53 protein-coding genes (2 of these 53 running past the window's edge) are annotated in these 57,671 nt (G+C 60.7%); 50 read left to right on the top strand and 3 right to left on the bottom strand.

Annotated elements, in window-relative coordinates; translation table 11 throughout:
* From DW003_RS05405 to DW003_RS05330, 16 genes are all read left to right on the top strand, one after another.
* A protein-coding gene (locus DW003_RS05405) for a ribonuclease HII (RefSeq protein WP_118387969.1) crosses the window boundary here: on the top strand, positions 1-556 show its 3' portion. The gene continues 233 nt to the left of window position 1, outside the view; the window shows 556 of its 789 coding nt (coding positions 234-789); its start codon lies beyond the left edge, outside the window; it ends in the stop codon at positions 554-556.
* Positions 557-745: 189 nt separating this feature from the next.
* Positions 746-1,231 carry a YraN family protein gene (locus DW003_RS05400; protein ID WP_035138570.1) on the top strand — a complete coding sequence of 162 codons (486 nt, stop codon included), beginning with the start codon at positions 746-748 and terminating at the stop codon, positions 1,229-1,231.
* Positions 1,231-2,754 (top strand): YifB family Mg chelatase-like AAA ATPase, encoded by a 1,524-nt coding sequence (locus DW003_RS05395; protein WP_117637239.1) that lies wholly within the window; start codon positions 1,231-1,233, stop codon positions 2,752-2,754. Before DW003_RS05400 ends, DW003_RS05395 begins: the two co-directional genes overlap by 1 nt.
* Positions 2,751-3,686 (top strand): DNA-processing protein DprA, encoded by a 936-nt coding sequence (locus DW003_RS05390; protein ID WP_316242814.1) that lies wholly within the window; start codon positions 2,751-2,753, stop codon positions 3,684-3,686. The genes DW003_RS05395 and DW003_RS05390 overlap by 4 nt, the downstream gene beginning before the upstream one ends.
* A 14-nt stretch (positions 3,687-3,700) precedes the next feature.
* Positions 3,701-5,038 carry a methylenetetrahydrofolate--tRNA-(uracil(54)-C(5))-methyltransferase (FADH(2)-oxidizing) TrmFO gene (trmFO, locus tag DW003_RS05385; RefSeq protein ID WP_118094263.1) on the top strand — a complete coding sequence of 446 codons (1,338 nt, stop codon included), beginning with the start codon at positions 3,701-3,703 and terminating at the stop codon, positions 5,036-5,038.
* Positions 5,035-5,955 (top strand): tyrosine recombinase XerC, encoded by a 921-nt coding sequence (locus tag DW003_RS05380; RefSeq protein ID WP_117716646.1) that lies wholly within the window; start codon positions 5,035-5,037, stop codon positions 5,953-5,955. The genes trmFO and DW003_RS05380 overlap by 4 nt, the downstream gene beginning before the upstream one ends.
* Before the next feature lie 219 nt (positions 5,956-6,174).
* Entirely contained in the window at positions 6,175-6,903 is a 729-nt protein-coding gene (gene rpsB, locus DW003_RS05375) for a 30S ribosomal protein S2 (RefSeq protein ID WP_006236109.1), read from the top strand.
* A 45-nt stretch (positions 6,904-6,948) separates the two neighbouring features.
* A complete protein-coding gene (gene tsf / locus DW003_RS05370; protein WP_118387967.1) occupies positions 6,949-7,818 on the top strand; it encodes a translation elongation factor Ts in 870 nt (289 codons plus the stop codon).
* Positions 7,819-7,935: 117 nt separating this feature from the next.
* A complete protein-coding gene (pyrH, locus tag DW003_RS05365; protein ID WP_040359955.1) occupies positions 7,936-8,658 on the top strand; it encodes a UMP kinase in 723 nt (240 codons plus the stop codon).
* A 2-nt stretch (positions 8,659-8,660) separates the two neighbouring features.
* Entirely contained in the window at positions 8,661-9,197 is a 537-nt protein-coding gene (gene frr, locus DW003_RS05360; RefSeq protein ID WP_006236112.1) for a ribosome recycling factor, read from the top strand.
* A gap of 1 nt (position 9,198) precedes the next feature.
* A complete protein-coding gene (locus DW003_RS05355; protein WP_118387965.1) occupies positions 9,199-9,993 on the top strand; it encodes an isoprenyl transferase in 795 nt (264 codons plus the stop codon).
* A gap of 2 nt (positions 9,994-9,995) precedes the next feature.
* Positions 9,996-10,910, top strand: coding sequence for a phosphatidate cytidylyltransferase (locus DW003_RS05350; RefSeq protein ID WP_233502990.1), 915 nt, complete (start codon positions 9,996-9,998; stop codon positions 10,908-10,910).
* Positions 10,910-12,097, top strand: a complete 1,188-nt coding sequence (gene dxr, locus DW003_RS05345; RefSeq protein ID WP_118387963.1) for a 1-deoxy-D-xylulose-5-phosphate reductoisomerase — start codon at positions 10,910-10,912, stop codon at positions 12,095-12,097. Before DW003_RS05350 ends, dxr begins: the two co-directional genes overlap by 1 nt.
* 23 nt (positions 12,098-12,120) lie before the next feature.
* Entirely contained in the window at positions 12,121-13,482 is a 1,362-nt protein-coding gene (locus DW003_RS05340) for an RIP metalloprotease (RefSeq protein ID WP_118387961.1), read from the top strand.
* 19 nt (positions 13,483-13,501) lie between these two features.
* Positions 13,502-14,578: a flavodoxin-dependent (E)-4-hydroxy-3-methylbut-2-enyl-diphosphate synthase gene (ispG, locus tag DW003_RS05335; protein WP_118387959.1), complete on the top strand. Its 1,077-nt coding sequence runs from the start codon at positions 13,502-13,504 to the stop codon at positions 14,576-14,578.
* Positions 14,579-16,300: a proline--tRNA ligase gene (locus DW003_RS05330; RefSeq protein ID WP_233502546.1), complete on the top strand. Its 1,722-nt coding sequence runs from the start codon at positions 14,579-14,581 to the stop codon at positions 16,298-16,300.
* 176 nt (positions 16,301-16,476) lie between these two features.
* Here DW003_RS05330 and DW003_RS05325 read toward each other — a convergent pair whose 3' ends face one another.
* Both DW003_RS05325 and adhE read right to left on the bottom strand, forming a co-directional pair.
* Positions 16,477-17,241, bottom strand: coding sequence for an aminoglycoside phosphotransferase family protein (locus DW003_RS05325; protein ID WP_006236119.1), 765 nt, complete (start codon positions 17,239-17,241; stop codon positions 16,477-16,479).
* Between the two features lie 88 nt (positions 17,242-17,329).
* Positions 17,330-19,978, bottom strand: coding sequence for a bifunctional acetaldehyde-CoA/alcohol dehydrogenase (adhE, locus tag DW003_RS05320; protein WP_055250041.1), 2,649 nt, complete (start codon positions 19,976-19,978; stop codon positions 17,330-17,332).
* A gap of 332 nt (positions 19,979-20,310) precedes the next feature.
* On the opposite strand from adhE, the gene DW003_RS05315 reads away from it, so the two are divergent.
* Entirely contained in the window at positions 20,311-21,087 is a 777-nt protein-coding gene (locus DW003_RS05315; protein ID WP_117637246.1) for a transposase, read from the top strand.
* A gap of 186 nt (positions 21,088-21,273) precedes the next feature.
* On the opposite strand, the gene rpmB is transcribed toward DW003_RS05315, so the two are convergent.
* Positions 21,274-21,462 (bottom strand): 50S ribosomal protein L28, encoded by a 189-nt coding sequence (gene rpmB, locus DW003_RS05310; RefSeq protein ID WP_022094725.1) that lies wholly within the window; start codon positions 21,460-21,462, stop codon positions 21,274-21,276.
* Positions 21,463-21,912: 450 nt separating this feature from the next.
* On the opposite strand from rpmB, the gene pyrR reads away from it, so the two are divergent.
* The 33 genes from pyrR to pgsA all read left to right on the top strand — a co-directional run.
* On the top strand, positions 21,913-22,497 hold the full coding sequence (gene pyrR / locus DW003_RS05305) for a bifunctional pyr operon transcriptional regulator/uracil phosphoribosyltransferase PyrR (protein ID WP_117654814.1): 585 nt from the start codon (positions 21,913-21,915) through the stop codon (positions 22,495-22,497).
* 4 nt (positions 22,498-22,501) lie between these two features.
* Entirely contained in the window at positions 22,502-23,446 is a 945-nt protein-coding gene (locus tag DW003_RS05300; RefSeq protein WP_035138537.1) for an aspartate carbamoyltransferase catalytic subunit, read from the top strand.
* Entirely contained in the window at positions 23,430-24,719 is a 1,290-nt protein-coding gene (locus tag DW003_RS05295; RefSeq protein WP_118387957.1) for a dihydroorotase, read from the top strand. Before DW003_RS05300 ends, DW003_RS05295 begins: the two co-directional genes overlap by 17 nt.
* Before the next feature lie 116 nt (positions 24,720-24,835).
* Positions 24,836-25,603: a dihydroorotate dehydrogenase electron transfer subunit gene (locus DW003_RS05290; protein WP_118388024.1), complete on the top strand. Its 768-nt coding sequence runs from the start codon at positions 24,836-24,838 to the stop codon at positions 25,601-25,603.
* A gap of 14 nt (positions 25,604-25,617) precedes the next feature.
* Positions 25,618-26,526, top strand: a complete 909-nt coding sequence (locus DW003_RS05285; RefSeq protein ID WP_006236128.1) for a dihydroorotate dehydrogenase — start codon at positions 25,618-25,620, stop codon at positions 26,524-26,526.
* On the top strand, positions 26,520-27,236 hold the full coding sequence (gene pyrF / locus DW003_RS05280; RefSeq protein WP_117757125.1) for an orotidine-5'-phosphate decarboxylase: 717 nt from the start codon (positions 26,520-26,522) through the stop codon (positions 27,234-27,236). Before DW003_RS05285 ends, pyrF begins: the two co-directional genes overlap by 7 nt.
* Before the next feature lie 239 nt (positions 27,237-27,475).
* Complete coding sequence (gene mihF / locus DW003_RS05275) at positions 27,476-27,784, top strand: integration host factor, actinobacterial type (RefSeq protein ID WP_006236130.1); 309 nt, start codon at positions 27,476-27,478, stop codon at positions 27,782-27,784.
* On the top strand, positions 27,785-28,354 hold the full coding sequence (gene gmk, locus DW003_RS05270; protein ID WP_006236131.1) for a guanylate kinase: 570 nt from the start codon (positions 27,785-27,787) through the stop codon (positions 28,352-28,354). It abuts the gene before it with no gap.
* A 5-nt stretch (positions 28,355-28,359) separates the two neighbouring features.
* Positions 28,360-28,641 carry a DNA-directed RNA polymerase subunit omega gene (locus tag DW003_RS05265; protein WP_035138532.1) on the top strand — a complete coding sequence of 94 codons (282 nt, stop codon included), beginning with the start codon at positions 28,360-28,362 and terminating at the stop codon, positions 28,639-28,641.
* A complete protein-coding gene (gene thiI, locus DW003_RS05260) occupies positions 28,642-29,886 on the top strand; it encodes a tRNA uracil 4-sulfurtransferase ThiI (protein WP_118387955.1) in 1,245 nt (414 codons plus the stop codon).
* A gap of 213 nt (positions 29,887-30,099) precedes the next feature.
* On the top strand, positions 30,100-30,813 hold the full coding sequence (locus DW003_RS05255) for a helix-hairpin-helix domain-containing protein (RefSeq protein WP_158573186.1): 714 nt from the start codon (positions 30,100-30,102) through the stop codon (positions 30,811-30,813).
* Entirely contained in the window at positions 30,810-33,113 is a 2,304-nt protein-coding gene (locus DW003_RS05250) for a DNA internalization-related competence protein ComEC/Rec2 (protein WP_118387951.1), read from the top strand. Before DW003_RS05255 ends, DW003_RS05250 begins: the two co-directional genes overlap by 4 nt.
* A 78-nt stretch (positions 33,114-33,191) precedes the next feature.
* A complete protein-coding gene (gene holA, locus DW003_RS05245) occupies positions 33,192-34,154 on the top strand; it encodes a DNA polymerase III subunit delta (RefSeq protein WP_117654809.1) in 963 nt (320 codons plus the stop codon).
* A gap of 133 nt (positions 34,155-34,287) precedes the next feature.
* Positions 34,288-34,554 (top strand): 30S ribosomal protein S20, encoded by a 267-nt coding sequence (gene rpsT / locus DW003_RS05240; RefSeq protein WP_022094714.1) that lies wholly within the window; start codon positions 34,288-34,290, stop codon positions 34,552-34,554.
* Between the two features lie 96 nt (positions 34,555-34,650).
* Positions 34,651-36,462 carry a translation elongation factor 4 gene (lepA, locus tag DW003_RS05235; RefSeq protein ID WP_118387949.1) on the top strand — a complete coding sequence of 604 codons (1,812 nt, stop codon included), beginning with the start codon at positions 34,651-34,653 and terminating at the stop codon, positions 36,460-36,462.
* 4 nt (positions 36,463-36,466) lie between these two features.
* On the top strand, positions 36,467-37,510 hold the full coding sequence (gene dusB / locus DW003_RS05230) for a tRNA dihydrouridine synthase DusB (protein WP_118387947.1): 1,044 nt from the start codon (positions 36,467-36,469) through the stop codon (positions 37,508-37,510).
* Between the two features lie 2 nt (positions 37,511-37,512).
* Positions 37,513-38,745 (top strand): radical SAM family heme chaperone HemW, encoded by a 1,233-nt coding sequence (gene hemW / locus DW003_RS05225; protein WP_118387945.1) that lies wholly within the window; start codon positions 37,513-37,515, stop codon positions 38,743-38,745.
* Between the two features lie 58 nt (positions 38,746-38,803).
* Positions 38,804-39,907: a DnaJ domain-containing protein gene (locus DW003_RS05220; protein ID WP_187361900.1), complete on the top strand. Its 1,104-nt coding sequence runs from the start codon at positions 38,804-38,806 to the stop codon at positions 39,905-39,907.
* 81 nt (positions 39,908-39,988) lie between these two features.
* Positions 39,989-41,137 (top strand): molecular chaperone DnaJ, encoded by a 1,149-nt coding sequence (gene dnaJ, locus DW003_RS05215; protein ID WP_117806322.1) that lies wholly within the window; start codon positions 39,989-39,991, stop codon positions 41,135-41,137.
* Between the two features lie 9 nt (positions 41,138-41,146).
* Positions 41,147-42,439 carry a MiaB/RimO family radical SAM methylthiotransferase gene (locus tag DW003_RS05210; protein ID WP_118387943.1) on the top strand — a complete coding sequence of 431 codons (1,293 nt, stop codon included), beginning with the start codon at positions 41,147-41,149 and terminating at the stop codon, positions 42,437-42,439.
* A complete protein-coding gene (locus DW003_RS05205; protein ID WP_118387941.1) occupies positions 42,420-43,406 on the top strand; it encodes a PhoH family protein in 987 nt (328 codons plus the stop codon). Before DW003_RS05210 ends, DW003_RS05205 begins: the two co-directional genes overlap by 20 nt.
* Positions 43,403-43,912 (top strand): rRNA maturation RNase YbeY, encoded by a 510-nt coding sequence (gene ybeY, locus DW003_RS05200; protein WP_117564282.1) that lies wholly within the window; start codon positions 43,403-43,405, stop codon positions 43,910-43,912. Before DW003_RS05205 ends, ybeY begins: the two co-directional genes overlap by 4 nt.
* A gap of 9 nt (positions 43,913-43,921) precedes the next feature.
* Positions 43,922-44,299, top strand: a complete 378-nt coding sequence (locus tag DW003_RS05195; RefSeq protein WP_022094706.1) for a diacylglycerol kinase family protein — start codon at positions 43,922-43,924, stop codon at positions 44,297-44,299.
* Between the two features lie 12 nt (positions 44,300-44,311).
* Positions 44,312-45,379: a GTPase Era gene (gene era, locus DW003_RS05190; RefSeq protein ID WP_187361899.1), complete on the top strand. Its 1,068-nt coding sequence runs from the start codon at positions 44,312-44,314 to the stop codon at positions 45,377-45,379.
* A gap of 12 nt (positions 45,380-45,391) precedes the next feature.
* Positions 45,392-46,141 carry a DNA repair protein RecO gene (gene recO, locus DW003_RS05185; protein WP_118387939.1) on the top strand — a complete coding sequence of 250 codons (750 nt, stop codon included), beginning with the start codon at positions 45,392-45,394 and terminating at the stop codon, positions 46,139-46,141.
* Between the two features lie 138 nt (positions 46,142-46,279).
* On the top strand, positions 46,280-46,558 hold the full coding sequence (rpsO, locus tag DW003_RS05180; protein ID WP_099431792.1) for a 30S ribosomal protein S15: 279 nt from the start codon (positions 46,280-46,282) through the stop codon (positions 46,556-46,558).
* A 149-nt stretch (positions 46,559-46,707) separates the two neighbouring features.
* Positions 46,708-48,945: a polyribonucleotide nucleotidyltransferase gene (locus DW003_RS05175; protein WP_118387937.1), complete on the top strand. Its 2,238-nt coding sequence runs from the start codon at positions 46,708-46,710 to the stop codon at positions 48,943-48,945.
* 641 nt (positions 48,946-49,586) lie between these two features.
* The gene (locus DW003_RS05170; RefSeq protein WP_006235967.1) at positions 49,587-51,257 is read left to right on the top strand and encodes a ribonuclease J; all 1,671 of its coding nucleotides are present in this window, start codon (positions 49,587-49,589) and stop codon (positions 51,255-51,257) included.
* A 1-nt stretch (position 51,258) separates the two neighbouring features.
* The gene (locus DW003_RS05165) at positions 51,259-54,036 is read left to right on the top strand and encodes a DNA translocase FtsK (RefSeq protein ID WP_233545520.1); all 2,778 of its coding nucleotides are present in this window, start codon (positions 51,259-51,261) and stop codon (positions 54,034-54,036) included.
* Positions 54,036-55,547 carry a helix-turn-helix transcriptional regulator gene (locus tag DW003_RS05160; RefSeq protein WP_118387935.1) on the top strand — a complete coding sequence of 504 codons (1,512 nt, stop codon included), beginning with the start codon at positions 54,036-54,038 and terminating at the stop codon, positions 55,545-55,547. The genes DW003_RS05165 and DW003_RS05160 overlap by 1 nt, the downstream gene beginning before the upstream one ends.
* 26 nt (positions 55,548-55,573) lie before the next feature.
* Positions 55,574-56,071 carry a YajQ family cyclic di-GMP-binding protein gene (locus DW003_RS05155; protein WP_022094699.1) on the top strand — a complete coding sequence of 166 codons (498 nt, stop codon included), beginning with the start codon at positions 55,574-55,576 and terminating at the stop codon, positions 56,069-56,071.
* Positions 56,072-56,098: 27 nt separating this feature from the next.
* A complete protein-coding gene (gene rimO, locus DW003_RS05150) occupies positions 56,099-57,448 on the top strand; it encodes a 30S ribosomal protein S12 methylthiotransferase RimO (protein ID WP_118387933.1) in 1,350 nt (449 codons plus the stop codon).
* A 99-nt stretch (positions 57,449-57,547) separates the two neighbouring features.
* Positions 57,548-57,671, top strand: the 5' end (the start) of a protein-coding gene (gene pgsA, locus DW003_RS05145) for a CDP-diacylglycerol--glycerol-3-phosphate 3-phosphatidyltransferase (protein WP_233545522.1). The gene runs 425 nt beyond the window's last position; only the first 124 of its 549 coding nucleotides appear in the window; the start codon lies at positions 57,548-57,550; its stop codon lies beyond the right edge, outside the window.

Below are 57,671 nucleotides of genomic sequence, written 5' to 3'. Positions count from 1 at the left end.
TGGTGTCGACGAGGTGGGTCGCGGATCGGTGGCCGGTCCTTTGACGGTATGCGCCGTCTGCCTTCCTATGGAGCCGCGCGTCTGGGGCATCAACGATTCCAAAAAGCTCACGCCGGCGCGCCGCGAGTTGCTCTCAGTGAAGATTGCCGAGGTGGCGACGGCAATTGGTTTTTGCCATATCGCGCCTAAGGATATCGATGAGATGGGCATGGCCCGCGCCATTCGAGCCGCTGTCGCGGGCGCCGTGGCCGATACGGGGCTCGAGCCCGATTGCGTGCTTATGGACGGTAACCCCTTGGGCGCCGTTCCCAACGAGCGCGACGTGGTGAAGGGCGATGCCAAGATCGCCTGTATCGCCGCGGCGTCCATCATGGCCAAGGTCACGCGTGATGAGATGATGGTCGAGTACGATGCCGAGTATCCCGAGTACCATTTGGCCGAATCGAAAGGCTACGCAAGCCCCGAGCACATCGAGGCCATTCGCAAACATGGACTTTGTCCACTGCACCGCGTGAGCTTTTGCGGAAACTTTCTGCAGACTGAGCGCCTTTTCTAGGTCAATTGTGGAGACAGGGACCTCAGGGGTTTTATAAACCTGCTGGTAGCGGGCCGTATGCAACAGCATTGCTGCGTACGGCCCGTTTTTTGACGGCATTTGGTCAGCTTTTGGTTTGCTTCCGGTACTTACCCGCATGAAAGGTGCCCTCATCATCGGGGCAATGCAGTGTGCGGGAAAGGAGACCCCATGAGTGCCGCAAGCAAAAAGAGCAAGACGCAGCAGCTCAAGGAGCGTTGGGAAAACGGCGAGCTCGACTGCGGGGCGATGACGCCCGAGTTTATCAAGGGACTCAGTCCCCGCGAGCTGGGCATGCTGGGCGAGCTGATCACCATCGACTACTTTAACGAGCGCGGCTACACCTTGCTGGAGCAGGGTTATCGTTGCACCGAGGGCGAGGCCGATCTGGTGCTGCTCGATGAGCTCGACGATGTCGTGGTGATGGCCGAGGTCAAGACCAGACGCGTCGCACTGGATTGCAGCACGCGGGTCTTTCCCGAGGAGGCCGTGGACGCCCAAAAGCAACGCCGCTACCGCCGCATCGCAAGTTGCTATCTCATGGAGCATTATCCGCTCAAGGCGATTCGCTTCGATGCCGTGGGCGTCACCATTCGTGGCGGGCATATCGCTGAGATCGAGCATCAGTACAACGCGTTCGATTGGCAGGTGTCGTGATGGCGTTCGAGACGTTTGCCGTTCACGCGGCCTGCATCCGCGGCGTCGAGGCGATTCACGTCACGGTCGAGGTCTCGCTTGCCGGTGGTGTTCCGGGCATCCAAATGCTCGGCATTCCGAGCATGGAGGTGATGGAGTCACGCGGTCGTATTCGCTGCGCGATGCGCTCCGCCGGGTTCGAGATCCCACGCTCGGGCATTACGGTCAACCTAGCGCCCGGCGATATTCGCAAGACCGGTAGCGGCTTTGATCTGCCCATCGCCATCGCGGTTCTGGCGGCCGATGGGCAGATTCCCCGTGACAACCTCGATCGCTGCCTTATCGCCGGCGAGCTCGGCTTGGACGGTACGGTGCTTCCCGTCAAGGGCGAGGTGGCGTTTCAGCTATTGGCGCGTGATATGGGGCTGTCCTTTATCGCCGGCAGGTCCGATCAGCATGTGCCGCTCGCGGGCGTGGATTGTGGATTCATCGATCATTTGTCTCAGCTTGCCCATGGCATGGGCGAGGCGGCTCGGCACTATCTGGATTCCGAGGGCGTCGAGGCGACCTTTGAGCCTGAGCTCGACTATGCCGACGTGCTGGGGCAGGAAGTCGCTAAACGCGGCATGGCGCTTGCGGCGGCAGGAGAACTCGGCTTGCTCATGATCGGGTCCCCGGGATCGGGCAAGACGATGCTCGCGCGTCGTATGACCGGCATCCTGCCCGAGCTTTCCGTTGAGGATCAACAGGAGGCGCTGTGCATCCATTCGGTTTTGGGTGAGAACATTGATGGCTTGTTGGCGGGGCACCGGCCCTTCCGCAGTCCCCATCACAGTATTTCGACCGCAGGTCTTATCGGCGGTGGGCGCCCGGTGCACCCGGGTGAGATCAGCCTTGCTCATGGCGGCGTGCTATTTTTGGACGAGCTTGCCGAGTTTCCCACGGGTGTGCTGCAGACGCTGCGTCAGCCCATCGAACGCGGCTACGTCAGGATCGTACGCGTCGACGGGGCTTTTACCTTCCCGTCGCGCTTTCAGCTGCTGGCTGCGAGCAATCCCTGCCCCTGCGGCTTTTTGGGCGATCGTGAGGTACCGTGTCGCTGCTCGGCGGCGATGGTCGAGCGCTATCGGTCTAAACTGCGCGGTCCTTTGGCCGACCGTATCGACATGATGATCGATGTGACCCGTCCCGACCCTCAGGTGATTATCGAGGGCGCGGAGGGTATGTCGTCAGCTGAGTTACGTGACTACGTTGTGCGCGGTCGCGCTTTTCGCGCTTGGCGCGAATCCCGTATGGACGATGCGGATGCCGAGGCCGAGGATGACGAGACACGGTCCATTGACGGCGTCGTTTCGACCTTTGAGCTCGATGATGCGGCGGAGAAGTGTGTGCTCGGCCTGTCGAAGCGCACGCATCTCACGGGCCGCGGCATCGTGCGCCTGGTTCGCATTGCGCGCACGATCGCAGATGTCGCCGAGAGCGAGCATGTGACGCAGGACCACGTGCTCGAGGCGGCGATGTACCAGGGAAGGAGGGACCAATGATGGCCGAGGGAACCTTCGAGCTGCATCCAGGTGATACGTTGTATCCCGAGACCGTTTTGGAGCTTTCTGATGTACCCCAGACGCTCTATGTGCGCGGCAACCCCGAGGTGCTTTCGACGCCCGCGCTCTCCATCATCGGCGCGCGCAAGGCCTCGCCGTATGGTCTTGCCGTGGCAGAGCTTGCGTCAAAGGTGGCGGTCGAGGCGGGCGTGACGGTAGTCTCGGGCGGCGCGGTCGGTTGTGACCAGGCCTCGGGTTGGGCTGCGGTCAACGCTGGCGGCAAACACGTCGTGGTGCTGGGGACGGGCGCCGACGTGGTCTACCCGCGTTCGAGCGCGGGGCTTATTACGCGCACGCTCGATACGGGTGGCGCGGTCGTGTCGATCTCTCCGTGGGGCATGGGTCCGCGCAAGTTTGCCTTTCCGCGCCGCAATCGCGTAATCGCGGCCTTGTCGCAAGCCCTCTTTGTATCCGAGGCGGGTATGCCTTCCGGGACGTTTTCTACAGCCGAGGCTGCTATGGATTTGGGGCGAGAACTTCTTGCCGTGCCGGGGTCGATCCTATCGCCCGAGTCGCGTGGCACGAATTACCTCATTGCGAACGGTGCCTGCTGCATCATCGACGAGGAATCTATCGAGATGGCTATTTCACGCATCTACGGCACCCTGCGCTACTCGCGCCCCGATGCTCCCGGCATTGCCGACCTAGATCAAACACAGCAGACCGTGATGCATGCACTCATCGCCTCTCCGCTCAAGGTCGACGACATCGCGGCACTCGTCTCGCTCGATGCCGTTGGCGTACTTAAGCTCCTGGGTTCGCTTGAGCTCGAGGGCCTTATCGAGCGCATGATGGATGGAAGGTATGCGCCCTCCAAGTTTGCTCTTCACGCCCAGACACCCTTCGGTCACAATGGAAAACATGTCAATTAGAAAGGTGTTTGCAGATGCTGTTTGATCAGGTGACGGTTATCGGTGGCGGTCTGGCGGGTTCGGAGTGCGCGATTCAGCTGGCGGATCGCGGGTTTTCCGTAAAGCTGTGCGAGATGCGCCCCCAGGTGAGCTCCCCGGCCCACCATACCGATCACCTGGCAGAGCTCGTCTGTTCCAATTCGTTTAAGTCGACCCGTCCGGATTCCGCGGCTGGTTTGCTGAAGGCCGAGCTTGAGCGCATGGGTTCAGTCCTGCTCGATTGCGCCCATCGCGCGGCTGTTCCCGCCGGCGGTGCCCTGGCGGTCGACCGCGTCAAGTTTTCCGAGCTTGTCGAGGCCGAGGTTGCCGCCCGTCCCAATATCGAGATCATTCACGGCGAGGTCACGCAGATTCCCGAAGGTCACGTGGTCATTGCCGCCGGCCCCTTGTGCTCGCCGGCGCTGAGCGAAGAGGTCATGAAGCTCGTCGGTGGCGACGCCCTTGCGTTCTTCGACGCCGCGGCGCCGATCGTCGATGCCTCCACGCTCGATATGGACGTGCTGTTCTCGCAGTCGCGCTACGAGGAGCAGGGGAGCGGCGACTATCTCAACGCTCCGCTCAACAAGGAGGAGTACGAGGCCTTTATCGAGGCGCTTACCACGGCAGACCGCGTGGTGCTCAAGGACTTTGAGGGCGGCGATCTGTTCCAGGCCTGCCAGCCTGCCGAGGAAGTTGCGCGCACCGGCAAGGACGCCATTCGCTTTGGCGCCATGAAGCCCGTCGGCCTCACCGACCCGCGAACCGGTCGTCGTCCCTGGGCGGCGATTCAGCTGCGTGCCGAGAATAAGGAGAAGACCGCCTATAACCTGGTGGGCTTCCAGACCAACTTGACCTTTGGCGAGCAGAAGCGCGTCTTCCATATGGTGCCGGGCCTGGAGAACGCTGAGTTCTTCCGCTACGGTGTCATGCACCGTAATACCTTTGTCGACGCCCCGCACGTGCTCGATGGCACCTTTGCCGTGCCTGGTACCGGCGTGCGCCTGGCCGGTCAGATCACCGGCACCGAGGGGTACATGGAAGCCGTGGCGACCGGTCTGCTCGCGGCGCTCAACACCTATGCCGAGGCTATCGGCGCCGCGGGCGTCGAGTTGCCCCGCGTGGGCGCCCTGGGCGCGCTCGTGGGCTATGCGACCGATCCTGCCACCGTGGGCTACCAGCCCATGCATGTCAACTTTGGCCTGGTGCCGCCGCTCGAGGACGGTAAGCGTCGCAGCAAGCGCGACCGCTACCAGGCGTATGCGGACCGTGCGCTCGAGGCTCTTGATGCCTATCTGGCCACTCGCCCCGATCTGTTTGGAGGCGACCGGTCATAGCCTTTGACCTGTACGATGCCGTCGACTCGTTTATCGCCTATATCGCACGTGTCGAGGGACTTTCTCCCAACACGGTGACGGCCTATGGCTCGAGGCTGGAGCGCTTTGCTGCCTGGTGCGAGCGCGAGGATATCGATGCCTTCGCTGCCGACGTGCGCACCATTCGTCGCTATCTTGCCGAGCTTTCGCGTGAACAGGTGGCTCCCCGAACGCTTGCGGCGCACCTTTCGGCTATCCGATCGCTCTATCGCTGGATGGCTGCCGAGGGGATTGTCGAGGGCGATGCAGTCTCGGCGATCGCATCGCCCAAGCTGCCGCGTGACCTGCCGGGCGTCCTTACGATCAAGCAGGTCGATGCGCTGCTCAAGACGCCTGATACCTCAACACCCGCGGGACTGCGCGATGCGGCGATGCTCGAGCTGCTCTATGCCTCGGGCGCCCGTATCTCAGAGCTCGCAGCACTCAATGTGGAGTCCATTGCGTGGTCCGAACGCACGCTGCGCCTGTGGGGCAAGGGGAGCAAAGAACGTATCGTCCCCCTGTATCGTCGTGCGCTCGAGGCGACGCGTCTCTATATTGAGGAGGGGAGGCCGAAGTTGCTCGCTCAGGCAAAGCGTCGTGACCCCGCTACCGGGCCGCATCCGCTGCTTATATCGGCGCGCGGTAATCGCATGAGTGCAGCCATGCTCAGGCGGCGGTTCCATACGCTGGCGACGCTCGCCGGCATTCCGGCCGACATCGCCCCGCATGCGATGCGCCATACCTTTGCGACCGACTTGCTCGAGGGCGGCGCGGACCTGCGCTCGGTTCAAGAGCTGCTGGGTCATGCGAGCCTGTCCACGACGCAGATCTACACGCATCTCACACCCGATCGGCTTAAGCGGGCTGTGGCTCAAGCCCATCCCCGCGGCGAATAGTGGCTGGGACGTCCCGCGCCGCGCTCAGGTGTGTGGTTTTGATTGCGGGTTGGCAGGAAGATGCATTCCTGCTATCATTCATCGGGTTGCTTCACGGCAACAGGTTTTTATCACGCACGCGCGGCTACTTCATACCGTGGTGCCCGGGCTTTGGTAGCACATGTCCGGGTTGGTTTTGGAGGATGACCCCGCGCGGAGGCAAACCACAGGAGGTTTAACATGGCTACCAAGATTAATATCCGCACCCTGCTCGAGGCCGGCTGCCACTTCGGTCACCAGACCCGTCGCTGGAACCCCAAGATGAAGCCGTTCATCTTCGGTGAGCGCAACGGCATCTACATCCTCGACCTCAAGCAGACCATCCTCGACGCCGATCAGGCCTACACCTTCGTCAAGAACGTCGCCAAGGGCGGCAACGTGCTGTTCGTCGGCACCAAGAAGCAGGCTCAGGAGGCCGTCAAGAACGCTGCTGAGCGCGCCAACATGCCTTACATCAACCAGCGTTGGCTCGGCGGCATGCTGACCAACTTCGTCACCATCCGCTCCCGCATCAACCGCATGGAGGAGCTCGAGGCCATGGTCGAGGACGGCCGCATGGCAGTGCTCCCCAAGAAGGAGCAGGCTGTTCTCGGCAAGGAGCTCACCAAGCTCCAGACCAACCTCGGTGGTGCCCGCGACATGAAGGGTCTGCCCCAGGCTCTCTTCGTCATCGACACCAAGCGCGAGGAGAACGCCATCAAGGAGGCTCAGCGCCTGAACATCCCCGTCGTCGCTCTGATCGACACCAACTCCGATCCCGACGAGGTCGAGTACGGCATCCCCTGCAACGATGACGCTATCTCTGCTGTCACCCTTATGTGCGAGCTCATGGCTGACGCCTGCCTCGCTGGCTCCGGCAAGGAGCAGGTCTCCGAGGCCGAGATGGCCGCTGAGCCCAAGGCCGAGTAAATCAGTCTTAGTTAATTCTTTTTCATCTCTTTGAAAGGAACCACAATGGCCCAGATTACCGCCGCTATGGTCAAGCAGCTCCGCGAGATGACCGACTCCCCGATGATGGAGTGCAAGAAGGCTCTCGTCGAGGCTGACGGCGACATGGACGCCGCTGTCGACGTTCTGCGTAAGAACGGCCTTGCCAAGGCTGCCAAGAAGGCTGGCCGTGAGACCAACGAGGGCGCTGTCGCCGCGTTCGTCTCCGAGGATGGCAAGACCGGCGCTCTGCTCGAGCTCTCCTGCGAGACCGACTTCGTTGGCTCCAACGCCAAGTTCACTGGCTTTGCTTCCAAGGTCGCTGAGGTTGTCGCTACCACCGAGCCTGCTGACGTCGACGCTCTGCTCGAGAAGCCGATGGGCGAGGAGACCGTTTCCTCCGAGCTCACCGAGATGATTCACATCATGGGCGAGAACATGAAGATCTCCCGCTTCGCTGCCCGCAAGGCCGAGAACGGCGCGCTCGCTTCTTACATCCACATGGGTGGTAAGATCGGCGTCCTCGTCGAGTTCGCCTTCGAGAAGGCCGAGACCGCTCAGGCTGAGTCCTTCAAGACCTTCGCTCACGACGTTGCCCTTCAGGTTGCCGCCGTCGCACCGATCTGCGCCACCCGCGATCAGGTTCCGGCCGAGACCGTCGAGCACGAGAAGCAGATCTACATGGCCCAGGCTGCCGAGTCCGGCAAGCCCGAGGCTATCCAGGAGAAGATGGCTGTTGGTCGTCTGGAGAAGTTCTACAAGCAGTCCGTGCTCACCGAGCAGGAGTTCATCAAGGACAGCTCCCTCACCATCAAGAAGTACGCTGAGCGGGTCTCCAAGGAGCTCGGCGACACCATTACCGTCGTTGCCTTTGACCGTCTGGTCCGTGGCGAGTAAATAAGCTCTTGTAGCTGGTAATGAGCAGGCTGTGGGTTTTACTCACAGCCTGCTTTTTCATGGCTCTTATCAGAGCCTTTGATATCATATTGAGAGTCTAATTAAAGGAGGATCGCTTTGTCCGACATCCGATATAAACGCGTGCTTCTTAAGCTTTCCGGCGAAGCACTGATGGGCGACGGCCAATATGGCATTGACCCCAAGGTTACCGACCATCTTGCCAAGCAGGTCAAGGAGCTGCTCGCCGTTGGCCATGAGGTCGGCGTCGTTGTCGGCGGCGGCAATATTTTCCGTGGCATGGCCGGCGCTGCCGGTGGCATGGAGCGTGCTCAGGCCGACTACATGGGCATGCTGGCAACCGTTATGAACGCGCTCGCCCTGCAGGATGCCTTCGAGCATAACGATGTTCCCTGCCGCGTGATGAGCGCTATCCAGATGAACGAGATCTGCGAGCCCTATATTCGTCGTCGTGCTATCAACCACCTGTCCAAGGGTAATGTCGTTATCTTCGCCGCCGGCTCGGGCAATCCGTACTTTACGACTGACACCGCCGCGGCCCTTCGCGCCTGCGAGATCGGTGCGGAGATTCTGATTAAGGCCACCAAGGTTGACGGCATCTACGACAAGGATCCCGTCAAGTGCGCCGATGCCGTCCGTTTTGACAAGATTACCTATCACGAGGTTCTCGTCCGCGGTCTGCAGGTTATGGATTCCACGGCTACGGCACTGTGCCAGGATAACCGTATGCCGATTTTGGTCCTCAACATCGATGGCGAGGACACCGTCAAGCGCGCGCTCGCGGGTGAGCCCGTCGGCACGCTCGTCTATCAGGAGGATTAAGCATGGCAGAGAACATCACCGCCCATATGGACAAGTCGCTCGAGTCCCTCAAGCATAACTTCTCCAAGGTTCGTACCGGCCGCGCCAATGCCAACATTCTGTCCGACATCACCGTCGATTATTACGGTGTTCCCACGCCGGTCACGCAGGTTGCCGCCGTCAAGACCCCCGAGGCCCACATGCTGCTCATCGAGCCGTGGGACAAGGCGCTCATCAATGCTATCGTCAAGGCCATCGGCGCTTCCGATCTGGGTATTACCCCCAACTCCGATGGCACCGTCGTTCGTCTTCCGTTCCCGGCTCCCACTGAGGAGCGCCGTCGCGAGCTCGTCAAGGAGTGCCGCGAGTACGCCGAGCAGGCCAAGGTGTCTATCCGTAACATCCGTCGCGACTTTAACAACAAGCTCGAGCGCGATGAGGAGCTCACCGAGGACGATGTCCGTCGCGAGCAGGCCAAGGTCCAGAAGCACACCGATGAGTATGTCGCCAAGGTCGAGGAGCTTCTGAAGGAAAAAGAAGCCGAGGTCATGGAGATCTAAGGTGCAATACGACGAGCATAAACTGGTCGAGTACTTTGCCGACGCCCCTGCGGGCGTCGGTTTTTCCGACCTTGACCTCAATAACATTCCGCACCATATCTCGTGCATCATGGACGGCAACGGTCGTTGGGCCACGTCGCGCGGTCTTGCGCGCACTGAGGGCCACAAGGCGGGTATCCTCTCGCTGCGCGAGATCATTACCGCCTGCGTGCGCCTGGGCGTCGACGTGCTTTCTGCCTATGCGTTTTCTACCGAAAACTGGAACCGTCCGCAGCATGAGGTCAACGTCTTGATGCATCTGTTTGCCAAGACGTTTATCGACGAGCTGCCGCTTCTGAAGCGCGAAAACGTGCGTGTTGTCTTTTTGGGTGATATTTCAGCGCTGCCCAAGAAGACTCGCGACGTTTTTGAACGCGGTCTAGCCGAGTGCGCCAATCACACCGGTATGACGCTGGCGCTTGCCGTCAACTACGGCGCGCGTGCCGAGATTACCCGCGCTGTCCGTCAGATCGCATTCGACGCTGCCGCCGGTAAGATCGATCCTGCCGCGATTGATGACGACATGGTGGCTTCCCACCTCTATACCGCCGGTCTTCCCGATCCTGAGCTTGTGATTCGCACCTCTGGTGAGCTGCGCCTTTCGAACTATCTGCTTTGGCAGGTGGCTTATTCCGAATTCTACGTCACCGATACCTATTGGCCCGACTTTGATCGTTGGGGCCTTGTCGACGCCATTTTGGCCTATCAGGGCCGTGACCGTAGGTTTGGTGGACTGAGCAAGACCGAGGAGGCTTAATCGTGTCCGATCGTCCCAAGGCATCTGCTCCCAAGACGCCGGTTTCCGCGGCGCCTGCGCGCAAGGCTGCCGCTGCGGGAGCACCTGCAGCAAAGAGCGGCACCGGTTCGTGGCTGGCGGGCTTTATTACCCGTGCCGCCGCCGGTATCGTCTACGCCGTTGTCTTTATCCTGTGCCTGGTTTTGGGTATCGTGCCCACGGCCATCTTTGTTTCTGTCATGAGCGGTCTGTGCTGCTATGAGTTTTTCCGTATGACAAGGCTCGATGGCAAGATGGCTAACGAGCGCATGGGTATCGCTGCCGCCGTACTCTTTCCGCTGTCGGCGTTGGGCGATTCGATGTTGCTGAATGCCCTGCTTTTTGCCTTGATGCTCGCTGTGGGCATTTGGTATGTCTGGTCGCCGCGTACCCGCATCTCTGATGTGGCCGTGACGCTCATGGGTCCCATCTACACTGGCTTTATGCTGTCGGCTATCGTGCTGCTGCGCGATGCCGTGCCCGGTTTTGCCGGCGCCCTGCTTTCAGTGGGCGTTTGCGCGTCCCTTTGGGTTTCCGATTCGTTTGCCTACATCGTGGGCAGCCGTATCGGCAAGCACAAGATGGTTCCCAAGATCTCTCCCAAAAAGAGCTGGGAGGGGTTTGCCGGCGGCATCTTGGGCTCGGTTTTGATTTGGCTTATCCTGTGGGCGACGCACTTCTACAAGCTCAGCCTGCCCTATGCGCTGCTGTGCGGCGTGGTCGTGTCCATTCTGGGCGTTATCGGCGACCTTATCGAGTCGCGCATCAAGCGCGGTGTGGGCGTCAAAGATTCCGGCAACCTTATCCCGGGCCACGGCGGAATGCTCGATCGTAGCGATTCGCTTATCTTCGGCTGCATCACCGCGCAGCTGTTGCTGATGATCGGAGGCGTGCTGTAATGGCGTTTCAGACGACGTATGGCCCCGATGGACGCCTTCGCGTTGCCATCCTGGGTTGTACGGGCTCTATCGGCACGCAGGCACTCGATGTATGCCGTCAGCATGCCGATCGACTGCAGGTGACGGCGCTGTCCGTTAATTCCAGCACCTCGGAGCTCGTTGCCGCTGCCCGCGAGTTCTCGGTTCCGGCGGTTGCCGTTGCCGATGTCGCTCATGGCGATGACGCCGTGCTGCAGGAGTTGCCCGAGGGCACACAGCTCGGCGTTGGCGCGCAGGCGGTTTGCGAGCTCGCGCGTCGCGACGATGTCGACTGCGTGCTCGTCGCTATTGTGGGCGCCGCCGGTCTCGAGGCGAGCCATGCGGCCTTGACCTCGAATAAGCGCCTTGCCCTTGCCAACAAGGAGTCCCTCGTCGTCGGTGGCGACTTGCTTATGCCGTTGGCGCAGCCGGGTCAGCTCATTCCGGTCGACTCCGAGCACTCCGCCATCTACCAGTGCTATCTGGGGGAGAATCCGCGCGAGGTTCACTGCATCTGGCTCACTTGCTCGGGTGGTCCGTTCTTTGGCCGTACGCGCGACGAGCTCAATCGCGTGACACGCGCCGATGCGCTGGCACATCCCACGTGGGCCATGGGCGCTAAGATCACCATCGACTCCGCTACCCTCATGAACAAAGGCCTGGAGCGTATCGAGGCGATGCACCTGTTCGGTTGCGACCTCGACTTTATCAACGTGGTCGTTCAGCGCCAGTCAAAGATCCACTCTATGGTCGAGTTTGCCGACGGCTCCGTGATGGCACACCTTGGCGCCTCCGATATGCGTATTCCCATTCAGTTTGCCTTCTCGTATCCTGAGCGTTGGGATACTCCGGCGCCTCGTCTTGATTTTCGTGAGTTGGGGCAGCTCACCTTTGATGCCGCCGATATGGACACGTTCCGCTGCCTGGCGCTAGCCGAGCGTGCCGGCAAGACGGGCGGCACCATGCCATGCGTGCTGAATGCCGCCAACGAAGTTGCCGTCGATGCCTTCCTGCACGATGCCTGTACCTTTACCGATATCGACCGTATCGTGGAGTCGTGCATGGATGCACACGATACACAGGCGGTCGCATCGTTTGAGCAGCTTCGCGATATCGATACGTGGGCTCGTGCCAAGGCCGCCGAGGTGCTTGCTGCAACCCGCTCTTAATCGTAAGGATTGCTTTTCGTTTTATGGATACTGTTCTGAGTGTTCTTTCCTCGGTCTTTTGGGGCCTTTTGATGTTATCCGTCCTCGTGTTTCTGCATGAGGGCGGCCACTTTTTGGCGGCCCGTGCGTGCGGCGTGCGCGTCACCGAGTTTTTCTTGGGCCTGCCGTGCCGCTTTGACATTCATCATACGTCGCGTCGCATCGGTACCAAGTTTGGCATGACGCCGCTGCTGCTTGGTGGCTATGCCGCTATCTGCGGTATGGACCCGACCGATGTCTCGTGCGCCGACCGTGTGCTTGCCGCGATTTATCGCCATGGTCGCGTTTCGGTTGCAGACCTTTCCGTTGAGCTGGAGCTGCCCGAGGAGGATGTTCTCGAGGCTTGTGCCTTGCTTTTGGGCTGGGGTTCCATTGCGCCTTGGTGCGAGGAGGGGGAGAAGCCTTCGCCTGGCTACTATCCGGTTAGGTACCAGACGCTGCCGCGCGACGCTGCGGGATATACCACCTTTGACGGCCGCCGGTTCGATCGAGAGCATGCAACTACTGAGGGCGATGTGTGGGAGCTGCCGGTCACTGCTTCGGAGTTCTTTGAGCAGGAGCGTTCGCATACCTATCTTGGCCAGGGTTTTCTCAAACGTGCCTTTATGTTGCTCGCGGGCATTCTCGTCAATATTCTGACGGGCTTTTTGCTGCTTATGAGCATTTACTCTATCGCCGGCGTATCGGTGCCGGTCGATAGCAATGTCATCGGTCAGGTCGAAGAAGGCTCGATAGCCGACAAGGCGGGCATCGAGGCCGGTGACACGATTCTTAGTGTCGATGGCGTGTCCTGCTCCAGCTGGATGGATGTGTATGATGCCATCGGCAAGGCTGCCGGCAAGGACGATATCGCTATTGAATATCAGCGCGATGGCAAGAATCTTTCGACCTCGGTCGCGCTCAATGAGGACGAACGTTTGGGCGTTTATGCCTCTACGCAGGTGGTCCATTTGGACCCTATCACCTCGGCGCGTCTGTCGTTCTCCTATGTTCAGCAGACTGCTGAGGGCGTTATGCGTCTGCTGCAGCCGCAGCATACGATGGAGATACTCGATCAGTCCACCTCGATTGTGGGTATCAGCGTCATGTCTTCTCAGGCGGCGGCAGCCGGTCCCGCGACGTTCTTGACGTTTGCCGCGCTCATCTCGTTCTCACTGGGCTTTATGAACCTGCTGCCCATTCCTCCGCTCGACGGGGGAAAGCTGGTTATCGAGATCATCCAAAAGGTTGCCGGTCGCGAGCTGCCGCTGAAGGTGCAGACAATCGTCAGCTATGTCGGCATCGCGCTCTTTGCGCTGCTGTTTGTCTATATGCTTCGTTCCGACGTCCTTCGATTTATTTTGTAGGGGAGTGTTTGGATTGTCTTTGTCCCATCCTTTGCCGCGCGACCTGACGCGCCCCGTGTTTGTGGGCGACGTGCAGATAGGCGGCGGCGCTCCGGTGGTGGTTCAGTCCATGACCTGCACCGATACCGCCGACGCCCAGGCAACGCTTGCGCAAGTGCGTGCACTTGCCCAGGCGGGTTGCGATGTTGTGCGCGTGAGCGTGCCCACCGAGGCTGCGCTCGAGGGCTTTCGCACGATTTGTGCGGAGTCTCCGGTGCCGATTGTCGCCGATATCCACTTTAACCATAAGCTCGCCATTGGTGCCGTTGAGGCCGGTGCTGCCAAGCTGCGCATCAATCCCGGCAATATCGGCGATTGGGCCAAGGTCGATGCTGTGATCGATGCCGCGGGCGCCGCTGGGTGCGCGATTCGCATTGGCGTGAACGCGGGCTCGCTTGAGCAGGATATCGCAGAGCGCGATGACCTTACGCAGCCCGAAAAGCTCGTGATGTCGAGCGAGCGTTTCGTCAAGCATTTTGAGGATCGCGGCTTTACCAATATCGTGCTTTCCGCCAAGGCGCATAGCGTGTCCACGACGCTCGACACCTATCGCGCCCTGTCGCGTGAGATTCCTCACGTTCCGCTTCACTTGGGCGTAACCGAGGCGGGTACTAAGCTGCAGGGCACTATCAAAAGCTCAGTGGGCCTGGGTATTCTGCTGTCCGAGGGCATTGGTGACACCATGCGCGTCTCGCTCACGGCCGATCCGGTCGAGGAGCCGCCGGTCGCCTGGGGTATTCTGCAGTCGCTCGGCCTTCGCCGCCGTGGCCCCGAGATTGTCTCGTGCCCCACGTGTGCTCGTTGCCAGGTCAACCTCATTCCTATCGCCGAGGAGGTCACCGAGCGGCTTAAGAACTACTCCGCGCCGCTTTCGATCGCCGTTATGGGATGCGCGGTCAATGGCCCCGGCGAGGCTTCTGACGCCGACTTGGGCGTTGCCTGCGGACGAGGTCAGGGCCTGCTCTTTTCGCACGGCCAGATCATTGGTAAAGTAGCTGAGGACCAAATTGTCGACGCGCTTATGGCCGAGGTCGACAAGCTTATTGAGGAGAAATAAATGACTCGAGCAATGTATATGTCTAAGCTGTATGCTCCGACGCTCAAAGAGGATCCGGCCGACGCCGAGCTTGCGAGCCATCGCCTGCTGCTTCGTGCCGGCATGATTCGCAAGGAGGCCGCTGGTCTCTATTCCTATCTGCCGCTCGCGTGGCGCTCGATTCGCAAGATCGAGAACATTGTGCGCGACGAGATGGACGCTGCCGGCGCCCAGGAGCTCATGATGCCTATCATGGTCGATGCCGAGCTGTGGCGCGAGTCCGGCCGTATCGATGCCTATGGCAAGGAACTCGTGCGCTTTGATGACCGCCACGGCCGCGAGTTCGTGCTCGGCCCCACGCACGAGGAGACCGTGACCGCCCTGGTGCGCAATGAACTGCGTTCCTATAAGCAGCTGCCCGTCAACCTCTACCACATCCAGGATAAGTTCCGCGACGAGTTCCGTCCCCGCTTTGGCCTGATGCGCGGTCGCGAGTTCATCATGAAGGACGCCTACAGCTTCTCCGCCACGCAGGAGAGCCTGCAGGAGGAGTACGACAAGATGAAGCAGGCCTACGCTAACATCTGCGAGCGCTGCTACATCAAGGCCCTGCCCGTCGTTGCCGATTCCGGCGAGATCGGCGGCGACACCTCCGTCGAGTACATGGCGCTGGCCGACGCCGGCGAGGCCTCGCTCGTCTACTGCGACGACTGTGGCTTTGCTGCCGATGACGAGGCGGCAAGCACAAAGGTCGTCGTGACCGAGGGCCCCGGCGACGGTACGCTCACCAAGGTCGAGACCCCGGGCATGGGCACCATCGAGGCCGTCGCCAAGTTCTTCGGCTTCCCCGAGAACGGCACGCGCAAGTCCCTGGCTCTCATCGACGCCGAGGGCAAGCCGGTTGTGGCCATTGTCCCGGGCGATCATGAGCTCAACGACTGCAAGGCCGAGCATGTCTTTGGCAAGGGTTATCGCATGATGACGGACGAGGAGCTTCAGACCTACGGTCTGCACAAGGGCTTTATCGGACCGGTTAACTTGCCCGAGGGCATCCGTCTGGTGTGCGACGAGAGCCTGCGCGAGTCCAAGCAGTGGGCCTGCGGTGCCAACGAGGTCGATTATCACTTTACCGGTGCCTGCCCCGAGCGCGACTTTACCGTCGATGAGTGGGCAGATCTGGTCACCGTCGTTGCCGGCGATCCCTGCCCGCACTGCGGCAAGCCGCTCTCTGCTGCTCGCGGCATCGAGGTCTCGCAGGTCTTCCAGCTGGGTACCAAGTATTCCGAGGCCATGGGCGCCACCTTTATGGACGAGGACGGCAAGGAGAAGCCGCTTATCATGGGTTGCTACGGCGTGGGCGTGTCCCGCTCGCTTGCTGCCGTCGTGGAGCAGCACAACGACGAGCACGGTATCGTCTGGCCGGTTTCCGTTGCCCCGTACGAGGTCGCTGTGATTCCGCTCGATCCCAAGAAGGAGGAGTGCGCAACCGTCTGCGACCAAATCGTCGAGGGCTTGTGCGCCGAGGGTATCGAGGTCGTCGTCGACGACCGTGACGAGCGTCCCGGCTTTAAGTTTGCCGATAACGACCTTATGGGATTCCCGTATCAGGTGGTGCTTGGCAAGCGTGGCCTTAAGAATGGCACCGTTGAGCTCAAGGACCGTGCCACGGGCGAGCGCGAGGACGTGGCGATTGACGAGGTCGTCGCCAAGGTTGCCGAGCTTGTTAAGGCGGCCCGCCGTTAATCGACGTTTCTGCTATTAGATGTAATTGCGGGACTGCTCCGTATCTCTCTTAGGAAGAGATGCGGAGCAGTCTATTTTGTTGCGTGAATAAACTCGATGGGTAAAGGAAAACCCCACAGCCCATATGAGCTGCGGGGTTTTCTTGTGCCTCCGATGCGAAATAAATCGCTCAGATATTACTGATAATCGACGACGTCGATCCAGTTCTTCAGGAACTCATCGTTCACGTTGCGCTTACGAGCGAGCTCGGAAGCGGCGACGATGCTCGTCCACTGACGCACGACCTGCATGGGCATGTCGGCGCGGTCGCAGTAGAGCTCCAGGTAGGCCTCGGCCTGATCCTTGCTGTTGAGGGCGAAGAGCAGGTAGGTGGTGGCAACGTCGGCAGCAGGGGAGCCCTGGGTGGCGTGTGCCCAGTCGCACACATAGAGCTGGCCGTCGTCGCCGACGATGACGTTGGAGGGGTTGAAGTCGCCGTGGCAGACCTTGAACTCCTTGGTCATGCCGTCCAGACGCTCCTGAAGGTTGTAGCGCGTGGTGGCATTGAGCTGATCAAGGCTGTCGATCATGCGGGCGAACTTGTCGCGCTGACGGTTGAGCAGCGGGGAGGTGTAGCCGTGGATCTCGATTTGGAGGTCGACGAACATCTCGAGATACTCACCAAAGCGCTGGGGCTCGGCAGTCATCTTCTCGGCAAGGGTGGTGCCCGGAACCTTCTCGGTCACGAGCGCCCAGCCGTTGGCGTTCTCGAGCTGGGAAACCTCGAGAGCCTTGGGGCTGCGGATGCCGCACTCATTGATGCGGGCAAGATTCAAAGCCTCGTTGAACACGTCGGAGACAGGCTTGGTCTCGTTAAAGACCTTGACAATCTTGTCGCCCAGGTCGTAAACGACCTTGTTGCCACGGCGGACGAGCTCGGTCTTGGAATCGGGTAGCAGCATGGTTGCATCCTTTCAACGATGCGATAGAAGCGACGGCGGGGGTGTGTGAAACACCCGTGCACCCCCGCCGTTAAAAACCGTGCTAAAACTAGCAGACGGCGTAGTCCTGAGGCTCGCGGCCGTAGTAGGCGTCCAGGTAGAGCTCCTTGATCTCACTCATGAGCGGGTAGCGCGGGTTAGCGCCGGTGCACTGGTCGTTGAATGCCTGCTCGGTCATCTCGTCGAGGGTGTCGAGGAAGTACTGCTCGTCAACACCGTAGTCGGCGATGGTCTTCTTGACACCGATGAAGTCCTTGAGCTCCTCGAGCTTCGTGATGAAGTTCTCGAAGACCTCCTTGTCGTCCTTGCCCTCGATGCCGCAGTACTTGGCCATCTCGGCGTAGTTGTGCAGCGCGTTGGGGTAAGGATACTGGGAGAACGTGCCCATCTTGACGGGAGCCTCGGCGGCGTTGTAGCGCATAACGCGGGTCAGGATGACGGCGTTGGCGAGGCCGTGGGGCAGGTGATGGAAGGCGCCGAGCTTGTGAGCCATGGAGTGGTTGAGGCCCAGGAAGGCGTTGGCGAAGGCCATACCGGCCATGCAAGAGGCGTTGTGCATCTCCTCGCGGGCATGCGGGTCCTTGGCGCCGTTCGTGAAGCTGGAGGGCAGGTTCTCGAAGACGAGCTTAGCAGCGCGCTCGGAGAGGCCCTTGGTGTAGTCGGAAGCCATGATGGAGACGTAGGACTCGATGGCGTGGGTCATGACGTCGATGCCGGAGGCAGCGGTCAGGCCGCGCGGGGCGGTCATGCAGTTGTCGGCGTCGACGATAGCCATGTTGGGGAGCAGCGCGTAGTCGGCGAGCGGCCACTTGATGCCGGTCTCCTTGTCGGTGATGATGGCGAACGGCGTGCACTCGGAGCCGGTACCCGAAGAGGTCGGGACGGCGACGAAGTAGGCCTTCTTGCCCATCTCGGGGAAAGTGAAGATACGCTTGCGGATGTCCATGAAGTCCATGGCCATGTCCTCAAACTTGCACTCGGGGTGCTCGTACATCATCCACATGATCTTGCCGGCGTCCATAGCGGAGCCACCGCCGACGGCGATGATGACGTCAGGCTCAAAGAGAGCCATCTGCTTGGCGCCGCGACGTGCGCACTGCAGCGACGGATCGGGCTCGACGTCGTAGAAGCAGTCGTGGGCGATGCCCATCTCGTCGAGCTTGGCCTCGATGGCGCGGGTGTTGCCATTCTTGAAGAGGAACTGGTCGGTGACGATGAAGGCGCGCTTCTTGCCCATGACGGTACCGAGCTCGTCGAGGGCGACGGGCGTGGAACCCTTCTTGAAGTAGACCTTCTCGGGAGCGCGGAACCACAGCATGTTCTCACGGCGCTCGGCCACAGTCTTAACGTTGATCAAGTGCTTCACCCCAACGTTCTCGGAGACGGAGTTGCCGCCCCAGGAGCCGCAGCCCAGGGTCAGAGACGGCTTCATGCCAAAGTTGTACAGGTCACCGATGCCGCCGTGCGAGGACGGGGTATTGATGACGATACGACAGGCCTTCATGACGTGCTCGAACAGGCTGATCTTCTCGGCCTGAGCGGGGTGCACGTACAGAGAGGCGGTGTGGCCCGGGCCACCGGCGAGCACCAGGTGCTCGGCCTTGTCGACTGCCTCCTGGAAGTCCTTGGCGTGATACATGGCCAGGACCGGGGAAAGCTTCTCGTGGGAGAACTCTTCCTTGGCGGGGTCGGTGGAGGTGACCTCGGCGATCAGGATCTTGGTCTTGGCGGGAACCTCGATGCCGGCGAGCTCGGCGATCTTGGCGGCAGCCATGCCGGGGATGCGGTGATCGAGGGCGCCATTCTTGAACATGGCGGCACGCAGGGCCTCCATCTCGGCACCCTGCTTGACGAAGTAGCAGCCGCGCTTCTGGAACTCGGCCTTAACCTGGTCATAGATGGTGTCGATGACGGTCACGGACTGCTCGGAAGCGCAGATCATGCCGTTGTCGAAGGTCTTGGAGTGGATGATGGAGTTGACGGCGAGCAGCACGTCGGCGGTGTCGTCGATGACGACCGGGGTGTTACCGGCGCCAACGCCCAGGGCGGGCTTGCCCGAGGAGTAGGCGGCCTTGACCATGCCCGGGCCACCGGTGGCGAGGATGATGTCGACGTCGCGCATGACCATGTTGGTCAGCTCGATGGAGGGGACATCGACCCAGCCGATGATACCCTCGGGGGCGCCGGCCTTGACGGCGGCGTCAAGCACGAGCTTGGCGGCGGCGATGGTGCACTTGGCGGCAGCCGGGTGCGGGGAGATGATGATGGCGTTGCGGGTCTTCAGGCTGATCAGCGTCTTGAAGATCGCAGTGGAGGTGGGGTTGGTCGTCGGGATGACGGCGCCCACGATACCGATGGGCTCGGCGATCTTGGTGATGCCATAAGCCTCGTCGCGCTCCAGGACACCACAGGTCTTGGTGTTCTTGTAAGCGTTGTAGATGTACTCTGCGGCGTAGTGGTTCTTGATGACCTTGTCCTCAAGAACGCCGCGGCCGGTCTCCTCGATGGCCATCTTCGCCAACGGGATACGAGCCTTGTTGGCGGCCATGGCGGCCTCATAGAAGATCTTGTCGACCTGCTCCTGCGTGTACGTAGCAAAAAGCGCCTGGGCCTCTCGCATCTGAGCGAGCTTAGCCTCAAGCGCCTCTACGTTGTCCACAATTGCGGGAGTAGTGTTTTCCGGTGACTTTTTCACCATTTGTGTCTCCTTGCGATCGGAGATTTACCCTACGTCTTGCATGATAGCAAGAAATAATTCGGTAAACGGTAAGATTCCCGTAAAAGGCATACTAAAACGTTTCAATCAACTGAAACGTTTCAACTATAACTATCTGCCTATTGCATTGCCCCGCTCATTGGGGACAGACTTACATGAGTGCTTTCACTCATTTGTGACAGACATGGATTTGTCATTTTGCCGTTCTGGGCCTGTTTTTGGCGCAGATTGGATATAAATAGGTCACAGGCTCAGCATTTCGCGTTCCTTCTCTCCTTTTAGGTGTTGCCTGTACGGCTTTGAAAGGAGAGGCCATGCCCCGATGCGCCCGCGAAATATCGCTCACCGGCTATTACCACGTCTTTGACCGCGGCAACTCCAAACAGATCATTTTTGAAGATGATTCCGACCGCTATCGTTTCTTATCGGACATCTCAGACAGGTTTGCGTGCCATGACGTGGCGGTGTTGGCCTGGTGCCTTATGGATAATCACTTCCATTTGATGGTTGATGACCCATATGACAACCTTTCAAAGGCAATGCAGTGCGCGCTGACGGCCTATGCCAAGTATTTCAATGGAAAAACGGGAAGAACGGGTCACCTGTTTGATAATCGCTATTCGCGGATCGCGGTCGAGTCGGACACGCAGGCGGTGCAGTTGCTCGATTATATCCATCTCAATCCTGTGAAAGGTGTGCTCGACTCGCTCGATGCCTACCGCTGGTCAAGCTACAAGGCATACCAGCTGGGATACGATCCCTTTGATATCTGTGACGCGGCTCCTATGCTCGATATTGTCGGAGGCTCTCGTTGCTATTGCGAGCATCTCGAGGAAGTTGCCGGGCGCATCTGGTCAGTGGAGATTCTTCCGCGCCGACGGATCCCCGATGAGGACGCCCTTTCCGTTGCGCGCGAAGTTTTGCCGAGCATGGATCCTGCGCTGCTCAAGGCCCTGCCACGCTCCGAACGTGATGCCTGTCTGCTGAGGCTCAGGCGGGCACATCTCACGGTCAAGCAAATTGCCCGTATCACCGGTATCGGCGCTACAAGCGTGACCAAGGCCACTGTAGGCTGGAAGGAGGCAGCGTGAGGTAGGGGCCGAACCGCAGTCGGCATGCATTACGTCTGTCCCCAATGCGTGAAAACACTCATGTAAGTCTGTCCCCAATGAGTGCAAAAAGGCGCCCTCCGTGGGGGAGGACGCCTTTGGTAAGTTCTATATGAACGCGAGGTCTTTGACCCGGAGAGTCCGAGGTACTTGTTGGTAAGACCTTATTTAGGAGCGCGCAACCTTGCCGGACTTGAGGCAGGTGGAGCAAACGTTCATCTTGCGACGGTGACCATCGACGACGACGTAAACGCGCTGGATGTTGGGGCGGAACTTACGGTTGGTGACGCGGTGAGAGTGGCTGATGGAGCGACCGGCAACGGGGTGCTTACCGCAAACTTCGCAAACTTTGGACATAACTGACCCTCCTTGGGCGACAAACGAACATGTCGCGTTAACAAACAAGCCTGAACTATAGCACAGAAGCAGCTCCCTGTGCGTAATCTACACAGAGATATTCCTCTTTTGGCGATAGTGCTCACGCCACGGCCCTGGACGTAGATCCGATTTGCGTGCAGCAGAGGGGATTATGCCAGCTCGTGCGTGCGTTTTCAAGCTCGTCCCACAAATATATATAGGTTTATGGAGCATTGGGCTCCGTTTACGGATTGTTCTGTATTTATGCTCGCAATTAAGCTCGAGGTTGGCTACACTATCCCTTGACCATTAAAGGGGTACGAGATACCCACATGGAATTACATAGCTGCCGAAGAGCAGCCCTTCCTGTGGGTGTCTGGTCCGCTTAAGCGGTCGGGCATCTATTTTTTTGACTGTGTCAGCAGTCAAGACATGTGAGGAAGGAGATCGATGGGCACGACTTCCCCCAAGGCGGTCATCATGGACGAGACCGCCGTCAATCGAGCGATGACCCGCATTGCGCACGAGATTCTCGAGCGCAACGAGGGCTGTGAAGACCTCGCTCTGGTCGGCATCGTCACGCGCGGCGACCTTCTGGCAAAGAAGCTCGCCGAGGAGATCAAGGAGATCGAGGGCGTCGACGTTCCGCTCGGTAGCCTCGACATCAGCTTCTACCGCGATGACTACGCTACCAATTTCGCTCCCGCGATCCACGCTACCAACATTCCCTTCAGCGTCGACGGCAAGCGCGTTGTGCTGGTGGACGACATCCTGTATACGGGCCGTACTATCCGCGCCGCTCTGGATGCTGTCATGGACCTGGGCCGTCCGAGCCGCATCGAGCTGGCAGTTCTCGTTGACCGCGGTCACCGTGAGCTCCCCATCTCGCCGGACTTTGTCGGCAAGAACGTTCCCTCGTCGCATGAGGAGAACGTGCACCTATATATGAAGGAAGTAGACGGCCGCACCGCTGTCGAGATTAACGACGTCGCGCCGGGTTCCCATGTGGGCTCCGCGCCGCTGGGAGGTGAGTAGTACCGTGGCGTTCAACCATAAGCACCTGATCGACATTACCGAGTACTCCGAAGAGGACATCAAGCTCATCCTCGAGACCGCCAAGGCGTTCTCCGAGGTCAACGAGCGTGCGATCAAGAAGGTCCCCACGCTCAAGGGCAAGACCATCGTCAACATGTTCAACGAGCCCTCGACGCGCACCCGCAGCTCCTTCGAACTCGCCGAGAAGCGTCTTTCGGCCGACAGCCTCAACTTTGGCGGCTCCTCGACCTCCACGGTCAAGGGTGAGAGCCTCGTCGACACCGTCGAGACCCTCAACGCCTATAAGATCGACTGCATCGTCGTGCGCGATAAGCACGCCGGTGCTCCCTACATCGTCACGCAGAACTCGCCCGCGAGCGTTATCTGCGCCGGCGACGGCAAGCACAACCATCCTACGCAGGCCCTGCTCGACCTGTACACCATCTGGGAGCACAAGGGTGACTTCCACGGTCTGAAGGTCGCCGTCGTCGGCGATATCGCGCACTCCCGCGTCTGCGGCTCGCTGATCCCCGCCCTTAAGATCATGGGCTGCGAGACCTACGCTGTCGCCCCCGGCACGCTGCTGCCGCCGGCGCCCGAGGTTCTGGGTTGCGACCACGTGACGAGCGACCTCGATTCCGTCCTGCCCGAGTTGGACGTCGTCTACATGCTGCGCGTGCAGCAGGAGCGCCTTGAGGGCGCTCCGTTCCCCACGATTCGCGAGTATCACAAGCTCTTCGGCCTGACCAAGGACCGCGAGAAGCTCATGAAGCCCGATGCGATCATCTGCCACCCGGGCCCCATCAACCGCGGCGTCGAGTTCGACTCCTATATGGCCGACCACCCGCAACGCTCCGTCATCCTGGAGCAGGTCTACGCCGGTATCTGCGTGCGTATGGCTATCCTGTATCTGCTGCTTGGAGGTGCCGATAATGGCCTTGCTTCTTAAGAATGCCCACGTCGTCGACCCGTCTGTCGAGCTTGACGGTGTCGTTGACGTCCTGATTGACGGCGACAAGATCGCCGAGGTCGGCGAGAACCTCGCCGCCGAGGGAGCCGAGGTCCGCGACCTTTCCGGCAAGTATCTCGTCCCCGGCCTGGTGGATATGCACGTGCATCTGCGCGAGCCTGGCTACGAGGTCAAAGAGGACATCGAGAGCGGCACCCGCGCTGCTGCCAAGGGCGGCTTCACCGGCGTGTGCGCCATGCCCAACACCGATCCCGTCACCGATAACGGCACCGTCGTGGAGTTCGTCAAGTCCCGCGCTGCCGAGGTCGGCCACTGCCGGGTCTATCCGTCGGGCGCCATGACCCGCGGTCTTAAGGGCGAGGCCATGTCCGAGATGGGCGATATGGTCGCCCGCGGTGCCGTCGCCTTCACTGACGATGGTCGCGGCGTGCAGGGCGCGGGCATGCTCCGTCGCTGCATGGACTACGGCAAGATGTTCGGCAAGGTCTTTATGAGCCACTGCCAGGACGAGGATCTGGTCGGCCACGGCCAGATCAACGAGGGCAAGGTCTCGACCCGTCTGGCCCTCGAGGGTTGGCCGGCCGCCGGCGAGGAGCTTCAGATTGCCCGCGACATCGAGATTGCCAAGCTGACCGGTGCCAAGCTGCACATCCAGCACATCTCCACCGCTCATGGCCTGGAGCTCGTGCGTGCCGGTAAGGCTGCCGGTGTCCAGGTGACCTGCGAGGCCACCCCGCACCACATGTTCCTGACCGAGAACGACCTGGACGAGACCTACAACACCTCGCTCAAGGTCAATCCGCCGCTGCGCACCGACGAGGATGCCGAGGCCATCCGTCAGGGTGTCATCGACGGTACCGTCGACGCTATCGTTACCGACCACGCTCCCCACACCCCGTGGGAGAAGGCCCGCGAGTTCGAGCTCGCGCCCTTTGGAATGATTGGCCTCGAGACTTCGCTGTCGCTCGTGCTCACTGAGCTGGTCAATACGGGCAAGATGAGCGTGAGCCGCATGGTCGAGCTCATGGCCATCAAGCCGCGTGAGATTCTGGGCCTCGATCAGGTTCAGGTCAAGGCGGGCTCTGTCGCCGACCTGACCGTGTTCGACCCCTCCGCAACCTGGACGGTTGGCGAGGACGGTTACGAGTCGCGCGCCGAGAACTCCGGTTTTGCCGGCCGCACGCTCACCGGTCGTGCCACCGATGTATTTGTCGGTGGCAAGCAGACGCTCGCCGACGGCTGCATCTGCTAGCATAGCCTTATCGCTTTTGTGCGCGGCGCCCTTGCGGTGCCGCGCTTTCTGTTCGTTTAGACCATGCAACCGCATGGGGGATTGGAGCGTCTATGCCCACACCTTCCACTGCACGCATGCACGACTTCGAGGTCGTCTCGAACCGGGAGATCGCCGACGGCATCTTCTCGCTCGTCATCTCGGCCCCCAAGCTTGCAAGTGCGCTCAAGCCCGGTCAGTTTGTGAACATTGCCGTGCCCGGCGATGCCTCCTCGCTGCTTCGCGTGCCCCTGAGCTTCTATCGCGCCGACGCCGAGGCCGGCACCGTCGAGCTGTGGTACGCCGTCGTGGGCGACGATACCCGCCGTTTGTCCCAGATGGGCCCTGGCTCCACCTCTAACCTGTTGGGCCCCGGTGGCCGTGGCTGGATGGTACCCGAGGGCACCAGGAAGGCACTGCTCGTCGCCGGTGGCATCGGCGTTCCGCCTGTGCTGTGTCTTGCCGGCATGCTTGCCGATCAGGGTGTTGATGTGGACGTGTGCCTGGGCTTTGGCACCGCTTCCAAAGTCGTGGGTGTCGATGAGTTCCGTGCGCTGGGCGCCACGGTTAACGTGTGCACCGACGACGGTTCGCTCGGCACGCACGGTTTTTGCACCGATCCGGCAGCCGAGCTGCTTGGAGAGGGCGGCTACGACTACGTCGCCAGCTGCGGCCCCGCCGTCATGATGAAGAAGGTCGCCGCCGCTGCCGCCGAGGCCGGTGTGTACTGCGAGGTGTCGCTCGAGCGCATGATGAGCTGTGGCTTTGGCGCCTGCAACACCTGCAATGTCGAGACGGTTGACGGTATGAAGGGTGCTTGTATGTGCGGCCCCGTGTTCGATGCTTCCAAGGTGGTGGTCTTCTAGTGGGTACCGTGAACATGGCCGTCGATTTCGGCGGCGTCAAGATGCAGAACCCCATTAACACCGCAGCCGGTACCTTTGGCTACGGTTGGCAGTTCCAGAACTTCTTTGATGTTTCCCAGCTGGGCGCCATCACTACCAAGGGTTGCGCTGCCGAGCCCTGGCCCGGCAATCCCGCGCCCCGCATGGCCGAAATTCCCGGCGGTATGATCAACTCCGTGGGTCTTCAGAACCCCGGCGTGGCCGCCTTTGCCCGCGAGTCCGGTCCGTGGCTCGAACAGCTGTCCAAGGACGGCTGCCAGGTCATCTGTCAGGTTGCCGGTCACTCCGTTGACGAGTTTGTCCGCGCACTCGAGATGTATGTCGAGCTATGCCCCTGGGCTGCCGGCTACGAGATCAACGTGAGCTGCCCCAACATCGCCGCCGGCGGTGCCGCCATGGGCTCCACGCCCGAGGGCGCCTCTTCCGTCATGGCCGCCTGCCGCAAGGTGACTGATAAGCCGCTGTTCGTGAAGATGGCGCCGGTCAACGTCGCTGAGATCGCCAAGGCCCTCGAGGCTGCCGGCGCCGACGGCCTTTCGGTCATCAACTCCATCCAGGGCATGGCCATCGACGTCCATACCCGCAAGTCCCGCGTGGCCAAGCCCAAGGGCGGCCTTTCGGGCCCGCTGTGCCACCACATCGCCGTGCGCATGGTCTGGGAGGTTGCCCAGGCCGTCGATATCCCCATCAACGGTGTCGGCGGTGTCATGACTGGCGAGGATGCGGCTGAGTTTATCCTGGCCGGCGCCACCTGCGTGTCGGTCGGCATGGCCAACTTCGTCGATCCGTGTGCTTCGCTTAAGATCGCGCATGAGCTCGAGGCCTGGGCCGAGTCCCAGGGCGTAAAGGACATCAACGAGCTGGTGGGTGCTTTCGAATGCTAGAGAATGATGCCCGCGACCGTGTTATCGTCGCCCTCGACTGCGACCGTGAGCGCGCGCTCGAGCTCGCCCACGAGCTTTCGGGCCATGCCACCTGGCTCAAGGTCGGCATGACGCTCTATTACGCTGAGGGTCCCCAGATCGTCAAGACCTTTAAGGACCTTGGCTTTAAGGTCTTCCTCGACCTTAAGTTCCATGACATTCCGCATCAGGTGCGCGGTGCCGCCCGCTCGGCCTCGCTTGCCGGTGCTGATCTGCTTTCGGTTCACGGCTTGGGTTCGGGCGCCATGCTCGCTGCCTGCCGCGAGGGTGCCGAGGAGGCGCGCGAGGACCGCGCCAAGCTCGTCGCCATCACCGTGCTCACGAGCATGAATCAGGATGCCTTGAGCGAGATCGGCGTCGAGTCGCCCGTGGCCGAGGAGGCCGCCCGCTTGGCAAAGCTTGCTCAGGCCAACGGCATCGATGGCATCGTGTGCTCACCGATGGAGGCTCACGACATGCGTGAGCTGCTGGGTCCTGATGCCCTGATCGTGACTCCGGGTGTGCGTCCGGTGGGTGCCGCCCTTGGTGACCAGTCCCGCGTGGCGACGCCTTCCCAGGCTATCGAGCGTGGCGCAAGCCACATTGTGGTGGGCCGTCCCATCACCGGTGCCGACGATCCGGTTGCCGCCTTTGACGCCATCGTCGCCGAGCTGGTCGAAAACGTCGCGTAAAAGATTCCCCTAAGTCACCACTTTTGGGTCTCATTAGCACAAAATAGCCCCTGTGCCTGCGTAAACTTTCCCATCCTTTGTGTGGAATCGCAGGTCAGGGGCTTAACTTTGGGCGCAGTATATTGCACTTTTTGCGGGTATCGTCTAACCTATGGAGCCGCGATTAGGCATTTTGTACGTTCTACGTGCTAAAATGCCAATTATTGAATCAGATATAACCCAACTATTTGGAGGTACGAATGGCACTCCCTCAGCTTACCGACGAGCAGCGCAAGCAGGCTCTTGAGAAGGCTGCTGCCGCACGTCACGCCCGCGCTGAGCTTCGCGAGCAGATCAAGAAGGGCGAGAAGTCCCTCGAGTCCGTGCTCAACTCCGATGACCCCATCGCTTCCCGCATGAAGGTTTCCACCCTCATCGAGTCTCTCCCCGGTTATGGCAAGGCCAAGGCCGCCAAGATCATGGAGGAGCTCGGTATCTCCGCTACTCGTCGCGTCCAGGGCCTCGGCGTCCGTCAGCGCGAGCAGCTCCTCGAGCAGCTGACCAAATAAGTGAGCGCTCAGGATTCCAAGCTCTTTGTGATTTCTGGACCGTCAGGCGCAGGCAAGGGTACGCTCGTCACTCGTGTGCGCGAGCGCCGCTCGAACCTGGGTCTGACGGTTTCGGCTACCACGCGAGCACCACGCAAAGGTGAGGTCGACGGCGTCAACTACTTTTTTCTGACGCGCGAGGAGTTCGACCGCCGCGTGGCAAACGGTGAGTTTGTTGAGTGGGCCGAGGTCCACGGTAACTGCTACGGCACGTTGGTGAGCGAGGTCACATCCAAGCTCGCCTCGGGCGCGTCTCTGATTTTGGAGATCGATGTCCAGGGCGCCCTGCAGGTGAAGGAGCGTTTCCCCGAGGCCGTGCTGATCTTTATCAAGCCGCCTTCGCTTGAGGTGCTCCGCGAGCGTCTAGTCGGTCGCGGTACCGAGACGCCCGAGACGATTGAGCTGCGTATGGCAAACGCCGCCGATGAGCTTGCCCTTGCCGACCGCTACGACGACGTCGTGGTGAATGACGATCTCGACCGCGCGACCGATGAGCTCGTTCGCGTTCTCGATATGCATGAAAGGATCTGAGGTCCGTGTCCGTTGTAAAGCCTTGCATTGACGATCTTCTGGAGAAGACCGATCACAACCGCTTCCTGCTCGCTTCGCTTGCTTCCAAGCGCGCCTGCGACATCAATAGCATGCTGCGTGGCCAGCACAACCGCGTGCTTGCCGTCCAGGATGTCGATGACATCACCATCGGGCTTTCCGGTGCCGATACCATCTCGATGGCTATGGACGAGATTGTCGACGGTGACATCTCTTACGACGAGGCCCGTTACGAGAAGGCGCTCGGCCACAAGGTTGCTGAAGCCTAAATGGCGGCTCGCGTCTGCCTAGTCCACTATCACGAGGTTGGGCTGAAGGGCAAGAACCGCGCACATTTTGAGCATATCCTCATGGATAACATCAAGGCGGCCTTGGCCGCCTTTTCCGTGAATGCCGTGTCTCGAATTTCCGGTTATATCCTCGTGACCTTTAACGAACATCAGGCCGACGAGGCGGCGCGTGTCATTCGCACCGTTCCCGGCGTTGCCCGTGTGTCTTTGGCGTATCACACCAACCGCGACCCGCAGGAGTACTGCGCCGCCGCCGTGAAGGCGCTGCGCGAGTTTGGTTCCTTCGATTCGTTTAAGGTGCACGCCAAGCGCTCCAATACTGACTATGAGCTCACCTCGATCGATATCAATCGTCAGGTGGGCGAGGTACTGTGTGAGGCCTTCCCCGATAAAAAGGTTCAAATGCACGACCCCGATGCAATGGTGCACGTACTGGTGGTCCAGGGTAGCGTTTACGTGTACGCACGCTCCGAGCGCGGCGTGGGCGGTCTGCCGGTGGGTTCTGCCGGCAAGGTCGTGACGCTGCTGTCCTCGGGTATCGATTCTCCGGTGGCGACCTGGATGCTCGCGCGCCGCGGCGCGGTTTGCGTGCCGGTACATTTCTCCGGTCGTCCGCAGACGCCCGATACGAGTGAGTATTTGGTGCAGGATATCATCCGTGCGCTTGAGCCGGGTGTCCAGATCGGCCGTCTGTACGTGGTGCCGTTTGGCGACTGCCAGCGTGAGATTTCGGTCACCTGTCCCAGCAACCTGCGCGTGATCATGTATCGCCGCATTATGTATTCGGTTGCTGAGCGCATTGCACACATCGAGGGTGCCAAGGCCATCGTTACGGGCGAATCGCTTGGACAGGTTGCCTCCCAAACGCTTGAGAACATCATGGCCGTCAACGAGGCCGTGAAGATCCCCGTGTTCCGTCCTCTCATCGGTTCGGACAAGCAGGAGATCATCGCGCGCGCCGAGGAGATCGGTACGTTCGATATCTCGACTGAGTCCGCTCCCGACTGCTGCACGCTGTTTATGCCGCGCCGTCCCGAGACGCACGCTAAACTCGATGCCGTGCATGAGGCCTGGGAACTGTTTGATCACGAGGAGATGATTGAGCGCCTGCTCAAGCAGACCGAGTACATCGACTTCGAGAGCAACACATATAAGGCCCCTAAGACCTTAAAACGCAAACATTCGGAGCTTGCTCCGCGTGAGATTTACCAAGATTACGAGTAAATTTGTGCATAGACCGACGATGCGCCTGCATCGTCGGTCTTTTGCTATCTGGGCATTTTGCGGCTAAGTGTTCATTTGCTGACGTGTGCCTGAATAAATGGACAGATTTGTGCAAGGTTTTGGTCAGCTTTTGTTTTGACCTCGAAAACCGGTTTTGGGGCGTGGCTGTTGCGGAGCTCCTTTCCTGACACGATGATGTTGGGAGGTTTTGCTATGGCGCAGCGCGAACAACACGAACGAGTCAAAAAGATGGACCGCTGGGCGGGCAAACTGCTCGGTCATAAGGCAGTGGTGATGGCGATACTGGTCGTCATTGCGATGGCGAGTGGACTGGCAATGGCGAACTTTGGCGGCGGTGCCGGCGGTGTGTCGTTTGAGCGCACTGATGGTTCGGGCACGTTAGTGGAGCCGGGATCCGGCGATGCTTCGAGTGGAAAGACATCTGAAGGCTCTTCGCCTAAGGCGTCTGCCGCGGCAGGGGTCTATGTCGATGTTGATGGCGCCGTGATGTCACCCGGTGTATATCGCCTCAAAGACGGGGCGCGGGTGGCTCAGGCGATTGATGCCGCCGGCGGGCTGGCGCCCGAAGCAGACGTTACGGGGCTTAATCGTGCATCCAAGGTCACTGATGGACAAAAAATTCATGTTCCAACGGTAGGGGAGCAGCAGGTGTCCATTGCGGAAGCCGGTGTTGACGGTGGGGCTTCCGCATCATCAGGCGTCGGTGGCGCAACAGGCCTAGTAAACATTAATACGGCAAGCTCGGCAGAGCTGCAGACGCTCTCGGGAATCGGTCCCTCAATGGCACAGTCGATTATCGATGAGCGGACAAAGAACGGTGCTTTTGCTTCGGTTGACGATCTGATGCGCGTGTCGGGAATCGGCGAGAAGAAGCTTGCCAAAATCAAAGATTGCATCTGCGTATGAGTACGACCGAGCGAGAGCACGTGATGCCTCCGCGGCCCCTGATTCCGTGGACGATGGCCCTGTGTGCCGGCATGTGCGTGAGCTGCGCCTTGGTGCTCAGCATAGCCGCTGATGCGCTGCTGAGGGAGCAGGCGACGGCGGTCGGGCCGCTATGGGCCATTCCCGTTGCGGCAGCGGTTTTCGTTGTGCTGGCTCACTCTTGTGCGCGGCTTGCCCCTTTGAAGCGGTGGCTGTATGCCGCGTCCGTCGGTCTCGTGGCGGGAGCGGTCGTCTCGGCGTGGTGGGCCGTGGGTGTGCTCAGTGCCTCGAGGGCGCTCGACGGTCGAGCGGCAAGCGGCCTCGAGTTTGTCGTGCAGGGTGATCCATCCATAAACGACGACGTGTATTCCTATACCTGCGAGGCACGCGCGGACGGTAAGAACTTGGCAACGGTTCGCCTATCGTGTGATCGTGAGCTCAAGGTCGGGGCGCACGTGCGTGTTATCGGTCGCGTTTCACGTTTTGAGAACGATGCATATGGACGATCGCGCGTGCTCCGAGGCGAGGTGCGCAAGGTTAAAGCTGTTCGAGTCGTGTCGGTCGATGAGGGCTCTCCGGTGCCGCTGCTTCGGCTGAGAAATGGGCTGCTTGCGTCCATCGCGCCTGCGACCGACCCGGCGCGTGCGCTCATAGCCGGTGTCGTCTGCGGTCGTTCGGCCGAGCTGCGCGCCCAGCCGGCGGGCGATTGGTTTTCGGTGACGGGAACGGCGCATCTTATCGCCGTCTCGGGCAGCCATTTGGCTATCGTGGGGTTTGTAATCGAGGGTGTATTGCAAAAGACTCGGTGCTCACGTGGTCTTCAGCGGGCGATATTGGCGATAACGCTTGTGGGCTATGCTGCCTTTACGGGCGCGTCTCCCTCGGCCGTGCGTGCGTGCTGCATGGTGTTCGTGACGCTTGTCGTAAACAGCGTGGGGCGTCGTCGGCACGGCCTTTCGGCACTCTTCGTAACCATGTCCATCTTTGTGCTACTGCGGCCGACGGTGCCGTTCGAGATGGGCTTTCAACTCTCGTGTGCCAGCGTCTTAGCCATTCTGTGCTTTTGTCCCTATGCGACCTACGCGTTGGGTGAGCTAGGTGTGCCATCAGGCGTTGCCAGCGTGCTTTCCGTCACGCTGTGCTCACAACTGGCGACACTTCCCATTACCATTCCTGCCTTCGGTACATTCTCGCTCATTGCTCCGTTGGCAAATGCGGTCCTCGGTCCGGTGGTGAGCGTACTGCTCGCTGTGTCGATCGTGCTGGTTCCCTTTTCGTTCGTGGCACCGTTGCGGACTTGGGCGCTCGTTGTGCCCATGATTGCCGCCCGTTGCGCGCTGTTCTTCGAGCAACTGTTTGCTGCCGTGCCGGGTGCATACGTGAGCGTGCCGCCCGATAGCATGTGGATTTACCTAGTGCCGTGTTTTCTGGCGGTTCTGCTGGTCTGGTGGCCGCGTCCCCGTGCACGTCCTATGGCGGTGGGGCTTACATGCCTGATGCTCTTGGCTGCGATTCCGTACGTCTATTGGGATCGATGCGCTCCGCCTTCGGTGACGGTGCTCGATGTGGGCCAGGCCGATGCGATTCTTATCCGCCAAGGCGGCGCAGTAGCTCTCGTCGACTGCGGGCTCGACGAGCGTGTGGTTGCGGCGTTGGTTCGCAATAACGTGCACCATATCGATGCCGTCTTTGTGACGCATTGGGATGAGGACCACTGGGGTGGTTTGCCTGCCGTGCTCGAACAGTTTTCGGTCGGAACGATTGCCGTGGCGGCGGATGCGCTGGAGGATGCTCCTGCCGAGGTATTGAACCGACCTGGCGTGGAGTATCGGCAGGTGCGCCGTGGGGATACGGTCGACATCGGCTCATTTTGCGCTCGCGTGATGTGGCCATTCGAGTTCGTGGATGGCGAGGGAAATGAGGACTCGCTTGTCCTGCTGCTCTCTTATGTTCAGGAAGGCAAGGGCCTGCGAATACTTCTCACCGGTGATGCCGAGCTCGACCAAGAGCGGGAATTCGTGCAGGAGGTGGGGGATATCGATGTCCTTAAACTTGGGCATCACGGCTCCAAGGTTTCAGTCGATGGCGAGTTGCTGGACGTCCTGAAGCCCGAGCTTTCCCTCGCAAGCGCCGGTGAGGGGAATCGATACGGCCATCCGTCCGATGCCTGCATCGATGCCGTTAAGGAAGCGGGTGGTGTGTTCTCGTGTACCATCGAACACGGCGACATTACCGTCACACCGACTGCGAATGGCTTTGCGATGCGATGCCAGCGACCGTGACGACGTCGTTGGCGTGTGGTGGGCCCCTGGGCTAGAATGGCACGGAACGAATACGAAGGCCTGCGGGAGGGGAGCGCAATGTCCGAAACCGGTTTGCTGCCGGCATATCTGATCGTCGGTACCGACGGAGTTAAGCGCGACCACGCCGTCTCGCGTATGAAAGCGCGTCTGGAAAAATCGGGTATGGTCGAGTTCAACCTCGACGAGCGAGACATGACCAAGGACCCCGATATCGAGTCCATTATCGGATCGCTTAACACCTTTCCGATGGGCAGCGAGTTTCGTCTGGTAATCCTCGATGGCTGCTCAAAGCTCGCCAAGGCGGTCTCGGAGCCGCTCGTTGGGTATCTGGCGAGTCCCAGCCCAACAACGGTCTGCCTCATCATCGCCGACTCACTTGCCAAGAATACGCGCCTGTATAAGGCAATCGCCAAGATCGACAAGAAGGCTATCGTCGATTGCTCGGGTACCAAGCGCTGGGAACTGCCGCGCCGTGTTCAGCAGATGGCGACGCAGCGCGGTAAGTCGATTTCGACGGCGGCCGCCGAGGAGCTCGTCTCGCGTTCGGGCGAAAACACGCGCATGCTCGATAACGACTTGGCTAAGCTTGCCCAGATGGTCGAGTCGCCCCAGATTGAACTTGCCGATGTTGAGCGCTGGATTGTACGTACGGCCGAGGTCCAACCCTGGGACTTCCTCAACGCCGTCTCGGCTCGCGATATGCGGCGTTCGCTCGAGCTCTTTAAGCTCCTGCCCTCCAAGAGCTACGTGTGGACTTACACATTGCTGTGCGGTCGCATTCGCGAGCTTATCGTCGCCAAGGCGCTCGACGCGCGTGGGCAGGGTCGCGAGCTGGCCGCAACGCTCAAGCTCCAGTCCTGGCAGGTCAAGAATCACCTTACCTGGGCGCGTCGTTTTTCGATGACCGAGCTCGTCGCAGCGCTCGAGGGTGCCGTTGATGTGGAGCTCGCGCTCAAGGGTTCGGCCGATTCTCAGACGGCGCTTTTGCTCTGGATTACGAACATCTTGAGAAAATCGTGATGATACCTGCCTATTTGACAAATTCGTTCTATCCCTTTGAGGGGGAGCGTGCTATAGTAGGCGCTTGCATGACCTCACCGTGTCTCAGAGGTGTCATACATTTTTTGCAAGGAACTCGAAAGGAACTCCAGAAGTGGCAAACATCAAGTCTCAGAAGAAGCGTATCCGCACCAATGAGGCAGCTCGCATGCGTAACAAGGCTGTCAAGTCCGAGCTCAAGACGCTGACCAAGCACGTCCAGTCCGCCGTCGCCGAGGGCGACGCCGAGAAGGCCCAGGCTGCCCTCAAGACCGTCACCAAGCGTCTCGACATGGCTGCCGCCAAGCATGTTATCCACAAGAACCAGGCTTCCAACCGCAAGTCCGGTCTTGCCAAGCTCGTGAACAGCATCAACGCCTAAGTTGTAAATTTCACACCACACAGATTACGCGCATAAATGGAGCCTGTTTTATGGAACAGGCTCCATTTTTTGTACCGCTCGGGTAAGATAGTCCGCATGAATACTTCAATTGACATTTCCCACATCCGCAACTTCTCGATCGTTGCGCACATCGACCATGGCAAGTCCACGATCAGTGACCGCATCCTCGAGCTCACCCATACCGTCGACGAACGCGACATGGAGTCGCAGCTGCTCGACACCATGGATATCGAGCGCGAGCGCGGCATTACGATCAAGTCCAATGCCGTCCGCGTTTCCTATGACGCCGACGATGGTGAGACGTATCAGTTCAATCTGATCGATACGCCGGGCCACGTTGACTTTACCTACGAGGTCTCGCGTTCTCTGGCCGCCTGCGAGGGCGCGGTGCTCGTCGTCGACGCCACGCAGGGCGTCGAGGCACAGACCGTCTCCAACGCGACGCTCGCCATGAACGCCAATCTGGACATTGTGCCCGCCATCAACAAGATCGACCTGCCCTCGGCCCATCCCGACGAGGTTAAGACCGAGATCGAGGACGACCTGGCGATTCCCGCCGATGATGCCGTGTGCGTCTCGGGCAAGACCGGCGAGGGCATTCACGATCTGCTGGAGTCCATCGTCTTTTTGATTTCGCCGCCCAAGGGCGATGCAAACGCGCCGCTCAAGGCGCTCATCCTGGACTCGTATTTTGATGAGTACCGCGGCGTCGTTGCCACGGTCCGTGTCTTTGACGGTTCCATCAAAAAGGGCGATACCCTGCGCATGATGCAGGTCAAGGGTGACTTCTTGGTCGACGGCGTGGGCGTCAAGCGCCCTGCCGAGACGCCGGTCGATGCTCTGACCGTCGGCGAGGTTGGCTATGTGGTCACGGGTCTGAAGGACCCCGAGGCTGTGCGCGTGGGCGATACCCTTACGTGGGCGTCGAACCCCTGCCCCGAGCCGCTTCCCGGTTATCGCGAGGCCAAGCCCATGGTCTATACGGGCCTGTTCCCGATCGACAACAAGGACTACGAGAACCTGCGTGACGCGCTCGATAAACTGCACGTCAACGACCCGTCGTTGGTGTGGGAGCCCGAGACCTCGGTGGCGCTCGGCTTTGGCTTCCGCGTGGGCTTCCTGGGCCTGCTGCACATGGAAGTCGTCAAGGAACGCCTGGAGCGCGAGTTCAACCTGGACCTCATTGCCACGAGTCCCTCGGTTGACTATCACGTCTACAAGACCGACGGCGAAATGATCGATGTCCGCAGTCCGCAGGACCTTCCCGAGGCCACACGCATCGATCGTATCGAGGAACCCTACCTCAAGGCAAAGATCATCTGCCCGCCTGAGTACACGGGTGCCGTCATGCAGCTCGCCATCGAGCACCGCGGCGTCACAACCGACATGATCCACCTGACGAGCAAATCGGTCGAGATGCGCTTCGATATGCCGCTCGCCGAGCTCATCTTGGACTTCTTCGATCAGCTCAAGAGCCGCACCAAGGGCTATGCCTCGCTCGACTACGAGTTCAACGAGTACCGTCCCTCCGAGCTCGTGAAGCTCGATATTTTGCTTTCGGGCGACGAGGTGGACGCGCTTTCGTTTATCGTCCATAAGGACAAGGCATATGGCCTGGCCCGTGGCCTGTGCGACAAGCTCAAGGAGATCATCCCGCGTCAGCTGTTCGAGGTGCCCATCCAGGGTGCTATCGGCAACAAGATCATCGCCCGTTCCACCGTCAAGGCGCGTCGCAAGGACGTTCTTGCTAAGTGCTACGGCGGCGATATCTCGCGTAAGCGCAAGCTGCTCGAGAAGCAGAAAGAGGGCAAGAAGCGTATGAAGGCCATCGGATCGGTCGAGGTCCCGCAGGAGGCGTTTATGGCGATTCTCAAGGTGGACGAGTAGGTCCATGGCGCTTTCTGAATACAGCAAGCGGCTGCTGGGTGCTTATGCCGAGCAGCCGTTCCTTATGGCTCCCATGGCGGGCGTGACCGACCCCGCCTATCGCATCATGTGTCGCCGCCGCGGTGCCAACCTTGCCTACAGCGAGATGGTGAGCGTGGCGGGTCTTGCCTATGCCAGCAACAAGACCTGGCGCCTGGTGCTACCGGCCGACGAGGAGCAGCAGATTTGCGTGCAGCTCTTTGGCTCCAAGCCCGAGCAGTTTGCGAGCGCCGTCGCCGCCGTTGAGGAGCGCGTTGACGATCGCCTGTCGCTCATCGATATCAATATGGCATGCCCCGCCCGCAAGGTTGTCACCAAGGGCGAGGGTTCGGCGCTCATGCGCACGCCCGACCTGGCGGAGAAGATCGTCGAGGCCACGGTGGGCGCGGCGCACGTGCCCGTGACCGTCAAGATTCGCAAGGGCTTTTATGCCGAGGACCGTAATGCCGCGACATTTGCCCAGATGCTTGAGAGTGCAGGGGCTGCCGCAGTCGCCGTGCATGGTCGTTGCGCCACGCAGCTCTACACGGGCCAGGCCGATTGGTCGGTCGTCGATGAGGTTGCCGACGCTGTCGAGATTCCCGTGATTGGTTCGGGCGATGTGTTCTCGGCCGAGGAGGCTGCTGAGCATCTGCACGGCTCGGGTGCCAGCGCGGTGTTTATCGCGCGCGGCATCTACGGCAATCCGTGGGTGTTCGGCGATGCCCGAGCCCTTGCACTCGATGGCACGCCGGTTCCTTCTCGCTCCTCGGTCGAGCGCCTGGAGGCTCTGCGTGAGCACCTGACGTTGACGCACGAGCTTCTGCCGCTCATGTCGCGTGCTCGCACGTACGCAAGCTGGTACTTAAAGGGCATGCCCCATGCCGCCGCCTGGCGCGCTCAGGTGGTGCGTTGCTCTACGTACGAGGAGTTCATGGCGCTGGTCGATGATATCGAGCGCGACGTGGTGGCCTGCGAGGCCGCGCTTGCCGCCGGCGAGTCGGTGCCTGCTCATCCGCTGGAGGCCTAACGGTGGCCGTTACCGCGCTGTACGTGCACGTGCCGTTTTGCGCTCAAAAATGCCGCTATTGCGACTTTGACTCGCGCAGCTTTGCTGCGTGTGATTTGGATGCCGCGCTCGATTCGTATTTTGAGCAGTTGTATGCGCGCCTCGATTCCTTTGGCGACGCCGGGGCGCTTGCGCAGGTCCGCACGGTCTATACTGGCGGCGGCACGCCGTCACTTGCTGGGGAGCGCCTGGTGGAACTTGCCCGTCGTATCTCCATGTGGTGCAAGCCCGTTGAATTTACTTGCGAAGCCAATCCTGAGTCCCTGACCGCTGAGCTCGCCTCAGCGCTTGCCGAGGCGGGTGTCACGCGCATCTCTCTGGGCGTGCAAACCCTCGACAATACCGAGCTGGCTGCTATTGGCCGCATTCACGATGCCAATCGGGCACTTGCGGCTATCGCGACGGTGAAGGATGTTGGGCTCGATGTGTCGTGCGACCTTATGTGCGGGCTTCCCGGACAGACTATGGCGAGCTGGCAGCACACGCTCGATGGCGTGCTCGAGGCGGCCCCGCACCATGTGTCGGTCTATCCGCTCACGCTCGAGGAGGGCACGCCGCTTTACCGCATGGTGTGCCGTGACGAGTCGCTTGAGCCCGACGAGGATTTTCAGGCTTCGTGCATGGACGCGGCGCGTGAGCGCCTGAGTGCGGCCGGCTATCATCCGTATGAGGTGGCAAGCTACGCGCTCGACGGCCATGAGTGCGCCCATAACATTGCCTACTGGACCGGACGGGGCTACCTGGGCCTGGGTCGTTCTGCCGCGGGCATGCTCGACGACGAAGATTTCGACCGTCTTGCAGGTTTGTTCCCCGGCGTGTCTTCTCGAGGCGATGCGTACCGCGTGCGTCTGGTGCAACGTGACGATGACGCGACGGCGTTCGAGGCCGAATATCTGTCGCAGCGCGAGGCTGTCGCCGAAGACTTGATGCTCGCTTGTCGCATGACGCGCGGTGTTGCGTCCGACCTGTTGGCTCGTGCAGCTTGCGTCATCCCAACGGGCGAGCTGGCAGCTGCCTGCGATCGCGCGCTCGAATTGGGTCTTGCCACTTGGGTGCCCGAGACGCTCTGGGGTCATGAGGGACCCTTCACTTCGGCAGATGTCGTCGCGGGCCATGTTCGAGCTCGTCTGGCGCCGACCCATCTGGGCTGGCTCGATGGAAATGTTCTGTTCGAGCTGTTTTGGGATCTAGCTTAGGCCGCTCGGGTAGAATTACCGGAATATATACGCTGCTGTGAGCAGGAGGTTGCCGCGCATGGCGACGATGAACGAAAAAGATTACTACGAGATTCTGGGTGTCTCCAAGGACGCCACCTCGCGTGATATTCAAAAGGCCTTCCAGCAAAAGGCCCGTAAGCTCCATCCGGACGTCAATAAAGAGCCGGATGCCGAGGAAAAGTTTAAAGAGGTTTCCGAGGCCTACGCCGTGCTTTCGGATGAGCAAAAACGTGCGCGCTACGACGCCATGCGTTCTGGCAATCCCTTTGCCGGTGCTCCTACGGCTTCGCCCTATGGTGGCGGCTACGCCGGCAGCACGGGCTATGGCAATCCCTTTGAGGGCGGCTTTCCCTTTGGTGGCGCCTGGGGCCAGCAGCGTCGCGGCCAGGCTGCCTACAATCCCGAGAACGGCGCCAACGTCGTCGTCGATATCAAACTCGACGCCAAGGAGGCCAAGGGCGGTGCCCGCAAGACCGTCCGCTACACGCGCTTCGATACCTGTGGTCACTGCGGCGGCTCGGGCTCTGTTTCGTCCGAGCATGCACATACCTGCCCGAGCTGCGGTGGCCGCGGCCACATCGACGTCGACCTGTCCTTCCTGTTTGGTGCGGGCACGTTCCAGTCGGTCTGCCCCGAGTGCGGCGGTTCCGGTAAGGTCGTGGCCGACCCCTGCCCCGATTGCGGTGGCAGCGGGCGAACCCGTGTGACCTCCGAGCAGACGATTGAGTTTCCTGCCGGCACGCACGATGGCGACGAGGTCCGCATTAGCAGCATGGGCCATGCTGGCACTAACGGTGCCGCGGGCGGCGACCTGGTCGGCCGCGCCCATGTTGAGGCCGAGCGCTTGGAAGGCAAAGCTCGTACTGGCTTTTACCTGATGGGCATTGTTGCTCCGTTTTTGGTGCTGTCGGCCATCTCGGGCGTGTTCTCGGCCTTTGCCGTGATGTGCTTTATTCCGTTTACCATGGGCCTGTTCATGGTGCTTTCGGACGGTGTGCTTCATCGCAGCCTGCTGTGGTGGAAGCGCGGTGCGATGCAGTTTGCCAACGGTTTTGCCAACGGCTTCATGTTCGCGCTCGTGTCGGTTTGGTTCGCGAGCTGCTCGCAACGGGCCATGCTTTCGCCGTATCAAATGCAATAACATCAAACCCTTTGTTTGCGGTCGGCCCAGCTTGGGTATAGGACGCACTGTGACAATAATGAAAGTCGGAAGGATTCGGTCGTGTCGGAAAATAGGGATTACTACGAGGTGCTTGGCGTCGACAGGGATGCCGACGCGCGGACGATTAAGCGTGCGTTTCTAAAGAAGGCCCGTACCGTACATCCGGATGTTTCGGACGACCCCGAGGCCGAGGCCAAGTTCAAGGAGCTCAACGAGGCCTATTCCGTTCTTTCCGATGAGCAGAAGCGTGCTAACTACGACCGTTACGGCACCGCGGACGGCCCCGGTGGCTCTGGTTATGTCGACATCAACGATATCTTTGGTGGCATGGGCATGGACGACCTGTTCTCGTCGTTTTTTGGCGGCGGTGCCGGCGGTGGCGCCCGCAGCCGTCGTGAGCGTCGTCGCGGACGTGACATGGCCATCTCGCTTTCGGTGACGCTCGAGGAGGCGGCGCTCGGCTGCAAAAAGACGATCAGCTATGATCGCCTTGCTCCTTGCGAGGACTGCAACGGTACCGGTAGGGCCGAGGGTGCACAGGAAAAGCAGTGCAGTCGCTGCCACGGTACGGGCTACGTCACGACGGTTCAGCGATCGTTTTTGGGCCAGGTTCAGTCTTCCTCGCCTTGCCCCGACTGCCATGGCGAGGGCACGGTTATCGACCATCCCTGCGAGACCTGCGACGGTCAGGGCCGCACGCCTTCGCACGAAAAGATCGACATCGATATTCCCGCCGGCGTTTCGACCGGTCGCCAGCTGCGTGTGAGCGGCTTTGGCGAGGCCGGCCTTCGCGGCGAGCCTTCGGGCGACCTGATTGTCAACGTGCGCGTTGCCGACCATGAGCGCTTTAAGCGCAACAGTGACGACCTGTACCTGGTGAGCGATATCTCGATTGCGCAGGCTGCGCTCGGCTGCGAGATCGAGGTCGAGGGCATTATGCCCGACGAGGTCGTTAAGGTGACGGTTCCCGCCGGCGCCCAGTACGGCGACACCGTGAGCGTCAATAATTACGGCATGCCGCGCATTGGCGGTGGCGGTTCGCGTGGCCGCCTGATCGTGCAACTGCGCGTGGTCGTTCCCACCAATCTTTCCAATAAGCAACGCGAGCTGCTCCGTGCTTTTGCCGACGAGATGGGCGATGACGTCGCTTCCGGTAAGAAGTCGGTGACCGACCGTATTAAGAGTGCCCTCGACGATATCCTCGATTAAGGAGCCCGCGTGCTCGCACCCCATATTTCCGTCGTCAACCTCGGCTGCCGTGTCAACCGGGTTGAGTCTGACCGTATCACTGCCGATCTTATGCGCCTGGGCTTTGCTATTGTGGAGCCCCAGGATGCCGATTTGATCGTCATTAACACCTGTGCCGTTACGGGCGAGGCCGAGGCCAAGACCCGTAAGGCCGTCCGTCATGCGCTGGCCCATCCAAATGAGCCCTATGTGCTCGTGACCGGTTGCGTGGTCAATTTGCATCCCGAGGAGCTGTTGGAGCTTTCGGATCGCGTGATCGCCGAGCCGTCCAAGATCGATGTCGCCGAACGTGTCTGCGAGGTGCTGGGCGTTGAGTCCGATAGCGTTCCCGCCTGCAGCGATGGCGAGGTGGTCGATGCGCTCGGTCGCTCTCGCCTGGGCGTGAAGATCCAGGACGGCTGCAACCATCGCTGCACCTATTGCATTGTGTGGAAGGCGCGCGGCCCCGAGCGCTCCGTGCCTGTCGAGTCCGTGCTTGAGCAAGTTCGCGAGGCCCAGGAGGCCGGCGTGCCCGAGGTGGTGCTGACCGGTGTGAACCTGGGTGCCTACGATGGCAAGAGCGCGACCGACGAGCATGTCGAAATCGATGAGCTGCTCGAGGCCATCATGGAGCGCACGACTATTGCGCATGTGCGCATTTCCTCGGTCGAACCCATGGATATCTCTGAGCGCCTGCTTAAGGTTATGGCGCGCTATCCGCAGCGTATTGCCCCGTTTTTGCACCTGCCCGTGCAGTCCGGCTGTACGGCGACGCTGCATCGCATGGGTCGTCCCTATAGTGCCGAGGCCTTTGAGGACACGGTGCGCATGATTCGCGCCATCCTGCCGCAGGCGTCTCTTTCGTGCGACGTCATCGTCGGTTTTCCTGGTGAGACGGACGAGGAGTTCGAGGAGTCACTGGCGCTGTGCCGCCGTGTGGGTTTCTCGCGTATGCACGTGTTCCGCTATAGCAAGCGTCCCGGTACCCTTGCTGCCGACATGCCCGACCAGGTGCCGCCCGAGGTTATGGCCGAGCGCAGCCGTCGTATGCGAGACACGGCGCAGGAGCTCGCTATTGCCGATGCTCGTCGTCGCGTGGGCACTGTCGAGCGTGCCGTGCTCGAGTATGGTGACAGCCTGACGCTCGGTTCGTTCCATCATGCCCGTCTTGACGATACCTGTGGACTTACAGCCCCGTGCCTGCTCGATGTTGCTATCATCGGAGTCGATGATTCCGGCTTGGTCCATGCGCGCAGGGAGGTCCATGGAAGCCTCGAAGATTAGACTTACCGTTCCCGAGGGAGTTGATCCCTCGCGTGTTTTGGGCGCCGGCGACGGCGTCCTTCGTGCGCTCGAGAGCTTGGTTCGCGCTCACGTGGTCGCCCGTGGCGATAGCATCTCCGTGAGCGGCGACCCGGACGAGGTCGAGCTCGTGGCTCGCTTTTTCGAACATGCTTTTTGCGAGGCGGCGGCCGGTCGTACCCTGTCTGCTGACGACGTCTCGCGTTGCCTGGCCGTCTTGCGCGACGGCGAGCATGAGGCCACATCGCTTCGCGATGACGTGCTGCTTTCATACCGCGGTCGCGTCATTCGTCCCAAGACGCTTGGGCAAAAGCGCTATGTGGATGCCATTCGCTCGCATACCATCACCTTTGGCTTGGGTCCTGCCGGTACCGGTAAGACTTATCTGGCCATGGCGCTCGCCGTTGCCGCGCTCAAGCGCCACGAGGTGGGCCGTCTGATCTTGACGCGTCCGGTTGTCGAGGCGGGGGAGAACCTGGGCTTTTTGCCCGGCACCCTCGAGGAAAAGATCGATCCGTACATGCGTCCGCTCTACGACGCCCTTTTTGACATGATGGATCGCGAGCGCACCGATGAGCTTATGGAGCGCGGCGTGATCGAGATCGCCCCGCTTGCCTATATGCGCGGTCGTACGCTGAGCGATGCTTTCGTGGTGCTCGACGAGGCGCAAAATACCACGCCCGAGCAGATGAAGATGTTCCTGACACGCCTTGGATTCAACTCCAAGTTCGTGATTACCGGCGACCTCAGCCAGCGCGACCTGGTGGGTCGTCGTGGTGGCTTGGCGGATGTCGAGAAGATTTTGGGCCGTGTCGACGATGTGGCGTTTGCACACCTGGAGCGCGCCGATGTGGTGCGCCATGCCTTGGTGGGGCGTATCGTCGAGGCATACGATGCTTATGATGACGTGCGTGAGCAGCGCTCGCGCGACCGAAAGGAGTCCCGTTGAGTGTATTGATCAGCAACGATGCCGAGCTCGATACGCTGCTCGACGCGCAGGAAGTGGAGCACATCTGCGAGGTTGTGCTTGCCGCCGAGGGCGTTGAACGTGAAGTCGAGATTTCCCTTTCGTATGTCGACGAGGACGAGATGCACGAGCTCAACCACGAGTGGCGTGGCATCGACCGCACCACCGATGTGCTCTCGTTTGAATGCGACTCGGCCTTTGACGAGGATATTCCCGCCGACGAGACGCTCGAGCTCGGCGATATCATCTTGGCCCCGCAGGTCATTGCCCGTCAGGCCCCCGGCTTTGGCAATAGCCCTGCCGACGAGTGCCGCCTGATGCTCGTGCATGGCATGCTGCACCTGCTGGGCTATGACCACATCGAGGACGACGAGGCTGAGGTCATGGAGGCTCGCGAGGACGCTATCCTGCGCGATCTGGCGCTCGAGCGCGGCGAGGATCCTAAACTGGTCCACGTCGGCCCCATCACCAATCATGCCCACGACTAGGAGCCGTTTATGATTCCCGGATCGAACAAGGACCATCCGTCCTTTTTAAAGTCGTTCTCCTATGCCATGGAGGGCTTCGTTACCGCCGTCAAGACCGAGCGCAACATTAAGGTCATGCTCGTGGCAGGCGTGTGCACCGTCATTGCCGGCTGTATCGTGGGGCTCGATATTGCCGAGTGGGCTACGGTCATCATCTGCTGCGGCCTGGTGATTCATGGCGAGCTGTGTAACACCGCCATGGAAGCCATCGTCGACCTGGCGACCCAAGAGCTCCATCCGCTGGCAAAGCGTGCGAAGGACATCGCCGCCGCCTCTGTATACGTTCTTTCCATTACCGCCGCGATCGTGGGCTTGCTTGTCTTTGCCCACGCGCTCGACTTTATTTAGAAAGGGATTCCCATGTCCGACAATATGCAGCCTACCGATGAGATTTTGGACGAAGAGTCCCTGGATGCTAAGGCGACCGAGGATTGCGATGAGGTCGAGGAGTTCGACCCGTTTGAGGGCATGAGCGACGAGGAGCTCGACGCCCTGTGCGACGAGGACGACAACCTCGCGGGCTTTGGTGACGTTGAGCCTGGTTTCCGCAGCGGCTTTGTGGCCCTGGTCGGCCGCCCCAACGCCGGCAAGTCCACGCTGCTCAACGCCTGCTATGGCAAAAAGGTCGCCATCACCTCGCCGGTGGCCCAGACGACCCGCCGCCGCATGCGCGCCGTCGTCAATCGCCCCGACTGCCAGCTGGTCTTTGTCGATACCCCGGGTATCCACAAGCCCAAGGACGGCCTGGGCTCCGAGCTCAACAAGAGCGCGCTGTTCGAGCTGAACGATGTCGATGTCGTCGCGTTTTTGATTGATGCCACCAAGCCGATCGGCAGGGGAGACGCCTGGGTTGCCGAGCGCGTTAAGAACGCCCGTTCCAAGAAGGTCCTGGTGCTTACCAAGGCCGATGAGGCCGACCCCGCACAGGTCATGGAGCAGCTTAAGGCTGCCCACGAGCTCATGGAATATGACGACGAGATCGTGACGTCGTCGGTCAAGAACTTCAACGTCGATGCCTTCATCGAGACCGTTGCGCACTTTTTGCCCGAGGGTCCGCGTTGGTTCCCCGAGGACATGGGTACCGACGCTTCCGATGAGACGCTCGTTGCCGAGTTTGTGCGCGAGAAGGTCTTGCGCCGCACCCGTGATGAGATTCCGCACTCCGTGGGCGTGATTTGCGATGCGCTCGAGCAGACCAAGAAGGTGCTGCGCGTGCACGCCACCATTTACGTCGAGCGCGAGGGCCAAAAGGGCATCATCATCGGCAAGGGCGGCGAGATGATCAAACATATCGGCATCGACGCCCGTCGCGACCTTGAGCGCATCTTTGGCACCCAGGTCTTTTTGGAGCTGGACGTGAAGGTCAAGGCCGGCTGGCGCGACGACGAGGCCCAGATTCGCCGCTTTGGCTACAATGCCGAAGATTAAGCCCCGGCGTTTATGGCAGGCTCCCGGACATATCGCACGAAGGTGCTCGTCCTCGATAAGACTAAGCTCAAAGAGACTGATCTGATCCTGACGATGCTTGACGAGCGGGGTCGGCAGGTTCGTGCCGTGGCAAAGGGCGCCCGCAAACCCGGCGGGCGCTTGGCGGCGCGCTGCGAGCTGTTCTGCACCGTCGATATGCTGCTTGCGCATGGACGGTCGCTCGACGTGGTTTCCCAGGCCGAGCTTATGGAGGCGCCGCTCGGCGCTGCTCCCGATTACGAGATGACATGCGCCGCAAGCGCGATCGCCGAGGTCGCGCGCGTGTGCTCGTTCGAGGACGCCGAGGACCCGTTTACCTTTGCCATCACGCAGCGGGCGCTCACACTTGTCGGCAGCGGGCTCGACGCGGCACATATGGATCTACTTGTGGCGGCATATGCCTTTAAGCTGCTGTCGCACGTTGGCTATCGACCCGATTTTTCGGCCTGCGTGCTGTGCGGTGACCCCATGCTGTCGTATTTTTCACCCCAGGCGGGCGGTCTTATGTGCGGGTCGTGCGCGTCGAGCGTGCCCGGTGCCGAGCTGGTCTCGACCGGTGAGGTCGCATGGCTGCGCGCCCTCATGTCCATGACCTTCGATGCGCTCATGGCCGAGAGGGTCGACCCCCATGCCGCCGCCTTTTTGCTGGGGCTTTCGCACGTGTGGGCTGCGACGCACACCGATCAACGTCTCCGTGCGATGGAATTCATGTTGGGTCGGTGATGATGCGCAGGCGCGGGCTGCTTGTGGTAACATACCGACCTGTTGGTACCTCGACCTTGGATGCTCGCTCCACCGGCGGCTTCCCAGTCCGAGGCGAATAGCGTCGCCCGCGGGCGACAAGAAACGAAAGGTGAAACAATGACTGTTTCCAAAGAGCGCAAGGCGGAGCTGACTGCCCAGTTCGGTAACACCCCGGTCGATACCGGCAACCCCAAGGTTCAGGTCGCCATCCTGACCGAGCGCATCAAGGAGCTGACCGAGCACATGAAGTCCCACCAGAAGGACTTCCACACCCGTCGTGGCCTGCTCATGCTCGTCGGCCGTCGTCGTCGTCTTCTCTCCTACATCAAGAAGAACGACATCGTCGAGTACCGTGAGCTCATCAAGGCTCTGGGCATCCGCGACAACATCCAGTAGGATTTGTACATGCTAAGAGCGTCCTGCGCAGCGGGGCGCTCTTTTTGTGTAAGGGCGTGAACAATCACGCTCTGAAGCGTGGCGGGGGCAGGGGGCCCGCGTCACATGAGAAGCCCGCAGGCAAGGGGCCTGTGGGGTAAAGGAGAACAATGACACTCGTATCCAAGACCTTTGAGCTGTACGGCAAGACCTACACCTTTGAGTCCGGCGAGCTTGCTAAGCAGGCCACCGGCGCCTGTCTGGTCAAGCAGGGCGACACCACGATGCTCGACACCGTGGTCGTCTCCAAGGAGCGTAAGAACTACGACTTCTTCCCGCTGACCGTCGACTTCAACGAGAAGATGTACGCCGCCGGCCGCATCCCGGGTGGCTACCTCAAGCGTGAGGGCCGTCCCAGCGAGAAGGCCACGCTCACGGCCCGTATGATCGACCGCCCGATTCGTCCGAGCTTCCCGGACGGCTTCCGCAACGAGGTGCACATCGTCGCCACCTCGCTCGTCGCCGACCAGGTCAACCCCTTTGACGTCATCAACGTCATGGGTGCTTCCCTGGCAATGACGCTCGGCGGCGTGCCCTTCGAGGGCCCGCTTGCCTGCGTGCGCATCGGCCGTAACGTGGAGACCGGCGAGTTTATCGTCAACCCCACCTATGAGGAGCGCGAGAACTCCGATCTGGATCTGGAGCTGGGTGGCTCCGCCGACTTCATCTCGATGGTCGAGGCCGGCGCCGAGGAGATCTCCGAGGACGACATGCTCGCCGCCATGAAGTTTGGCCAGGAGGCCCTTGCTGCCTTCTGCCAGGCTCAGGACGAGTTTGTCGCCGAGTGGGAGCAGGTCAACGGCGCCATCGTCAAGAAGGAGTACCCGCTCGACCAGCCCGTCGAGGAGGTCCAGGAGCGCATCTTCGCCCACTACGACGAGATGGCTGCCGCCCTTCGCGATGCCGACAAGCTCTCCCGTATCGGCAAGGTCGAGACTCTGAAGGAGTCCATCCGTGCCGAGTTCACCGAGGAGGAGCAGGCCGCTTGGGAGCGCGAGATCCCCGTGGCGCTCAAGAAGCTCGAGAAGAAGGCTATGCGCACCATGGTCGTCGAGACCGGCGAGCGCGTCGACGGCCGTGCCGCCGATGAGATTCGCCCCATCATGGTGAAGGACAACTACCTGCCGCTCGTTCACGGCTCCGGTCTGTTCCAGCGTGGCCAGACCCAGGTGCTTTCCGTCCTGTCGCTCGGTATGCTCAACGAGGGCCAGCGTCTGGATACCATCGAGCCCACCGAGGGCAAGCGCTACATGCACCACTACAACTTCCCGCCGTTCTGCACCGGCGAGACCGGCCGCATGGGCAGCCCCAAGCGCCGCGAGATCGGCCACGGCAACCTGGCCGAGCGCGCTTTGCTTCCGGTGCTTCCCGACGAGAACGAGTTCCCCTACGCCATCCGCGTGGTCTCCGAGGTCATGGAGTCCAACGGCTCCTCTTCGATGGCTTCGACCTGCGGCTCCACGCTCGCCCTTATGGACGGCGGCGTGCCCATTAAGCGCCCGGTCTCCGGTATCGCCATGGGCCTGATCCAGGAGGAGGGCAAGACCGTGGTCCTGTCCGACATCCAGGGTCTCGAGGACTTCCTTGGCGACATGGACTTTAAGGTCACCGGCACCACCGAGGGCATCACCGCCCTGCAGATGGACAACAAGGCCACCGGCCTTACCTTCGACATCCTGGCCCGCGCCCTGCAGCAGGCCAAGGAGGGTCGCGCCTTCATCCTGCAGAAGATGCTCGATGTGATCCCCGAGCCGCGTCATACCACGCGCAGCACCGCCCCGCGCATCGTCTCCATCCAGGTTCCGACCGATAAGATCCGTGACGTCATCGGTTCCGGCGGCAAGGTCATCCGCGGCATCCAGGACGAGACCGGCGCCTCGGTCGACATCCAGGAGGACGGCACCGTCTTTGTCGGCGGCACCGGCGAGTCCGTCGATCAGGCTGTCGAGCGTATCAAGCTTATCATCAAGGTTCCCGAGCCGGGCGAGGAGTACACCGGTCGTGTGGTCTCCATCCAGCCCTTCGGCGCCTTCGTCAACCTGCTGCCTGGTAAGGACGGCCTGCTGCACATCTCCCGCGTCGCCAAGGGCCGCGTGGAGAAGGTCGAGGACGTCCTCAACGTCGGCGACGAGGTCAAGGTCGTCGTTATCGAGGTCGACGATCGCGGCAAGATCTCGCTCGATCGTCTCGACAAGCCCGAGGCTCCGGCTCGCACCGAGGGTGCCTCCGAGGGCGACGGCGAGCATTTCCAGCGCCGTGAACGTCCGCGTCGCGAGCGCAGCGACCGTCCGCGCCGTCCCGGCGACAACGGAGGCCGCAAGCCCCGCCGTCACCACGACGCCGAGTAACAGCCGCATATAAGCAGCTCATCAAGGGCGACTCCGGACTGGGGTCGCCCTTTTGCTTGCGCCCGGGAGGGACGCATACGAAGTTTCCTGCTCTACAGTCCTGCGCAAGACGGAAAGCACATTAAGTGCTTTCCTTTGCGTGCGGAACTCGCGATAAACTTCATATGCGTCCCTCCCAGGCGCAAGCAAAAGGGCTGGTTAGTGCCGCTCGCTATTGAGTTTGACAGTCTATCCAGTAGTCAGATTTCAGATTAGTAGTTAGATGCAGCAGTATTTCCCCAGATAAAACCACCCAAAATAAACCTGTCCCTTATTGGCAGGTTTCCCGTGGGGCGGGCACTGATGAAGTTTATCGCGAGTTCCGCACGAACAGGAGGCCACTTAATGTGGCCTCCGTCGTGAGCAGGACTGTAGAGCAGGAAACTTCATCCGTGCCCGCCCTCGCGGGGAACCGGCGGGATAGACGGGTTCAGATGGGGCTTTGATGCATGGGTGGTCTGTTGTTGTGCAAATGGGTATCATACTGTGGTTATTGCATCGACTCTGTGATGCATGTTTGTACGTTCCCGGCGGTCGGTTTGCCAGAAGCGCCCCGTCGGTTGTTCCAGACCCGTTTCGAAGAAAGGAAACCACACTAACCTATGGCAGCTAAAAAATCATCTCCCTTGAAGATCATCCCGCTCGGCGGTCTTGACGGCATCGGCAAGAACATGACGGTCTTCGAGTGCGGCGACGACATGGTGCTCGTCGACGCCGGTCTCATGTTCCCGGATGACTCCCAGCCCGGTATCGACCTGGTGCTTCCCGACTACACCTATGTTCTAGAGAACGAGGAGAAGCTCCGCGGTATCGTCGTCACCCACGGCCACGAGGACCACACCGGTTCGCTTCCGTATCTGCTGCAGGACCTCAACAATAAGGTGCCCATCTTCTCGAGCAAGCTGACGCTTGGCTTTATCGAGGGCAAGCTTTCCGAGTTCCGCATCCGCGCACCCAAGTTCCGCGAGGTCAAGGGCGGCAGCCATGTCAACCTCGGCGGCATCTCGCTCGACTTCTTCTCGATGACGCACTCCATCCCCGGCGCTCTGGGCGTGTTCATCCGCACCAATCAGGGCACCGTTATGCACACCGGCGACTTTAAGCTCGACCAGACGCCCATCGATGGCGTCACGCCCGACTATGCCGCTATCAGCCGCTTTGCCAAGCAGGGCATCGACCTGCTGCTTTCCGACTCCACCAATGCCACGGTTCCCGGCTTTACCAAGTCCGAGGCCGAGGTTGGTCCCAACCTGCTGCACGCCATCAAGAACGCCCCGGGTCGCGTGTTCGTCGCATCGTTCTCGAGCCACATCCATCGTTTGCAGCAGATCTGCGATGCCGCCCGCAAGTGCGGCCGTAAGGTCGTTGTGACCGGTCGCTCCATGCTCACGAACACCCGCGTGGCGCGCGAGCTCGGTTATCTCAACATCGATGATGCCGATATCATCGATGCCTTCGATATTGATAACCTGCCTGACGACAAGATCGTCGTCATGTGCACTGGTTCGCAGGGCGAGCCGCTGTCGGCTCTGTCCCGCATGGCCAATGGCGAGCACAAGACGCTCTCCATTCACGAGGGCGATACCGTTATCCTCTCGGCAACTCCCGTTCCTGGCAACGAGAAGGCCGTCCAGCAGGTCGTCAACAGCCTGGCCAAGCTCGGCTGCGACGTGTGGGATAAGAACCGCGCTCTCGTCCACGTCTCGGGTCACGGTAGCCAGGAGGAGCTCAAGCTCCTGATGGCCATGGCCAAGCCCACGTACTTTATGCCGGTTCACGGTGAGGCCGTGCATCTTCGCGCCCATGCCCAGCTGGCCCGCAAGATGGGCATCAAGGACGATCATATCTTTATCCTCGATAACGGCGACACGCTCGAGATGCGCGGTGGTATCGTCAAGCGCGGCACGCCCGTCGAGTCCGGCGTCGTCTACGTCGACGGTCTGCGCATCGGCGATACCGACCCCATCGTCCTGCGCGATCGCCAGAAGCTCGCCAACGACGGTATGGTTACGGCTGTCGCCATCGTCTCGCTCAAGCACAAGAAGATCGAGGCCATCGAGTTCTCGGGCCGCGGCGTCTCGTTTGCCATCGACGACCAGTTCTCCGAGGATGCCTCCGCGTCCATCATGAAGACGATCGAGAAGGGCAAGTTCAGCTTTACCAGCAGCGGTTCCGACGCCATTCGCAAGGCCGTGCGCGACTCGCTCTCCAACTTTATCTGGAGCCGTACGCGCACTCGCCCGATGATCATCCCGGTCGTCATGGAGGTTTAGTTTGGCGCGCGGATCTGCACAAAACGCCAAAGGCAATAAGGCCAACAACCAACCGGCATCTGCTAAGGGTGCCGGTTCCCATCTTCGTGCCAATAAGGGCCATGAGGCAGACTTCGACGATTTTGAGCCCTTGGTCGAGCCTTCGGCCAATCGCGATATCGCCGGTGTGGTCATCGCCGTTTTGGCGATCGCGTCCTTCATTGCCGTGATCTCTCCGGCAACAGCGCCCGTGACGGCTGCGGTTGCCGGTTTCTACCACCTGGGCTTTGGCCTGGGCGCCTACGTGCTGCCGATCGTCATCTTGCTGTTTGCCGCTACGCTCTTTTTGGGTGAGGACTCGCCGCTCAACGTGCGCTCTGTTGCGGGTGGCGCCTTGGTCTTTATCGCCGTCGTCTCCATTCTTTCGTTGATGGTGCCGGGCACGAGCGATTCGTGCGACCTTATGTTTACGCCGCAGAACCTTTCCGTGTCGGGCGGCTACATTGGCGCCTTTATCGCAAGTGCCTTGCAAAACGCCCTGGGTAAACCTATCGCCATGGTTGTCTTGCTGGGGCTTGTCGTCGTTGGTTTGGTCATTATCGGCTTTTCGGTGGGTGGCGTTTTGCGCTCCGCACGCGATCGCGCTGCCGATTTTGCCGAGCGTCGACGTGCCGATGTCAATGCGAGCCCGTGGGGCGATGAAGAGGCCCTGTCTGTTCCCGGCGTCGCTCGTCCGCACCTGAGCATTCTGCGCCAGAAGGGGACTGACGCCGCGGTGACCACGGTCATGGGTGGCGATGTCGACCCGGTTTTGGATGACGACGAGGACGATGACCCGTTTGTCGACGTATCCGAGTCGGTTGAAGCCGAGCGGGCCAAGACCACGCTGCTGCCGCGTCGCCATGTCAAGAAGGGCAAGGCTGCGCCTAAGCTCAATACGAGTGAGCCCGACCCATCTTGGTCCGATAGCGAGATTGAGCTTACCGAGGGCGATGACGAGGACGACGAGGCTCCGATTGAGACCGCAAAGACAACTTTGCTGCCGCGTCGCCATGCAAAGCGCGGCCAGGTAACCGGCCAGCTTTCGATGGAAGACGACCCCGATAAGATTGACGAGTCCGAGCCGCCGTTTGCCGTGAATCCCGTCTCGGTCGCACCTCAGATTCCCGACTTCCTGAAGCATCCCAAGGTTGCCGATGCGCCTGCCACGAGTGCTATCGAATCGGCTGCGGCTCGTGATGGGGGAGTGGATGACGGCGCCGCAGATAACGAGGGCGAAGAAGAGGACGGCCTCAAGCTTCCGCCGCTCGAAATCCTGCATGCCAACCCGCAGTCGGCTTCCGCTGCGTCTTCGGACAAGGAGCTGGAGCAGACCGCTGAGTCACTGCAATCCACCTTGCTTGAGTTTGGCCGCAGTGCCCGCGTGGTCGGCTGGATCGCCGGCCCCACGGTGACGACCTTTAAGCTGCAACCTGGCGAGGGCGAGCGCGTGAGCAAGATTTCGAGCCTCGAGGACGATATTGCGCTTTCGCTCGCCGCCCAGTCGGTTCGTATCTTTGCCCCGATCCCCGGCACCTCGCTCGTGGGCATCGAGATTCCCAACCGCAAGCGCCAGAACGTCAATCTGGGCGACGTGCTGCCCTATGTGAAGGGCGGTCCGCTCGAGCTTGCCATCGGCCGCGACGCCGAGGGCACGCCGGTCGTCGCCGACCTTGCCAAGATGCCCCACCTGCTGATCGCCGGTACCACGGGTTCCGGTAAGTCGGTCATGATCAATTCCATCATCACGACCTTGCTCATGCGCGCCCTTCCCGAGGACGTTCGCCTGATCATGGTCGACCCCAAGCGCGTCGAGCTTGCGGGCTATAACGGTCTGCCGCATCTCTATGTGCCCGTGGTGACCGAGCCCAAGCAGGCCGCGAGCGCCCTGCAGTGGGCCGTGTCCGAAATGGAGCGCCGCCTGAAGGTATTCGAACGCCTCAACGTCCGTAAGATTTCGACCTATAACGAAAAGCAGGCCGCCGGCGAGTTTGAGCATTACGACAACCCGCCGCAAAAGATGCCCTACCTGGTCATTATCATTGACGAGCTCTCTGACCTGATGATGGTCGCCGGTAAGGATGTCGAGGCCTCGATCGTGCGTATTGCACAGCTGGGCCGCGCCGCCGGTATTCACCTTATCGTTGCCACGCAGCGCCCCAGCTCCAACGTGGTGACGGGCCTTATCAAGGCCAACATCACCAACCGCATCGCCTTTAACGTCGCCACGGGCATCGACTCGCGCGTCATCATCGACCAGATGGGTGCCGAGAAGCTCACCGGTTTGGGCGACATGCTGTTCTCCAAGGTCGACTGGGGCAAGCCCCGCCGTATCCAGGGCTGCTTTGTCTCGGACGACGAAATCAACGAGATTGTCGAGTTCGTCAAGTCGCAGAGCGAGCCCGACTACCACGAGGAGATTCTGTCCGCCGTGGCGCCCGCTTCCATGTCCATGGCTGGTGGCGGCGGCATTGTCCGCACCGGCGTCGCCGAGCCGCAAGACGATGATCCGCTCATTTGGGAAGCCGCCCATATTGTGGTGGAATCGCAGCTGGGCTCCACATCTGGCCTGCAACGCCGCCTGAAGGTTGGCTATGCGCGTGCCGGGCGTATTATGGACATGCTGGAAGAAAAGGGTGTCGTCGGCCCGCCCGACGGTTCCAAGCCGCGCGAGGTCCTGTTGGACGAGGAGGGGCTTGCCGCGCTGGAATCTGTCGACGCCGAGATGGCACGTGAAGATCGTGAGTTTGGAGGATTCTGATGGCTGCACGCTTTGGTGACATGCTGCTCGAGCAGCGTCGCCGAATGGGCCTTTCCATTCAGCAGGTCGCCAACACCATCAAAATCAGGCCGCAGATCATCGAGTTTTTCGAGACCGGTAACTTTGCTTCGATGCCGCCGCGCGGCTATGCGCAGGGCATGATTTCGAGCTATGCTCGTTTTTTGGGCCTCAATCCGCGCGAGGTCGTCAATGCCTACTTTGACGAACTGATGGCATACGAACGCGAGACGTCGCAGCAGGGCGGTCGTTTCCAGGACGCCGCCGGCTACGTCAATTCGCGTTCCTCTGTCGATAACGGGCGCTTTCTGATGGTTCAGGGCGGTCGTTCGACTCGCTATGGACAGCGTCCTCAGCAGGCCGGTTATATTACCGAGACGGGTTCGGGCGAGGAGATTCGCTCGCAGCGTGACCGGTTCCGCAGTACGCCGATGCCCGAGGACCGTGCACTTCCCGCTGCCCGCGGCGTGGCGCGTGACCCTCGTGCCGGCTACGGCGACGGCGGCTATTCCGATCGCGGTCACCGTGGTATCTCCACCGGACGCTCTCGCAGTGGCTATGCGGACGCCGATGCCACGCAGGTGACGCCGCGTCTTCGCTCTCAATCACAGCCGTATGGCCAGCGCTCTTCGGCTCCGCGTGCGGGCCAGCGTGGCTATCAAGGCCGCGGTGAACTTGCGCCCCGCTCGGGTCAGCGCAGCCTTCAGGGCCAGGGTGGCTATCGCGGCCGTTCCGACAGCAATCGTGGTCGTATGCCTCAGGGAGGCGGCCGCAGCAGTTCCAGTCGTGGACGCGGCGGTTCCCGTACTCCTCAAAACAACGGTCTCGATCCGCGTATCGTCTACGCCGGCATCGGTGCCGTGGCGTTGCTGCTGATCGTGCTCATCGTGGTACTTCTGCGCGGCTGCGCATCTTCGACGCCCGAGACCACGCCCGAGACGCCCGCTGTTACCAAGACGACGACCAAGAAGTCTTCTAAGAAGACCGAAACGGTCGACGAGGACGAAGACACCGATGAGGCGACGGATGAGTCGACCGATTCGGACGCCACCAAGACGACGGCTAAAAAGGAAGAAAACGAGGTAACGAAGGTCAAGGTCTCCGTTGCCAAGGGAAAGACCGCCTGGATTGAGGTCAAGGTCGATGGCAAGTCGGTCTATGGCGCCCAGGCGACTGGCCCCTTTGAGCAGGAGTACACGCCTGAGTCCTCGATCGAGATCACCACGTCCAAGCCTTCCGATGTCACCGTTACCAAGAACGGCGAAAAGGTCCGTTACGATACCAAGACCTCGGGCGTGGCGCGCGTGACGATCACCGTTCCCAAGAAGGAGACGACTGATTCCGAGAATGGTGAAAGTTCTGATGGTGCCGACACCACCGATGGTACCGACACCACCGACGGCACCGATGCCCAGTCCACGGATGGCGCCGATACCGCAACTGACGGCCAGACGCCTACCGATTCTACCGACTATTCGTACGATAGCTACTAAGCCGCTCGTACGCGAAAGGAAACATCATGGCTAAAGATTCCAGCTTCGACGTCGTGTCCGAGGTCAACATGCAAGAGGTCGACAACGCCTTCCAGCAGACCACGCGCGAGATTTCCCAGCGCTATGACCTGAAGGATTCCGGCGCCACGATCGAGCTTTCGAAGGGCGACAAGCTCTTTACGATCAACGCCCCGGCTGACTTTGTCTCCAAGCAGATTATCGACGTGCTGAGCTCCAAGCTCATCAAGCGCGGCATCGACCTCAAGGCTGTCTCGTGGGATGCTCCGCAGGCGGCATCGGGCGGCACCGTGCGCGTGCTCGGTCATATCGTCGAGGGTATCGACCAGGCGACCGCCAAGAAGATCAACAAGGACATCAAGGATCAAAAGCTCAAGGTCAAGGTGACCATCGAGGCCGACAAGCTGCGTGTTTCCTCTGCTTCGAAGGACGCGTTGCAGACCGTGATCCAGTTCCTGCGCGACCAGGACTACGGCCAGCCGCTGCAGTTCACCAACTACCGCTAATATCATTCGAAAGGACCGCTCTCCAACATGGATACACCGTTGGGCTCCGTGCTCTACATCACCCTCGGGTGCGCTAAGAACGAGGTTGACACCGACCGCATGCGTTCTCTTTTAACCGCCGCAGGCTACGAGGAGGCATTCGACCCGCAGGATGCCGATATCGCCATCGTCAATACGTGCTCGTTCCTCGCTTCCGCAACGTCCGAGAGCATCGAGACCACCCTCGAGCTCGCCAACGAGGTTCAGGACGGCGTTCGTTCTTGCCCCATCGTCATGTGCGGCTGTGTGCCGTCGCGCTATGGCGACGACCTGCCCGATGAGCTGCCCGAGGTCGCTGCCTTTGTGAAGGCCGACGAGGAGGATGGCATCGTGGCGGTCATCGATGGCGTGCTGGGCGTCGAGCGCGAGATTGCCGCCTATATTCCGCAGGTCAAGCGCACCGTCGAGGGCGCCGTTGCTTACGTCAAGATTTCCGATGGCTGCAACCGCTTTTGTAGCTTCTGCATGATCCCGTATATCCGCGGTCGTTATCACTCGCGCAATGCCGAGAGCATTATCTCCGAGGTGCGCGACTTGGTTGCCGGCGGTGTGCGAGAGATCGTGCTGATCGGCCAGGACACGGGCATCTGGGGCACCGACTTTGCGGATGGTGACGTCGCCGAGGGCTCGCCGCGCAATCTGGCGCAGCTGCTGCGCGCCGTAGCCGAGGCCGTGCGTCCGCAGAACGTCTGGGTCCGTGTTCTCTACCTGCAGCCTGAGGGCATGACCGACGAGCTTATCGATACGATTCGCGATACGCCCGAGGTGCTGCCTTATATCGATATCCCCGTGCAGCACTGCGACGCGCGCATCCTCAAGGCTATGCGCCGTTCTGGTTCGCGCCAGGAGCTCGAGGACCTGTTCCGCGATCTGCGTGAGCGTATCCCCGGCATCGTGATCCGTTCCACGGCCATGGTCGGCTTCCCGACCGAGACCGACGACGAGTTCCGCGACCTTATCGACTTTATGGACACCGTCGGCTTTGACTACACGAGCGTCTTTGCCTACTCGCAGGAGGAGGGCAGCCTGGCCGCTAAGATGGAGGGTCAGGTCGATGAGGAGGTCAAGCTCGAGCGCGCCCAGGAGGCCATGGACCTGGCCGAGTCGCTCGGTTTTGCCGCCACCGCCGCACATGTGGGCGAGCGCGCCCAGGTGATTGTCGACGGCATCGAGGAGACCGAGGACGGCGCCGAGCTGATCGGCCATGCTTGGTTCCAGGCGCCCGATTCCGATGGCGCGGTGCACTTGGACGCCAGCGAGGCGTCCGTGGGCGATATTCTGACGGTCGAGTTTACCGATAGCTTCTGCTATGAGCTTATCGGCCATGTTGTGGAGTAGGAGAGCATCGTGGCAAACGAGAGCAATAAGGAACTGACGAGTGTCTGGACGCCCGCCAACATCGTGACGTGCGTTCGCATCGTCTTTATCCCGGTGTTCATGATCGTGTCGGCGCTTTCTCACACGAGCGTTGCCGGTACGGATTGGAGCACCTTCGACGGCCCGCTCGCCGCCGCAGCCTTCATTCTGTACGTCATCCTGTCGTGCACCGATAAAGTTGACG

The sequence above is a fragment of the Collinsella sp. AF36-3AT genome (assembly GCF_003475205.1).
Taxonomy (GTDB): domain Bacteria; phylum Actinomycetota; class Coriobacteriia; order Coriobacteriales; family Coriobacteriaceae; genus Collinsella; species Collinsella aerofaciens_AF.
This window is presented reverse-complemented; position numbering and strand designations above follow the sequence as displayed.

Bases quoted from the DNA above. Each gene is read 5' to 3' on its own strand.
- DW003_RS05400 (WP_035138570.1), top strand. From the start codon at position 746: ATGAGTGCCGCAAGCAAAAAGAGCAAGACGCAGCAGCTCAAGGAGCGT.
- DW003_RS05395 (WP_117637239.1), top strand. From the start codon at position 1,231: ATGGCGTTCGAGACGTTTGCCGTTCACGCGGCCTGCATCCGCGGCGTC.
- DW003_RS05390 (WP_316242814.1), top strand. From the start codon at position 2,751: ATGATGGCCGAGGGAACCTTCGAGCTGCATCCAGGTGATACGTTGTAT.
- trmFO (WP_118094263.1), top strand. From the start codon at position 3,701: ATGCTGTTTGATCAGGTGACGGTTATCGGTGGCGGTCTGGCGGGTTCG.
- rpsB (WP_006236109.1), top strand. From the start codon at position 6,175: ATGGCTACCAAGATTAATATCCGCACCCTGCTCGAGGCCGGCTGCCAC.
- tsf (WP_118387967.1), top strand. From the start codon at position 6,949: ATGGCCCAGATTACCGCCGCTATGGTCAAGCAGCTCCGCGAGATGACC.
- frr (WP_006236112.1), top strand. From the start codon at position 8,661: ATGGCAGAGAACATCACCGCCCATATGGACAAGTCGCTCGAGTCCCTC.
- dxr (WP_118387963.1), top strand. From the start codon at position 10,910: ATGGCGTTTCAGACGACGTATGGCCCCGATGGACGCCTTCGCGTTGCC.
- DW003_RS05340 (WP_118387961.1), top strand. From the start codon at position 12,121: ATGGATACTGTTCTGAGTGTTCTTTCCTCGGTCTTTTGGGGCCTTTTG.
- DW003_RS05330 (WP_233502546.1), top strand. From the start codon at position 14,579: ATGACTCGAGCAATGTATATGTCTAAGCTGTATGCTCCGACGCTCAAA.
- DW003_RS05325 (WP_006236119.1), bottom strand. From the start codon at position 17,241: ATGCTGCTACCCGATTCCAAGACCGAGCTCGTCCGCCGTGGCAACAAG.
- adhE (WP_055250041.1), bottom strand. From the start codon at position 19,978: ATGGTGAAAAAGTCACCGGAAAACACTACTCCCGCAATTGTGGACAAC.
- DW003_RS05315 (WP_117637246.1), top strand. From the start codon at position 20,311: ATGCCCCGATGCGCCCGCGAAATATCGCTCACCGGCTATTACCACGTC.
- rpmB (WP_022094725.1), bottom strand. From the start codon at position 21,462: ATGTCCAAAGTTTGCGAAGTTTGCGGTAAGCACCCCGTTGCCGGTCGC.
- pyrR (WP_117654814.1), top strand. From the start codon at position 21,913: ATGGGCACGACTTCCCCCAAGGCGGTCATCATGGACGAGACCGCCGTC.
- DW003_RS05295 (WP_118387957.1), top strand. From the start codon at position 23,430: ATGGCCTTGCTTCTTAAGAATGCCCACGTCGTCGACCCGTCTGTCGAG.
- DW003_RS05290 (WP_118388024.1), top strand. From the start codon at position 24,836: ATGCACGACTTCGAGGTCGTCTCGAACCGGGAGATCGCCGACGGCATC.
- DW003_RS05285 (WP_006236128.1), top strand. From the start codon at position 25,618: ATGGCCGTCGATTTCGGCGGCGTCAAGATGCAGAACCCCATTAACACC.
- pyrF (WP_117757125.1), top strand. From the start codon at position 26,520: ATGCTAGAGAATGATGCCCGCGACCGTGTTATCGTCGCCCTCGACTGC.
- mihF (WP_006236130.1), top strand. From the start codon at position 27,476: ATGGCACTCCCTCAGCTTACCGACGAGCAGCGCAAGCAGGCTCTTGAG.
- thiI (WP_118387955.1), top strand. From the start codon at position 28,642: ATGGCGGCTCGCGTCTGCCTAGTCCACTATCACGAGGTTGGGCTGAAG.
- DW003_RS05255 (WP_158573186.1), top strand. From the start codon at position 30,100: ATGGCGCAGCGCGAACAACACGAACGAGTCAAAAAGATGGACCGCTGG.
- DW003_RS05250 (WP_118387951.1), top strand. From the start codon at position 30,810: ATGAGTACGACCGAGCGAGAGCACGTGATGCCTCCGCGGCCCCTGATT.
- holA (WP_117654809.1), top strand. From the start codon at position 33,192: ATGTCCGAAACCGGTTTGCTGCCGGCATATCTGATCGTCGGTACCGAC.
- lepA (WP_118387949.1), top strand. From the start codon at position 34,651: ATGAATACTTCAATTGACATTTCCCACATCCGCAACTTCTCGATCGTT.
- dusB (WP_118387947.1), top strand. From the start codon at position 36,467: ATGGCGCTTTCTGAATACAGCAAGCGGCTGCTGGGTGCTTATGCCGAG.
- DW003_RS05220 (WP_187361900.1), top strand. From the start codon at position 38,804: ATGGCGACGATGAACGAAAAAGATTACTACGAGATTCTGGGTGTCTCC.
- DW003_RS05205 (WP_118387941.1), top strand. From the start codon at position 42,420: ATGGAAGCCTCGAAGATTAGACTTACCGTTCCCGAGGGAGTTGATCCC.
- DW003_RS05195 (WP_022094706.1), top strand. From the start codon at position 43,922: ATGATTCCCGGATCGAACAAGGACCATCCGTCCTTTTTAAAGTCGTTC.
- era (WP_187361899.1), top strand. From the start codon at position 44,312: ATGTCCGACAATATGCAGCCTACCGATGAGATTTTGGACGAAGAGTCC.
- recO (WP_118387939.1), top strand. From the start codon at position 45,392: ATGGCAGGCTCCCGGACATATCGCACGAAGGTGCTCGTCCTCGATAAG.
- rpsO (WP_099431792.1), top strand. From the start codon at position 46,280: ATGACTGTTTCCAAAGAGCGCAAGGCGGAGCTGACTGCCCAGTTCGGT.
- DW003_RS05175 (WP_118387937.1), top strand. From the start codon at position 46,708: ATGACACTCGTATCCAAGACCTTTGAGCTGTACGGCAAGACCTACACC.
- DW003_RS05170 (WP_006235967.1), top strand. From the start codon at position 49,587: ATGGCAGCTAAAAAATCATCTCCCTTGAAGATCATCCCGCTCGGCGGT.
- DW003_RS05160 (WP_118387935.1), top strand. From the start codon at position 54,036: ATGGCTGCACGCTTTGGTGACATGCTGCTCGAGCAGCGTCGCCGAATG.
- DW003_RS05155 (WP_022094699.1), top strand. From the start codon at position 55,574: ATGGCTAAAGATTCCAGCTTCGACGTCGTGTCCGAGGTCAACATGCAA.
- rimO (WP_118387933.1), top strand. From the start codon at position 56,099: ATGGATACACCGTTGGGCTCCGTGCTCTACATCACCCTCGGGTGCGCT.